This window comes from Salinibacterium sp. NYA9b (assembly GCF_976973725.1).
In genome coordinates this window covers 2957003-3013208 of record NZ_OZ333476.1, presented here as the reverse complement: position 1 = coordinate 3013208, position 56206 = coordinate 2957003, and the positions used below count along the sequence as shown (strand labels likewise).

General features: G+C 60.4%; 60 protein-coding genes and 1 pseudogene (2 of these 61 cut by a window edge). 42 read left to right on the top strand and 19 right to left on the bottom strand.

The features are described from left to right. The 5 genes from yidC to ACWFSR_RS14455 form a co-directional block, all read left to right on the top strand. On the top strand, positions 1–413 hold the final stretch of the coding sequence (gene yidC / locus ACWFSR_RS14475; protein WP_197106879.1) for a membrane protein insertase YidC. 571 nt of this gene lie to the left of the window's left edge; 413 of the gene's 984 nt are visible here — the last part of the coding sequence; the start codon falls outside the window, past its left edge; it ends in the stop codon at positions 411–413. Beyond that, the gene (locus ACWFSR_RS14470) at positions 410–940 is read left to right on the top strand and encodes a Jag family protein (protein WP_197106878.1); all 531 of its coding nucleotides are present in this window, start codon (positions 410–412) and stop codon (positions 938–940) included. Before yidC ends, ACWFSR_RS14470 begins: the two co-directional genes overlap by 4 nt. 14 nt (positions 941–954) lie before the next feature. Continuing rightward, the gene (rsmG, locus tag ACWFSR_RS14465) at positions 955–1590 is read left to right on the top strand and encodes a 16S rRNA (guanine(527)-N(7))-methyltransferase RsmG (protein ID WP_447522746.1); all 636 of its coding nucleotides are present in this window, start codon (positions 955–957) and stop codon (positions 1588–1590) included. A 64-nt stretch (positions 1591–1654) separates the two neighbouring features. Beyond that, a complete protein-coding gene (locus ACWFSR_RS14460) occupies positions 1655–2572 on the top strand; it encodes a ParA family protein (protein WP_307783756.1) in 918 nt (305 codons plus the stop codon). After that, positions 2572–3522, top strand: a complete 951-nt coding sequence (locus tag ACWFSR_RS14455) for a ParB/RepB/Spo0J family partition protein (RefSeq protein ID WP_197109166.1) — start codon at positions 2572–2574, stop codon at positions 3520–3522. The genes ACWFSR_RS14460 and ACWFSR_RS14455 overlap by 1 nt, the downstream gene beginning before the upstream one ends. A gap of 1056 nt (positions 3523–4578) precedes the next feature. Here the strand turns inward: ACWFSR_RS14455 and ACWFSR_RS14450 are convergent. Then, a complete protein-coding gene (locus ACWFSR_RS14450; protein ID WP_197109167.1) occupies positions 4579–5529 on the bottom strand; it encodes a D-alanine--D-alanine ligase family protein in 951 nt (316 codons plus the stop codon). A gap of 9 nt (positions 5530–5538) precedes the next feature. Beyond that, positions 5539–6843 (bottom strand): aminotransferase-like domain-containing protein, encoded by a 1305-nt coding sequence (locus ACWFSR_RS14445; RefSeq protein ID WP_197106874.1) that lies wholly within the window; start codon positions 6841–6843, stop codon positions 5539–5541. 237 nt (positions 6844–7080) lie between these two features. Between ACWFSR_RS14445 and ACWFSR_RS14440 the strand changes: the two genes are divergently transcribed. Continuing rightward, a complete protein-coding gene (locus ACWFSR_RS14440; RefSeq protein ID WP_447522745.1) occupies positions 7081–8025 on the top strand; it encodes an oxidoreductase in 945 nt (314 codons plus the stop codon). 33 nt (positions 8026–8058) lie between these two features. On the opposite strand, the gene trxA is transcribed toward ACWFSR_RS14440, so the two are convergent. From trxA to ACWFSR_RS14420, 4 genes are all read right to left on the bottom strand, one after another. Then, positions 8059–8385, bottom strand: a complete 327-nt coding sequence (trxA, locus tag ACWFSR_RS14435) for a thioredoxin (protein ID WP_197106872.1) — start codon at positions 8383–8385, stop codon at positions 8059–8061. Between the two features lie 27 nt (positions 8386–8412). Next, positions 8413–9399, bottom strand: a complete 987-nt coding sequence (trxB, locus tag ACWFSR_RS14430; RefSeq protein ID WP_447522744.1) for a thioredoxin-disulfide reductase — start codon at positions 9397–9399, stop codon at positions 8413–8415. A 158-nt stretch (positions 9400–9557) separates the two neighbouring features. Then, the gene (gene murJ / locus ACWFSR_RS14425) at positions 9558–11246 is read right to left on the bottom strand and encodes a murein biosynthesis integral membrane protein MurJ (RefSeq protein WP_447522743.1); all 1689 of its coding nucleotides are present in this window, start codon (positions 11244–11246) and stop codon (positions 9558–9560) included. Further along, positions 11239–12909: a DUF6049 family protein gene (locus ACWFSR_RS14420; RefSeq protein WP_447522742.1), complete on the bottom strand. Its 1671-nt coding sequence runs from the start codon at positions 12907–12909 to the stop codon at positions 11239–11241. The genes murJ and ACWFSR_RS14420 overlap by 8 nt, the downstream gene beginning before the upstream one ends. Positions 12910–13033: 124 nt before the next feature. On the opposite strand from ACWFSR_RS14420, the gene ACWFSR_RS14415 reads away from it, so the two are divergent. The 17 genes and pseudogenes from ACWFSR_RS14415 (at position 13034) to ACWFSR_RS14335 (ending at position 25473) form a co-directional block, all read left to right on the top strand. After that, positions 13034–14461: a CCA tRNA nucleotidyltransferase gene (locus ACWFSR_RS14415; protein WP_447522741.1), complete on the top strand. Its 1428-nt coding sequence runs from the start codon at positions 13034–13036 to the stop codon at positions 14459–14461. Between the two features lie 183 nt (positions 14462–14644). Then, positions 14645–14986: pseudogene (rpsF, locus tag ACWFSR_RS14410) on the top strand (30S ribosomal protein S6); the annotation flags it as partial. Positions 14987–15099: 113 nt separating this feature from the next. Continuing rightward, positions 15100–15612, top strand: coding sequence for a single-stranded DNA-binding protein (locus tag ACWFSR_RS14405; protein ID WP_197106866.1), 513 nt, complete (start codon positions 15100–15102; stop codon positions 15610–15612). Between the two features lie 42 nt (positions 15613–15654). Further along, the gene (gene rpsR / locus ACWFSR_RS14400; protein WP_009773575.1) at positions 15655–15918 is read left to right on the top strand and encodes a 30S ribosomal protein S18; all 264 of its coding nucleotides are present in this window, start codon (positions 15655–15657) and stop codon (positions 15916–15918) included. A gap of 12 nt (positions 15919–15930) precedes the next feature. Then, a complete protein-coding gene (rplI, locus tag ACWFSR_RS14395; RefSeq protein ID WP_197106865.1) occupies positions 15931–16383 on the top strand; it encodes a 50S ribosomal protein L9 in 453 nt (150 codons plus the stop codon). 396 nt (positions 16384–16779) lie between these two features. Continuing rightward, positions 16780–18168: a replicative DNA helicase gene (gene dnaB, locus ACWFSR_RS14390; protein WP_197106864.1), complete on the top strand. Its 1389-nt coding sequence runs from the start codon at positions 16780–16782 to the stop codon at positions 18166–18168. 87 nt (positions 18169–18255) lie between these two features. Further along, positions 18256–18900 carry a hypothetical protein gene (locus tag ACWFSR_RS14385; protein ID WP_197106863.1) on the top strand — a complete coding sequence of 215 codons (645 nt, stop codon included), beginning with the start codon at positions 18256–18258 and terminating at the stop codon, positions 18898–18900. Beyond that, on the top strand, positions 18900–19145 hold the full coding sequence (locus ACWFSR_RS14380; RefSeq protein WP_197106862.1) for a hypothetical protein: 246 nt from the start codon (positions 18900–18902) through the stop codon (positions 19143–19145). Before ACWFSR_RS14385 ends, ACWFSR_RS14380 begins: the two co-directional genes overlap by 1 nt. Before the next feature lie 223 nt (positions 19146–19368). After that, a complete protein-coding gene (locus ACWFSR_RS14375; protein WP_447522740.1) occupies positions 19369–20352 on the top strand; it encodes a siderophore ABC transporter substrate-binding protein in 984 nt (327 codons plus the stop codon). A 92-nt stretch (positions 20353–20444) separates the two neighbouring features. Continuing rightward, positions 20445–21431 carry an ABC transporter permease gene (locus tag ACWFSR_RS14370; protein WP_447522739.1) on the top strand — a complete coding sequence of 329 codons (987 nt, stop codon included), beginning with the start codon at positions 20445–20447 and terminating at the stop codon, positions 21429–21431. A gap of 4 nt (positions 21432–21435) precedes the next feature. After that, positions 21436–22476, top strand: a complete 1041-nt coding sequence (locus ACWFSR_RS14365; RefSeq protein WP_447523455.1) for an iron chelate uptake ABC transporter family permease subunit — start codon at positions 21436–21438, stop codon at positions 22474–22476. Next, entirely contained in the window at positions 22473–23228 is a 756-nt protein-coding gene (locus ACWFSR_RS14360) for an iron ABC transporter ATP-binding protein (protein ID WP_447522738.1), read from the top strand. The genes ACWFSR_RS14365 and ACWFSR_RS14360 overlap by 4 nt, the downstream gene beginning before the upstream one ends. Positions 23229–23431: 203 nt before the next feature. Then, the gene (locus tag ACWFSR_RS14355; RefSeq protein ID WP_447522737.1) at positions 23432–23767 is read left to right on the top strand and encodes a hypothetical protein; all 336 of its coding nucleotides are present in this window, start codon (positions 23432–23434) and stop codon (positions 23765–23767) included. Between the two features lie 29 nt (positions 23768–23796). Continuing rightward, positions 23797–24192: a hypothetical protein gene (locus tag ACWFSR_RS14350; RefSeq protein WP_447522736.1), complete on the top strand. Its 396-nt coding sequence runs from the start codon at positions 23797–23799 to the stop codon at positions 24190–24192. Between the two features lie 89 nt (positions 24193–24281). Continuing rightward, complete coding sequence (locus ACWFSR_RS14345) at positions 24282–24617, top strand: hypothetical protein (RefSeq protein ID WP_447522735.1); 336 nt, start codon at positions 24282–24284, stop codon at positions 24615–24617. A gap of 89 nt (positions 24618–24706) precedes the next feature. Next, complete coding sequence (locus tag ACWFSR_RS14340; RefSeq protein WP_447522734.1) at positions 24707–25042, top strand: hypothetical protein; 336 nt, start codon at positions 24707–24709, stop codon at positions 25040–25042. Beyond that, on the top strand, positions 25042–25473 hold the full coding sequence (locus ACWFSR_RS14335) for a hypothetical protein (RefSeq protein WP_447522733.1): 432 nt from the start codon (positions 25042–25044) through the stop codon (positions 25471–25473). Before ACWFSR_RS14340 ends, ACWFSR_RS14335 begins: the two co-directional genes overlap by 1 nt. Before the next feature lie 113 nt (positions 25474–25586). On the opposite strand, the gene purB is transcribed toward ACWFSR_RS14335, so the two are convergent. Together purB and ACWFSR_RS14325 are read right to left on the bottom strand one after the other, a co-directional pair. After that, positions 25587–26978: an adenylosuccinate lyase gene (purB, locus tag ACWFSR_RS14330; RefSeq protein WP_447522732.1), complete on the bottom strand. Its 1392-nt coding sequence runs from the start codon at positions 26976–26978 to the stop codon at positions 25587–25589. 8 nt (positions 26979–26986) lie between these two features. Continuing rightward, positions 26987–27517, bottom strand: a complete 531-nt coding sequence (locus ACWFSR_RS14325; protein ID WP_447522731.1) for a low molecular weight protein-tyrosine-phosphatase — start codon at positions 27515–27517, stop codon at positions 26987–26989. A 125-nt stretch (positions 27518–27642) separates the two neighbouring features. Here ACWFSR_RS14325 and ACWFSR_RS14320 point away from each other — a divergent pair, with 125 nt between their 5' ends. Together ACWFSR_RS14320 and ACWFSR_RS14315 are read left to right on the top strand one after the other, a co-directional pair. Continuing rightward, a complete protein-coding gene (locus tag ACWFSR_RS14320; protein WP_197109176.1) occupies positions 27643–27903 on the top strand; it encodes a hypothetical protein in 261 nt (86 codons plus the stop codon). Beyond that, positions 27893–29320 (top strand): hypothetical protein, encoded by a 1428-nt coding sequence (locus ACWFSR_RS14315; RefSeq protein ID WP_447522730.1) that lies wholly within the window; start codon positions 27893–27895, stop codon positions 29318–29320. Before ACWFSR_RS14320 ends, ACWFSR_RS14315 begins: the two co-directional genes overlap by 11 nt. Here the strand turns inward: ACWFSR_RS14315 and ACWFSR_RS14310 are convergent. Then, positions 29317–29712, bottom strand: a complete 396-nt coding sequence (locus tag ACWFSR_RS14310; RefSeq protein ID WP_197106851.1) for a phage holin family protein — start codon at positions 29710–29712, stop codon at positions 29317–29319. The genes ACWFSR_RS14315 and ACWFSR_RS14310 overlap by 4 nt on opposite strands. Before the next feature lie 174 nt (positions 29713–29886). On the opposite strand from ACWFSR_RS14310, the gene ACWFSR_RS14305 reads away from it, so the two are divergent. From ACWFSR_RS14305 to ACWFSR_RS14285, 5 genes are all read left to right on the top strand, one after another. Further along, a complete protein-coding gene (locus tag ACWFSR_RS14305; protein WP_447522729.1) occupies positions 29887–30957 on the top strand; it encodes a histidinol-phosphate transaminase in 1071 nt (356 codons plus the stop codon). Between the two features lie 24 nt (positions 30958–30981). Beyond that, positions 30982–32097, top strand: coding sequence for a thiamine pyrophosphate-dependent dehydrogenase E1 component subunit alpha (locus ACWFSR_RS14300; RefSeq protein ID WP_197106849.1), 1116 nt, complete (start codon positions 30982–30984; stop codon positions 32095–32097). Next, positions 32097–33074 carry an alpha-ketoacid dehydrogenase subunit beta gene (locus tag ACWFSR_RS14295; protein WP_197106848.1) on the top strand — a complete coding sequence of 326 codons (978 nt, stop codon included), beginning with the start codon at positions 32097–32099 and terminating at the stop codon, positions 33072–33074. The genes ACWFSR_RS14300 and ACWFSR_RS14295 overlap by 1 nt, the downstream gene beginning before the upstream one ends. Before the next feature lie 14 nt (positions 33075–33088). Further along, a complete protein-coding gene (locus tag ACWFSR_RS14290; RefSeq protein ID WP_197106847.1) occupies positions 33089–34477 on the top strand; it encodes a dihydrolipoamide acetyltransferase family protein in 1389 nt (462 codons plus the stop codon). Between the two features lie 70 nt (positions 34478–34547). Then, entirely contained in the window at positions 34548–35681 is a 1134-nt protein-coding gene (locus tag ACWFSR_RS14285; protein WP_447522728.1) for an AI-2E family transporter, read from the top strand. Positions 35682–35685: 4 nt separating this feature from the next. Here the strand turns inward: ACWFSR_RS14285 and ACWFSR_RS14280 are convergent, their stop codons facing one another. Continuing rightward, the gene (locus ACWFSR_RS14280; RefSeq protein ID WP_447522727.1) at positions 35686–36939 is read right to left on the bottom strand and encodes an FAD-binding protein; all 1254 of its coding nucleotides are present in this window, start codon (positions 36937–36939) and stop codon (positions 35686–35688) included. Between the two features lie 154 nt (positions 36940–37093). Here ACWFSR_RS14280 and ACWFSR_RS14275 point away from each other — a divergent pair, with 154 nt between their 5' ends. The 9 genes from ACWFSR_RS14275 (at position 37094) to ACWFSR_RS14235 (ending at position 43566) form a co-directional block, all read left to right on the top strand. Next, positions 37094–38095, top strand: a complete 1002-nt coding sequence (locus ACWFSR_RS14275) for a metal ABC transporter solute-binding protein, Zn/Mn family (RefSeq protein ID WP_447522726.1) — start codon at positions 37094–37096, stop codon at positions 38093–38095. 16 nt (positions 38096–38111) lie between these two features. Then, the gene (locus tag ACWFSR_RS14270) at positions 38112–38948 is read left to right on the top strand and encodes a metal ABC transporter ATP-binding protein (RefSeq protein ID WP_447522725.1); all 837 of its coding nucleotides are present in this window, start codon (positions 38112–38114) and stop codon (positions 38946–38948) included. Beyond that, a complete protein-coding gene (locus ACWFSR_RS14265) occupies positions 38945–39853 on the top strand; it encodes a metal ABC transporter permease (RefSeq protein WP_447522724.1) in 909 nt (302 codons plus the stop codon). The genes ACWFSR_RS14270 and ACWFSR_RS14265 overlap by 4 nt, the downstream gene beginning before the upstream one ends. Positions 39854–39867: 14 nt before the next feature. Beyond that, positions 39868–40251 (top strand): Fur family transcriptional regulator, encoded by a 384-nt coding sequence (locus ACWFSR_RS14260; RefSeq protein WP_197106842.1) that lies wholly within the window; start codon positions 39868–39870, stop codon positions 40249–40251. Between the two features lie 161 nt (positions 40252–40412). After that, a complete protein-coding gene (gene rpmB, locus ACWFSR_RS14255) occupies positions 40413–40649 on the top strand; it encodes a 50S ribosomal protein L28 (RefSeq protein ID WP_129072582.1) in 237 nt (78 codons plus the stop codon). Next, positions 40649–40816, top strand: a complete 168-nt coding sequence (rpmG, locus tag ACWFSR_RS14250) for a 50S ribosomal protein L33 (protein ID WP_009773536.1) — start codon at positions 40649–40651, stop codon at positions 40814–40816. The genes rpmB and rpmG overlap by 1 nt, the downstream gene beginning before the upstream one ends. A gap of 2 nt (positions 40817–40818) precedes the next feature. Continuing rightward, complete coding sequence (gene rpsN / locus ACWFSR_RS14245) at positions 40819–41124, top strand: 30S ribosomal protein S14 (protein ID WP_197106841.1); 306 nt, start codon at positions 40819–40821, stop codon at positions 41122–41124. A 72-nt stretch (positions 41125–41196) separates the two neighbouring features. Beyond that, positions 41197–41487, top strand: a complete 291-nt coding sequence (locus ACWFSR_RS14240) for an HU family DNA-binding protein (RefSeq protein ID WP_100387826.1) — start codon at positions 41197–41199, stop codon at positions 41485–41487. Positions 41488–41604: 117 nt separating this feature from the next. Beyond that, the gene (locus tag ACWFSR_RS14235; RefSeq protein WP_447522723.1) at positions 41605–43566 is read left to right on the top strand and encodes a cytochrome c oxidase assembly protein; all 1962 of its coding nucleotides are present in this window, start codon (positions 41605–41607) and stop codon (positions 43564–43566) included. 10 nt (positions 43567–43576) lie between these two features. Here ACWFSR_RS14235 and thrC read toward each other — a convergent pair whose 3' ends face one another. Both thrC and ACWFSR_RS14225 read right to left on the bottom strand, forming a co-directional pair. Further along, on the bottom strand, positions 43577–45010 hold the full coding sequence (gene thrC / locus ACWFSR_RS14230) for a threonine synthase (RefSeq protein WP_447522722.1): 1434 nt from the start codon (positions 45008–45010) through the stop codon (positions 43577–43579). Positions 45011–45061: 51 nt separating this feature from the next. Continuing rightward, positions 45062–46102, bottom strand: a complete 1041-nt coding sequence (locus ACWFSR_RS14225; protein ID WP_197106839.1) for a hypothetical protein — start codon at positions 46100–46102, stop codon at positions 45062–45064. A 95-nt stretch (positions 46103–46197) separates the two neighbouring features. On the opposite strand from ACWFSR_RS14225, the gene ACWFSR_RS14220 reads away from it, so the two are divergent. After that, positions 46198–47496 (top strand): ATP-dependent DNA helicase, encoded by a 1299-nt coding sequence (locus ACWFSR_RS14220; RefSeq protein ID WP_197106838.1) that lies wholly within the window; start codon positions 46198–46200, stop codon positions 47494–47496. A 29-nt stretch (positions 47497–47525) separates the two neighbouring features. On the opposite strand, the gene ACWFSR_RS14215 is transcribed toward ACWFSR_RS14220, so the two are convergent. The 7 genes from ACWFSR_RS14215 to ACWFSR_RS14185 all read right to left on the bottom strand — a co-directional run bounded on the left by ACWFSR_RS14215 (position 47526) and on the right by ACWFSR_RS14185 (position 54484). Further along, the gene (locus tag ACWFSR_RS14215; protein WP_231599617.1) at positions 47526–48422 is read right to left on the bottom strand and encodes a carbohydrate ABC transporter permease; all 897 of its coding nucleotides are present in this window, start codon (positions 48420–48422) and stop codon (positions 47526–47528) included. Continuing rightward, positions 48419–49300 (bottom strand): carbohydrate ABC transporter permease, encoded by an 882-nt coding sequence (locus tag ACWFSR_RS14210; RefSeq protein WP_447522721.1) that lies wholly within the window; start codon positions 49298–49300, stop codon positions 48419–48421. The genes ACWFSR_RS14215 and ACWFSR_RS14210 overlap by 4 nt, the downstream gene beginning before the upstream one ends. Before the next feature lie 85 nt (positions 49301–49385). Next, positions 49386–50654, bottom strand: coding sequence for an ABC transporter substrate-binding protein (locus ACWFSR_RS14205; protein ID WP_447522720.1), 1269 nt, complete (start codon positions 50652–50654; stop codon positions 49386–49388). A gap of 2 nt (positions 50655–50656) precedes the next feature. Then, positions 50657–52069 (bottom strand): protein O-GlcNAcase, encoded by a 1413-nt coding sequence (locus ACWFSR_RS14200; RefSeq protein WP_447522719.1) that lies wholly within the window; start codon positions 52067–52069, stop codon positions 50657–50659. Next, complete coding sequence (locus tag ACWFSR_RS14195; RefSeq protein WP_447522718.1) at positions 52066–52824, bottom strand: SIS domain-containing protein; 759 nt, start codon at positions 52822–52824, stop codon at positions 52066–52068. The genes ACWFSR_RS14200 and ACWFSR_RS14195 overlap by 4 nt, the downstream gene beginning before the upstream one ends. Further along, on the bottom strand, positions 52821–53744 hold the full coding sequence (locus tag ACWFSR_RS14190) for an N-acetylglucosamine kinase (RefSeq protein WP_197106833.1): 924 nt from the start codon (positions 53742–53744) through the stop codon (positions 52821–52823). Before ACWFSR_RS14190 ends, ACWFSR_RS14195 begins: the two co-directional genes overlap by 4 nt. Next, positions 53744–54484, bottom strand: coding sequence for a GntR family transcriptional regulator (locus ACWFSR_RS14185; RefSeq protein ID WP_307783762.1), 741 nt, complete (start codon positions 54482–54484; stop codon positions 53744–53746). Before ACWFSR_RS14185 ends, ACWFSR_RS14190 begins: the two co-directional genes overlap by 1 nt. 209 nt (positions 54485–54693) lie before the next feature. Between ACWFSR_RS14185 and ACWFSR_RS14180 the strand changes: the two genes are divergently transcribed. Both ACWFSR_RS14180 and ACWFSR_RS14175 read left to right on the top strand, forming a co-directional pair. Next, positions 54694–55287 carry a GNAT family N-acetyltransferase gene (locus tag ACWFSR_RS14180; protein WP_447522717.1) on the top strand — a complete coding sequence of 198 codons (594 nt, stop codon included), beginning with the start codon at positions 54694–54696 and terminating at the stop codon, positions 55285–55287. Further along, positions 55284–56206: the 5' portion of a Gfo/Idh/MocA family protein gene (locus tag ACWFSR_RS14175; protein ID WP_197109192.1), read on the top strand. It continues 94 nt past the right edge of the window; 923 of the gene's 1017 nt are visible here — the first part of the coding sequence; its start codon is at positions 55284–55286; its stop codon lies beyond the right edge, outside the window. Before ACWFSR_RS14180 ends, ACWFSR_RS14175 begins: the two co-directional genes overlap by 4 nt.

Sequence of the window (56206 nt, the reverse complement as noted above, 5' to 3'; positions counted from 1 at the left end):
TGACCGGCTCGCAGTTCATCACCCAGCTTCAGATCATGTCGAAGAACCAGTCGGCTGAGATGAAAGCTAGTCCCATGTACCGCCAACAGCGGATCATGTTGTACCTACTCCCCCTCGTTTTCGCCTTCTCCGGGTTCACTTTCCCCTTGGGCGTCATGTTCTACTGGCTCGTTTCCAACTTCTGGACAATGGGTCAGCAGTTCCTCGTTATTCGCAATATGCCGACTCCCGGTAGTGAGGCAGCGCTCGCACGCGAGGCTCGTCTAGCGAAGCGCAATCAGCGCAAGGGAATCATTGAAGAGGCTCCCGAATCTGATTCTGGAACCGCAGTAATTGAGGAACCCAAGAATCCGCAGCGGGATCAACCCGTAAGTAAGAACCGTGCAAAGAAGAAGCAGGGAAAGAAGAAATGACGAACGTTTCTGACGTCGATACAACCGCAGTCGAGTCCGCTCCTGTGGAAGATCGCGAAGATCGCACAACTGCTCAGCTCGAAGAGGAAGGCGACATTGCCGCCGACTACATTGAGGAGCTGCTCGATATTGCGGATCTCGATGGAGACATCGAGATTGACGCCCGTGCCGGCCGCTCCTACGTCTCAGTGACGTCGAGCGAAGACACAAACCTCCGCCTCCTGTCTAAGCCTGAAACCGTCACGGCACTTCAGGAACTCACTCGCATCGCTGTGCAGAACAAGACGGGAGCATTCTCGCGTCTCATCCTGGACATCGGAGGTTCGCGTGAAGCGCGTGCTGCTGAATTGTCGAAGCTTGTAGACACGGCCGTGGAGCGTATCGAGGCTGGTGCGGATTCTGCCGCACTTCCGGCGATGTCGTCATACGAGCGCAAGCTCGTTCATGATGTCGTTGCGGAGCGTGGGTTTGTTTCGCAGTCGAGTGGTGAAGGTCGCGACCGTCACACTGTCATCACGCGTTCATAGTTTCACGTGAAACATTGACTGACGAGTTAGAGCTTGAGCGCGAGCCGGAAATAGCTGCCGAGCTGTTTGGCGATCGCATTGATGTCGCGCGCGCCTATACGGAGAGCCTTGCTCTTCGAGGTGAGGAGCTTGGACTCATTGGTCCGCTTGAGGTGCCTCGTCTGTGGACGCGACACATCGTTAACTGTGTACTCGTCGCTCCCCTGCTCCGTCCAGGGCTTGTGGGAGACATAGGTAGTGGCGCCGGTCTTCCGGGTCTTGTTCTCGCAATTGCGCGGCCTGATGTCGAGTTCGTTTTGATTGAGCCGATGGAACGCCGGGTTGATTGGCTCAAGGCAGAGTCTGAACGTCTCGGCCTATCCAACGTTGTAGTCGATCGTTCTCGTTCACAAGATGCTCCGTATGCTGAGGCTTTAACTCAGATTACTGCTCGCGCGGTCACTGCTCTTTCTAAGCTCATCCCCTCAACCGAACACCTTCTTGCGCCCGGCGGCGAGATGGTCTTCATGAAGGGTGCCCGCATCGATGAAGAGATTGAAGCTGCTGCCAAGGCGATTCGCAAGGCTCGACTCAAGGATGTTGAGTCACTTGTTCTCGGTGAAGGGATTACCCCCGAGATCACTAGGGTCTTTCGGGCTAGAGTGGACTGATTCGGCCACGCTCTGAGCTGCCTCCAGTCCTACCTATTGTCACCACCCCGAGAGAAAGTTTCACGTGAAACATCCCGAAAGCGAAGTCAACGAACAAGGCAAGTCGTTCGATGAAACCACGCCGCTTGCGCGGGAGATCGCGGATCTGACTCGCCGTCGCGAGGCAGTAGCCTCTGCTTCACTCCCCCTCCCGGAGAAGCCCCGGGTATTTACCGTGGCAAACCAAAAGGGGGGCGTCGGAAAGACAACCTCTACGGTCAACCTTGCTGCTGCTCTCGCCCGCACCGGCGCTCGAGTCCTAGTGATCGACCTCGATCCGCAAGGAAACGCGTCTACTGCTGTCGGCGTTGAGCATCGTTCTGAGACTCCCAGCGTCTACGACGTCATGATCAACGACGTTCCGATGGCGGATGTCGTGCAGAAGAGCCCGGAATTCAACGCGCTCTACTGCGTTCCCGCCACGATTCATCTCGCCGGCGCAGAGATCGAGCTCGTCTCTCTCGTCGCTCGCGAACAACGCCTTCGTTCTGCGCTCGATGCTTTTCTTGCGGAGACGCCAGAACCGTTCCACTATGTGTTTATCGATTGTCCGCCGTCGCTCGGTCTTCTCACGATCAACGCTTTCGTGGCCGCGCAAGAGGTCCTCATTCCGATCCAGTGTGAGTACTACGCGCTTGAGGGTCTGAGTCAGTTGCTTAACAACATCAAGCTCATCGAGCGTCATTTGAACCCACGTCTTCGGGTCTCGACGATTCTGATGACGATGTACGACTCCCGCACTAATCTTGCCAACCAGGTGGTTGACGATGTGCGCCAACACTTCCCCAAGCAGGTGTTGACCACTGTTATCCCTCGCTCGGTGCGCATTTCTGAAGCACCCAGCTACGGGCAAAGCGTCATTAGTTATGACCAGAACTCCCCCGGATCGCTCTCCTATCTTGAAGCAGCGGCCGAGATTGCTTATCGAGGAGCACGCAAATAATGGCAGCACCAAAACGTACTGGTCTTGGTCGGGGTATCGGCGCGCTTATCCCCTCGTCGGATGAGAACGAAGAACGCCCCGTCGACGTCTTTTTCCCGGGTGGGGAACTGACACCCGAAAAACTTCGGTCGGTTCCTGGCGCTCGGCTAGCGAGCCTCTCCCCTCTTGATATCGTTCCCAACTCTCGCCAGCCGCGTACTGAGTTCCGTCAAGAGGAACTCGAGGAGCTGATCGTCTCGATCCGCGAAATCGGTGTTCTCCAACCGATCGTGGTGCGCCCCGTCGTTGGTGCTCTTGAGGGTCAGCCTCAGTACGAACTCATCATGGGTGAACGTCGACTTCGTGCGAGCAAGCACTTAGGCCTCGCCACAATTCCTGCTGTCATTAAGAGCACCGCCGACGAAGACATGCTTCGGGATGCGCTGCTCGAGAACTTGCATCGCGCTAACCTCAATCCTTTGGAAGAGGCGTCGGCTTACCAGCAACTTTTGGCCGACTTCGGCATCACGCAGGAGCAGTTGGGCGAACGCATTGGTCGCTCGCGCCCCCAAATCACTAACACTTTGCGTCTTTTGCGCCTTCCAGAAAGCGTTCAGCGCCGCGTTGCCGCCGGAGTGTTGTCCGCGGGACACGCTCGAGCGCTCCTATCGCTTCCTGACAACGCCGGAATGGAGCGTTTGGCAGAGAAAATCGTCAATGAAGAGCTCTCCGTTCGTGCTGCTGAAGCAGCTGCGGGCTCGCTCTCGACCAAACCGCCGCGCTCCAAGCCCTCCCGGGGTAAGAAGCAAGGCCATCTGGATGAGATCGCGGAGCGTCTGGGCGACCGTCTCAACACTCGTGTGAAGGTGTCGCTTGGTGCCAGCAAAGGCCAGGTCGTTATCGACTTCGCAACTGTGGCGGATCTAAATCGAATCCTCGAAGAACTCGGCGACACCGGCTTCAACTCTTAGCCAGCTCCTCGTCAGCCGACCCCGAACGCGAGGTCTTCTTGATCCGGGATTTTTTGGTTCCGGTTGCCTCAGTTTCGTGAGAACACTAGGTTCGCGGGCACAATCGCTAAACTTTTCTAGTTCTAGTTCTAGTTCTAGTTCTAGTTCTAGTTCTAGTTCTAGTTCTAGTTCTAGTTCTAGTTCTAGTTCTAGTTCTAGTTCTAGTTCTAGTTCTAGTTCTAGTTCTAGTTCTAGTTCTAGTTCTAGTTCTAGTTCTAGTTCTAGTTCGAGCCCGCTGATGGCGCTCGCGCTGTAGAAGCTGATCCCTGCTCTGTGCATCGGTACGAGCTGTGTGAGTAGTAGTTGATCGACTCTGGGTTGCAGCAGTGGGATTGAGTGTCGCCGCGCGCAGCCCATGCGTGGGGTGTGGTCACTCCCCCGCAAACCATTGGACGCGCGGGAACTGGAGCGGGAGTCACGGCCTGCCCCTGATAGCCCTTGTATGCCAAGGGTGGTTCTCGGGACTTTCCGCTCGGGCCGCGCAAGTGGGACTGCCGGCCGCTGCGCCCCGTCGACGATTGGGCCCTCACCTCGGTTCAGGAACCCTATTGCTCTCGTTCGAAGGGCGAGCGCCTGAAAGGATCGCCCTCGCGCTGATTGGGAAGCGATTGTTCCACGTGAAACATTGACCGGGGCTTTGGCTCGCCCTGTCGTCGGGTCTCTATGTTTCACGTGAAACTGTGGCACTGGCACTGGCACTGGCACTGGCACTGGCTGCGGCTGCGGAAACGGGACCAGCACCAGAAACGGAAACGGAAGCGGAAACGGAAACGGAAACGGATCTGTAAAGCTAGGAGCCCGAACCGGCTAGTTGCGGATGTTCCACGTGAAACATTGGGCAACCGGGAGGCATTTAGCGACAGAATCTTCTCCGCTGGGCCACCCGGTGCCCCAGCGGATCATTGCTCCGCCGTTTGTTGGACGGACGAATGATTGCCCGAAAACGGCGCGAACCAAGTCGACGACGCGTTGTACAGAAGGCGGGACCGCTCCCCCGGCGAAGGCGAAAGCGGCTGCTTAGCCCTCCATCGCGATGTCGGCGAGAGCAGCGTAAACCCAGCCCAGGTCATGTCCCGCAGCGACAAGGGCTTGAGGAAGGATGGAGGTCTCGGTGAGGCCGGGCAACACATTCGCCTCGAGGAACCAGGGCGTGCCTGCGCCATCTACGATGAGATCTACCCGTGACAGGTGACGAAGTCCGAGCGCGGAGTGGGCTGCGAGAGCGGCTTCGGCTGCACGATCGGCTTCACCATCGCTGATTCTGGCCGGGGTGTAAAAGCGCGTCTGACCAGCATTATAGCGAGCCTCGAAAGTGTAGGCGCCATCGACTGGTTCGATCTCGACGGCGGGCAGAGCAACTGGACCCATGCCGCTGTCGAGAATTCCGATGGCAATCTCGACACCGGTAATGCGTTGCTCGATGAGAGCCACGTCGCAGTAGTTGTAGGCGTTGACCATCGCCTGCGGAAGGTCTGAACGGTCGGTCACGATCGAGACACCCTGAGCGGAACCACCCTGAGCGGGCTTCACGACGAGGTCACCCGAGAGTTCATCGGCGAGCTCATCGAGAATGCTGTGGGCGCCGAGTTCACGGAAGGAATCACGGGACAACGCAATCGAGAGCGGCGTGCGTACTCCGACACGGGAAACGAGCGCCTTGGCGGTCGGCTTGTCCCAGGCGAGGCGGGCGGCATCCGCGCGGGAGCCGACATACGGAATGCCGATGAGATCGAGAAGACCACGCAGAGCACCATCCTCACCGCTGGCGCCATGCAGGGCTGGCCACACGACATCCGGCTTCGATTCGCGAATGTAAGGGAGCAATGTGGCATCCGGGTCGCGCAGCTCAACGATCTTGCCCTGAGCGCGCAATCCGTCGGCAACACGGCGACCGGACCGGAGGGAAACGTCGCGCTCGTGCGAGATTCCGCCGGCAAGAACGAGAACGCGGGTGGGTGAATCGTTCATGAGGGGGTCCTAGCTGAGGTTGGCTGGAGGGTTGATCATCGACGGTGTGGGAGGCACAACCGTGAGAGGGGCTGTCTGCGAGAACGTGCTGAGCAACTCAAGCTCTCCGTTGATCACAGTGGAGAGCCGACGAATACCCTCACGGATGAAGTCAGGGGTTGGATAACAGAACGACAAACGCATGTTGCTGCGCCCGTTTCCATCCGCGTAGAAGGCCGTACCTGGCGTGTAGGCCACTAACTCCTTGACCGCACGGGGCAACATCGACTTTGAGTCAAGGTTGTCGGGAAGCGTGACCCAGATGTAGAAGCCACCGTTGGGCACAGTCCACTCGAGGTCGGGTAGATAGTCGTCGAGAGCATCCAACATGGCATCGCGGCGTTCGCGGTAGACACCACGGAAGGTATCGATCTGCCCCTTCCAGTCAGAGACATTCATGTATTCGCTAATGATGTTCTGAGTGAAGGAACTCGGTGACAACACAGCCGCCTCGTTCGCTAAGATGAGTTTCTCTCTAATTGCGTGCGGCGCGAGCACCCAACCAACCCGAAAACCGGGGGCGAGAGTCTTCGAGAACGTGCCCAAGTACACGACACCGTCTTCTTCGACGGAACGCATCGCATGCGGCGGCGGACCATCGAAATAGAGGAGACCGTAAGGATTGTCCTCGAGCACCAGAATGCCGTTTTCCCGGGCAATCTCCAACACTTCGAGGCGTCGCTCCCAGCTGAGAGTGACTCCAGCGGGGTTGCTGAAGGTCGGAACGGTGTACAAGAACTTGATGGTCTTGCCCGCGGCGCGCACCGAGGCAATATGAGCCCGCAGTGAATCGGGAACGAGCCCGAACTCATCCATCTCAACGTGCGTTATCTCTGCCTGGAATGATTTGAAAACGACCATTGCCGTGACATAGCTGGGGCCCTCGGCAATGACGACATCGCCGGGATTGATGAAGAGCTTCGTGACGAGCTCGAGGGCGTGCTGAGAACCGGTGGTGACGACAACGTCATCCACGCTGGCGCGGATGCCCTCGAGGGCCATCACTTCAAGGATTTGTTCGCGAAGCGCAGGCAATCCTTGGCCGGAACCATACTGAAGTGCCGCCGGACCGCGATCGCGCATGACGCGATCGATGGACTCGGTGATGAGGTCTTGAGGCAACGCTGAAACATAGGGCATACCGCCAGCGAGCGACACAACTTCGGGGCGCGAGGCCACGGCAAACAACGCTCGGACCTCAGAGGCGGCAAGGCCGGAGGCGCGATCTGCATAGTGGTCGAACCACTGGTCGAGGTTGTTTGGCTGTGTTGTCATGGGCAATCCCGTTCGGTTGACTTTAAACAATAGGCGTTTGACCCTTGGGACTCGAAACTGAGCAAGGGTTATCGGGGTATCTCGGCCAAACCAGACTCGGCTTTGCTCCGAACAACGTTCAAAGGCGATGCATAGAAACCCATGCTGAACTCATGAGGTCTGCTATCGCAGTGTGCAGAATCCGTGACAACGGCCGCATCGCGCTGGCGGCCCTCGACCATGAAATTGAGAACACTAGTGAACGCTCGCACCACATGGACCGAATCAGAGATTGGGGACCTAACCGGCACCGTTGCAATCGTGACGGGGGCAAATTCTGGGCTCGGATTCGAGACGAGCCGTGCCCTGTTGAAGGCTGGCGCGCACGTTGTCATGACGATGCGCAGCGCCGAGAAGGCCGACGCGGCCAAGCAGGCACTGCTTGACGACCTTGGTGCGGTGTCTCTCGAGACGATGCTTCTTGATCTCGCGGATCTAGAGTCCATTCGACGTTTCAGTGAGATGTTTCACGGGAAACATTCGCGCCTCGACCTCTTGGTCAACAACGCGGGAATCATGATGACGGATGCCCAACTCACGATCGATGGGTTCGAATCCCAACTTGGCACCAATCACCTGGGCCACTTCGCGTTGACTGGTCACCTGATGGATCTGATTGAGTCAACACCCGCAGCGCGCGTGGTGAGCCTTTCCAGCCTCGCTCATCGCTGGGGTTTCATGGAGTTCGGCAACCTCATGTTCCACAATGGCTCGTACACTCCCCGGGCGGCCTACGGTCGCTCCAAACTGGCTAACCTTCTCTTCGCCTACGAGCTTCAACGCCGCTTCGACGCTGCTGGGGTCGATGCGATTTCTGTGGCAGCCCATCCGGGAACTGCCGGCACAGGCCTCGCAGATCATCTCTTCAACCGTTGGTACCTGCGACCACTGAAGGCGCTGGTGTTCCTGGGGCTGCAAACACCCAAGCAAGGCGCGAGGCCGTCTCTGCGGGCAGCAACTGACCCTACAGCGCAGGGCGCCGACTTCTTCGGTCCCAGCGGCCGCAACCAACATCGGGGCGCTCCTGTGCGCGTTGAATCGAATGCAGCCTCCCATTCCCAAGTCGACGCGGCGAAGCTCTGGGCCGAATCAGAACGCCTCACGGGTGTTAACTACGAAAGCCTCCGCACACCCACCAAATAGTGGATGCCGGAGGCTTTCGACAGAGACTGAGCTTTAGGCCAAGAACTCTGCGAGGTCTGCTTCAATCGCAGGCTTCGGCTTTGCGCCGATAACGGTCTTCACGACCTCGCCGCCCTTGAAGACCTTCATCGCGGGGATGGAGGTGATCTGGTACTTCATAGCCATCTGGGGGTTGTCGTCAACGTTGAGCTTGACGATCTTGATCTTGTCGGAGTTCTCGCTGGCGATCTGGTCAAGGATCGGGCCAACTGCGCGACAGGGGCCACACCATTCAGCCCAGAAGTCCACCATGATGGTGTCCTTTGAGTTGATGACGAGTTCTTCAAAGTTGGCGTCGGTTACTTCTGTTGCTGCTGACATGACTAATTCCTTTGTTCGATGGGACGTTTAGGCGGAGACAGCTACGGGAGCTGCTGGTTCCGTGGGCTGGATTGCGCTGGCGACAAGTTCGCGGGGCAGTGATGCGAGGTAGTGCTCGGCATCGAGAGCAGCGACGGTGCCGGAGCCGGCGGCCGTTACTGCTTGGCGGTAGGTCGGGTCGATGACATCGCCGGCTGCGAAAACTCCGGTGATGTTGGTGCGAGAGGAACGACCATCCACGGCAACGGTTCCGTCGGCGTTGATGTCGAGCTGGCCGTGTACCAAGTGGGTGCGGGGGTCGGCGCCGATCGCGATGAACAACCCGCTGAGGTCAACGTGTGAGGTGGAACCATCGACGGTGTCCGTGAGATCAATGCCATCAACGAGGGTGGAACCAGTAATGCCGGTTACAGCCTTGTTCCAGAGGAACTCAATCTTCGGGTCGCTGAAAGCACGCTCCTGCATCGCCTTCGAGGCACGCAGCTCATCCTTGCGGTGAATCACGTAAACCTTTTCAGCAAACTTGGTGAGGAACGTCGCTTCTTCCATGGCCGAGTCTCCCCCACCAACGACAGCGATCGTCTTCTGGCGGAAGAAGAAACCGTCGCACGTAGCGCACCAAGAAACTCCATAACCGCTGAGGCGTTCTTCGTCGGGAAGGCCGAGCTTGCGGTAGGCAGAACCAGTCGCAAAGACAACCGCGAGTGCTTCGTGCACTTCTCCGTTGCCGAGCGTGACCTTCTTGACCTGGCCCTCAAGTTGAAGGTCAGTGACGTCGTCGAGAACAATCTCGGCGCCGAAACGTTCAGCTTGCTTCTGCATTTCCATCATGAGCTCGGGGCCCTGGATGCCGTTGGCAAAGCCGGGGTAGTTCTCGATCTCGGTGGTCTTCATGAGCTCGCCACCGGCCTCAACAGAGCTCGCAATGACGAGTGGCGCAAGGTTTGCGCGCGCCGCGTAAATCGCAGCGGTGTACCCAGCTGGGCCGGATCCGATGATGATGAGTTGGCGCACTTTTCGTGTCTCCTTGGGATTGTGATTACCCGGTTCAACACATCCTAGCCACGGAGTATTCCGAGTGGCTGGGGCGTGCGGGGCTAACACCAAAGAGTTCGGAACCCTGTCACTTTGAGTTCGCCTTCTCACAGCAAAACTATGGGAGGGGCGGGCTGCTAGCGGCGGCGCAGCCGCGACAGGATCGGGCGAATGAAGGCGAAGAATTCGTCGTTCTTGGTGAGAGCGAGGGTGGCGGAGTAGACCGCGAGCATCGCGGTTCCCGCCAGCGCGATCGAAGCGAAACCACCAGCGAAGCCGGCGACAACGAACGAGCCTTCACTGAATCCGCCCAGCAACATGAGGATGCCGAGACCCACAGCAGCGGCCGGAATCATGGCGGTGGCGAACCACAGCAGGCGGCGCAGCAGCGGAAGCAGTTCGAAGCCCGGCACGCGCTTGCGAATCACGAATAGAGCCACCGTGGTCTGAATCGTGCCGGAGATCGTGATCGCGGTCGCGAGGCCCATCGCAATCCGTTCCACGGGGAGCGTGGAGACGAAGAGGGCTCCAGAAATGTAGAGAACCACTTGGAAGCTCTGCAGGAAGAACGGGGTGCGGGTGTCTTCGAAGGAGTAAAACACTCGCTGAAGCACGTACATCATGCTGAACGGCACGAGACCGACGAGATAAATCATGAGCACGCCCGCCAACGAGACAACTTGCTTGTGGTCGTTGGCGAAGAGAGCACTAAACGGATAGGCGACGACAATGAGGCCGATTGCTGCGAATACCAGCAGCATCAGGATGGAGCGCAGCGCGCCGGAGACATCGGTGCGCATTGAGACGAGGTCTTTGTCTCTCGCATGCCCACTCATCCGGGTGAAGTAAGCCATTCCGATCGAGACGGCGATTACTGAGTGCGGGAGCATAAAAATGAGCCAGGCGGTGCCCATGGCGAAGACGGAAGCGCTGCCCGACGCGAGCGATGCAACGTTCGTTTCCACGACAGCGCCGACCTGCGTGACCAAGATCATGCCGAAGGTCCACGCGGCGGCTTTGCCTGCAGTGCCCAGGCCGACGCCTCGCCATCGGAACTCGGGACGGTAGCGCAGACCAGCCCGGTGCCAAAAATAGCCCAGCAGGGTTGCCTGCACGATGATGCCGAGTGTTGCACTGCCGGCAAGAACCGCAATCATGTCGGGAGTCCACGCCGACGACGGCAGTCCATCGGCGCTGCCAAATATGAACTGGAAGACGATGAGGCCAGCGACCATGACGACGTTATTGGCGACGGGAGCCCACGTGAAGGGGCCAAATTTTCCGCGAGCGTTCAGCACCTCACCGAAGAGTGAATAGAGCGCATAGAAGAGAATCTGAGGCAGGCACCAGTAGGCGAAGGCCGTTGCGAGGGCGACCTCGTCAGGCCCGAACTTAGCGCTGGTTTGGGTGTAGAGGTCGACCAAGAGCGGAGCACTGAAAGTGGCCGCGACCGTAACCAGCACAAAGATAACGATGCCTAGCGTGACGAGGCGGTTGATGAACTTCTGGCCGCCGTCCTTGTGAAGGGCCGCCCGCACGATTTGGGGCACGATGACCGCGCTCAACATGCCACCCGCCACAATCGCGTACACACTCTTAGGTAGCTGATTCGCGATGCCGTAGGCATCAGCACCGGTTCCGATTATGCCGAGCGTGCTTGCAAGCAGCACTGCACTCAGGAAGCCCAGGATGCGCGAGACGAAGGTACCGGACGCCAGAAGCGCACTCGCCCGACCGATGCTCGCTGTTTGGGGGGTGGGGAGCCCCAACGAGGCGCTGGGGATGCCTGGCTCGGGCTCGGCTTCGGGACCGGGCTGGTTAGTCATTGACAGGCTTTCTGCGACGAACGATGCTGCGGACAAAGCCGACGGTAAAGATGACGACGACGACAGCGCCGAAGGCCAGCACGAGCGGGGTCTCCCAGCCAGCCTGCACGTTGATCTCGCTGACTGTTGTGGAGCCAACGCTGAGGCCGGTGCTGCTGGTGAGACTGATCTCGACATCCACAACACCGTTCGACAGCGACTGCACAGGAACCTCGCCCTTGGCTTGCGAGTTCGCTTCAATCGTCAGTTCTACGCGGCCGTCCCCCACGGCCAAGAGGCCGGTGCGCGGATCAACCGTGATGTAGACGGTGACGGCCTGGTCGAGGTTGTTGCTCACGGAGACGGGGAGGAAGCCGTTGTCGGCCACGAGGAGGAAATTGCTGGCTTCCACGACGGTCACCGAGGTGCGTAGGTCGCGGGAATCAACGAGGAAGCGGTTGACCTCGGTGAGCCAGTCAGCGGGGTCCTCGGTTTCCACCGTGCCAAGTACATCGAGCAACTCGAGCCGGCGTTCGGCAACAAGGGCTTCAGGGTCAGCGGCGATGGAGAAGAAGGTTCGTTCCGCTCGTGCGGCCGTGAACACGCGAGAAACGTCAGTAATGCGCGATTCGGACTGAGGCATGTCGTTGATCGTTGCCGTGACCGCTGGTGTCGACGCGAGTTCGGTGAGCGTGACCATCGTGATTGACGGGCTTGCCGTCATGGTGGCGAGAGCAGCGTCTAACCTCGCCGAGCTCAGCTCGAGTGAGTGGTCGATAGCGATGAGAACGGATGCGGTGCCCGCCGTTTGTGCTGCTCCGGCGTTGAGCACCGCTTCGCTGAGGGCGGTATCGGCCGCGGTGACGTCGCGGTCGACGGTAGAGCCGAGGGCATCATCCATTGCTGCTGAGGCGGTTGCGTCGGCGACGAGAGCAGCAACACCATCGATGGTGGTTACTGAGCCAGCGCCGGCCGGTCGAGACACATTCGTCGACGAGAGCACGATGGTGCTGTAGCCACGTTCAGTAAAGGCGGCGAGGTCGCTGGCAACAACAGTGTCAGTGCGGGGCCGAAGAAAACCATCGATCGCGTAGTCCCAGGAGAGCAGATTTTCTGTTGTTGGGTACGCGGGCACTGCGTTGGGGTCGTCGTCCATCGGATCAGACGTCTGCGTTGGCGCAGGGGTCGACTCTTCAACGGCGGCAAAGTTGGCCGCATTCAGTGCGAAATCGAATGAGATCGGCTCCAGAGTGGCGCCCACCTCCGACTGAGTCGCCAGCGTGACATCCGCGTTGGCATAGGGCAAAGGAACGAGCTCATTGCTGATGAGCGAAAGCCGCTCAAGCCATTCCCGCGCAGAGTCGGGGGCGCTCGTGCCCAGAACGCGAATGGAGGCCACAATCATGGGGTCAATGGCAATCGCGACAGGCTTGCCTGCCATGGCATCCAATTGGCGCGTGAGCAGACCGAGAGGTTCGGTGTAGTCGGCGAGAGTGTCGGCATCAAGAAGGCCGCCGTTGTCGCTGGGAACCGTTAGTGGTGCGATCACGGCAACATTGGTCGCAGCGGATGCCGTCGTCAGCGCCGGAGCATCGGTGACAGTGGGCGCGGCGCTGGCTCCGCTCGCGGCAAGAGTAAGCCCGAGACCGAGCGCCAGGGCGGCACTAAAGACTCTTATAGGCAAGGGACTACCCCGTACTCTCGCGTGGCCAGCATGGTGTGAGTTTATTCGTCCTTGTCTGAATGGTGGGTGCTTTGCGCGGTTGGGGACAAATTGCACTCGGCGCTCGTGCGAAACTAGTCGCATCATGGAGAGTGTTGCCCACGCGATCGAGAGTCTCGGACAGCTTGCCGACTCTAAACCCGTAGCCACCTTATCGGCGCGCTTCGCTGCCGAAGGATTCGAACTCGCCCTTGTGGGTGGTCCGGTGCGGGATGCGTTCTTGGGCCGCAAGGTCACGGACCTCGATTTTGCGACCAATGCCACCCCTGACGACATCATGCGCATGGTGAAGCCGATTTCCGAGGCCCAGTGGGATATCGGTCGGGACTTTGGCACGATCGCTGCCCGCATCGACGGTGAGACGGTTGAAATCACGACGTACCGTGCCGATAGCTATGACGGTGCAACTCGCAAGCCCGTTGTCGCGTTCGGTGATTCGCTCGAGAAGGATTTAGAGCGTCGCGACTTCAGCGTCAACGCGATGGCCCTTCGGCTGCCTGAGCGCGTGCTCGTTGACCCGTGGGGTGGTGTCGAACATCTGCTCAGTAAGACGCTGACCACTCCTGGCTCCCCCGAGGTTTCATTTGGTGATGACCCGCTGCGGATGATGCGTGCCGCCCGCTTTACGTCCCAGCTAGGTTTCACGGTCTCCCCCGCGACTGTCGCGGCGATGAAGCAGCTCGCTCCGCGCCTCGACATCGTGAGTGTTGAGCGGGTGAGCGATGAGCTGACAAAACTGTTGAAGACGGATGACCCGGTGCCGGGCATCCGCCTCATGGTCGAAACAGGTCTCGCCGACCAGGTGCTGCCTGAGGTCCCCGCCTTGAAGCTTGAAGTGGATGAGCATGCTCACCACAAGGACGTCTACGAACACTCCCTCACCGTGTTGCGTCAGGCGATCGATCTCGAGAAGAGTCGCCCCGGCATTGAAAGCCCCGACCTGATCCTGCGTCTTGCCGCGTTGCTGCACGACATTGGCAAGCCATCGACCCGCAAGATCGAGCGCGGTGGCGTCGTCACTTTCCACCACCACGATGTTGTGGGTGCGAAGCTCGCGACGAAGCGTCTGCGCGCACTGCGCTTTGACAAGGAGACCATCACCTCGGTGGCGCGCCTTATTGAATTGCATCTGCGGTTCTTTGGCTACACCGAGGGTGCCTGGACTGATTCGGCCGTGCGCCGTTACGTTCGGGATGCCGGTGACCAACTTGAGCGTCTTCACATCATTACGCGGGCGGATGTCACCACGCGCAATGTGCGCAAGGCCGACCGACTGTCATTTGCGTACGACGATCTCGAAGACCGCATTGCGGCTATCGCTGAGGCAGAGGGAGTCGCTGCAGTTCGTCCCGATCTCGATGGAGAGCAGATCATGGCGATCCTGGGCCTCAAACCCAGTCGCGATGTGGGCGAGGCGTACAAATTCTTGCTCGACCTGCGTCTTGATGAAGGACCGCTCGGCGATGAGGAAGCAGAAGAGCGTTTGCGAGCCTGGTGGGCTGCGCGCCAGTAGACGCCCGCTAGCGAAAGCGGCTTTTCTTCTCGCCTTGAGTATTGGGGCGCCAAGCAACTACACTGGGCAGGTTGTCTGACTGCCCTTAGGCAGTTCGATGAACGTCAACACCCTCCTGTTACAGACCGTCTGTAACCGTTTAAGTCCGAAGGAGGTGGGTTTGTGACGCATCAGTACGAACTCATGGTCATCCTCGATCCAGAGATCGACGAACGCACCGTGGCTCCCAGTCTCGACAAGTTCCTCAATGTCATCCGCAATGACGGTGGCACCATCGATAACATCGATATTTGGGGTCGCCGTCGTTTGGCCTACGAGATCAACAAGAAGACCGAAGGCATCTACGCCGTCGTCAACTTCACCGCAGAGAGCAAGTCAACAGACGAGCTCGACCGCCAACTCTCACTCAGCGAAGCTGTCATGCGCACCAAGGTGCTGCGTGCAGAAGCTGGGTTCGCTCAGGTAGCTGCTGCCAAGAAGGTTGCTGAAGAGAAGGCCGCCCGCAAGGCTGCTGCTCCAGCAAAGACTCCTGCAGCCGCAACCAAGGCTCCTGCTGACGAAGCTAAGGCTGCTCCGGCACCTGCCGCTCCTTCTGCTCCTGCTGACGAAGCCAAGGCTGAAGCGGAAGCTAAGTAACCGTGGCCGGCGAAACAGTCATTACGGTCGTGGGGAACCTCACGGCAGACCCCGAACTGCGTTACACGCAGGGCGGACTTGCCGTAGCTAACTTCACCATTGCCTCTACGCCGCGCACCTTCGATCGAGCATCCAACGAGTGGAAAGACGGAGAAGCACTTTTCCTCCGCGCTTCCTGCTGGCGTGAATTCGCCGAGCATGTTGCCAGCTCACTGACCAAGGGAACCCGCGTTGTTGCGCAGGGTCGTCTTCGTCAGCGTTCCTACGAAACCAAAGAGGGCGAAAAGCGCACGAGCATGGAACTGGAGATCGACGAAATCGGTCCCAGCCTCCGTTATGCAACGACGCAGATCACCCGCGCCCCCCGTGACAGCTCGGCCCCTCGTGGAGTCCAGCAGAACAACGGCGGCGGCGGCCAGGCAAAGGAAGAGCCGTGGGCAGCTAGCGCTCCTGCAGCCTCATCCGGCGATGTATGGAACACCCCTGGTAACTACTCCGACGAGACGCCTTTCTAGGCACTCGACGATCAGTCTTATTTACAGAAAGAAGTAACACTCATGGCAGGAAAGAGCAGCGGCGACCGCCGCAAGCCCATCCGCAAAGGCAAGGACGGCAAGAACGCCGCACCAGCCAAGTCGATCCGCGTAGGCGTTATCGACTACAAGGATGTCGCTACGCTTCGCAAGTTCATCTCCGAGCGTGGAAAGATCCGCGCTCGTCGTATCACCGGTGTTTCCGTTCAGGAGCAGCGTCTCATCGCCACGGCCGTCAAGAACGCCCGTGAGATGGCATTGCTGCCTTACGCCGGCGCGGGCCGTTAAGGAGCCACCGACATGTCAAAGCTCATCCTCACTCACGAAGTGACTGGTCTCGGCGCGCCTGGCGACGTTGTAGACGTAAAGAACGGCTTCGCTCGTAACTACCTCATCCCCCAGGGCTTTGCCGTGGCGTGGACTCGCGGTGGCGAAAAGCAGGTCGAGTCCATCAAGGCAGCACGCGCATCGCGCGAGCACGCCACTCTCGAAGAAGCTCAGGACCTGAAGGCTCGCCTTCAGGCAACCAAGGTGAAGCTCAGCGTTACCGCTGGTCGCGAAGGCCGTCTGTTCGGTTCAGTCAAGCCCGCTCACGTGGCTGACGCTGTTGCCGCTGCAGGACTTGGCGACATCGACAAGCGCAAGATCGAGATCTCGTCGGCAATCAAGACTGTTGGTGACCACGAAGCTACGATCCGTCTGCGTGACGACATCGTTGCGACGATCACTCTTCAGGTGGTTGCTAGCAAGTAACTGCTTTACAACAAGGACGGCGGGCCAATCGGCTCGTCGTCCTTGTGTTTTAAGGGCCGTTGTCAAGCCTTTTGTGCACAGGATTACGAAAAATACGGAACCCTCAATCTCCACTTTAGGCATGTTTTTACACATCGTGTGTGAAAACTAAAAGTGCAGGTCAGAGCACTCTAATTCGCTTTATCCCCCGTTGTTTCCACAGTTGTTTCCACAGGTTGTTCACACGGCTCCCGGCGTTTCGTCCGAGTTGTGCACAGGTTTATACACATCCCCAGTTGTGGGTAGTTGATTCTGCTTCGTAGGGTAAAGCAGCCTTGGAGCGGGTCCCAGTGTGGAGCCTGCCCGAGTGTCAGGGGTTACTCGTATAAATGGAGTTACCCCACTAGGAGGAAAACCATGTCGATCGCGCACCTAGGCCTCTCGGGCGACGAACGCCAGTCCGGCGAATCGCGAGGCAGCTCACGTGGCGACCGCGTACCTCCACACGACCTTCTTGCAGAACAGAGCGCCATCGGCGGAATGCTTCTGAGCAAGGATGCCGTTGCCGACGTCATCGAAACCGTGCGTGGTGTCGACTTCTACGTTCCGAAGCACGAAACCATCTTCAACGCAGTGCTCACCCTGTACTCGCACGGAGAACCCACCGACGTTATCGCCGTCACCGATGAGCTAACGAAAACGGGTGAACTCTCCCGAGCCGGTGGAGTCGAATACCTCCACACGCTCACCGGTCTTGTTCCCACTGCAGCCAACGCTGGCTTCTACGCCACCATCGTCACCGAGAAAGCGGTTCTTCGCCGCCTCGTTGAAGCGGGTACCCGCATCGTCCAAATGGGTTATGCCAGTGAGGGCGAAGTGCTCGACCTCGTGAACAACGCACAGGCCGAGATCTACTCCGTGACCGGTGGAGTCGAAACCGAAGACTACGTACCCCTCACGACGGCCGTAGAGAGCGCGATTGATGAAATCGAAGCAGCTCGCGGCCGCGACGGCCAGATGATCGGTGTTCCCACCGGATTCGCTGAGCTCGATGAACTCACCAACGGACTACACCCCGGGCAGCTCATCATTTTGGCCGCGCGACCAGCTATTGGTAAGTCGACTCTTGGTTTGGACTTCGCTCGCGCAGCATCCATCCACCATGATCTGCCGTCGATTGTGTTCTCGCTAGAAATGGGTCGAAGCGAAATCGCTATGCGACTGCTTTCGGCAGAAGCCAGCGTTCCGTTGCAGCACATGCGTAAGGGTTCGGTACACGCCAACGACTGGACCACGATCGCTCAGACGCGTGGTCGCATCAATGATGCTCCGCTGTATATCGATGACAGCCCTAACATGACCCTCGTTGAGATTCGCGCCAAGTGCCGCCGACTCAAGCAGAAGGTCGGCCTGCGCATGGTCATCATCGACTACCTGCAGCTCATGACGAGCGGTAAGAAAGTTGAATCGCGTCAGCAAGAGGTCAGTGAGTTCTCGCGTGCACTCAAGCTGCTTGCCAAAGAGCTTGAAGTTCCCGTCATTGCTATCTCCCAGCTGAACCGTGGACCTGAACAGCGCGCAGACAAGAAGCCGGCCCTTTCGGACCTTCGTGAATCGGGATCGCTCGAGCAAGACGCCGACATGGTGATTCTGCTGCACCGCGAAAGCGCGTACGAAGCAGACAGCCCCCGCGCCGGTGAGGCCGACCTGATCATTGCCAAGCACCGTAACGGACCGACTCGCACCGTCACCGTGGGATTCCACGGTCACTTCTCGCGCTTCGTCGATCTACCGCCAGGATCGTAGGCGAGTCTGTCGGGCCTCCGCCGACAGGGGAAAGCCACAAGCGGCCTACACTAGAAGCATCCGCTTGTTGAGAAAGAAGGCGATCGCTTGACTAGTGCTCACGCTGAGCCGCTGCCGGCATCCACTGCGTGGTACGTGCCGCTAGCCCGCGCTATTCCCGCCATCGCCTTGGCGATTGTGATTACCTTCTCGGCCGACCATTCGTCGCGCCTCGGTCTTGTTACCCTCGCCAGCTTCACGCTCATCGTTGGCGCCGTGCTTCTGACCGCGAGCATCATGTCGCCGCACCGGGGAATCGCCCGATCCTTTACGATCACGCAGGGCGTTGTTACGCTCGCCACCGCCGTCGCCGCGTTTGTTGCGACCGGCGGAGGTCAGGCCTACTTCGTCTTCTTGCTAACGGCGTTCGCCGCCATCACCGGCTTCCTTGAGCTCTACCTCGGGCTCCGCAGCCGCGGCCGCGATGCCTCATCCCGTGACTGGGTCTTCGTCGGCAGCCTCACCGCGCTGCTCGCGCTCGTCGTGCTGCTTGTACCGCCAGGATTCAGCCAGCCCTACACCGGCCCCGACGGAATCGACCGTGAGCTCACGGCATCCATTGTGGTGGTCGGTCTTCTCGGAGCTTATTGGGCCATTCTTGGGGTGTACCTCGTGATTGCGGCACTCTCGCTGAAGTGGAGTAGAACCGATCATGATGTTGTTACCGCAGTCGTGCAAGAGAAAGAAGAATAGTGGCCTCCCCAGACAAGCGTGATCGCACGCGCCCAGCCGAAATGCTCGGTCTTTCCGCAATTTTCGGGCTGTTCGCCGGTCTCGTCGTTTTCATGTCGACGCGTGAATTGATGCTTGCCCTGATCTTTGCCGGGGTTGCCTTCATCGTCTCGCTTATTGTTATCGCGATGCTCGTGCTCGCCGTGCGTCCAGACAAGGACGAACTTCTTGACATGGATGAGCAGGATCGCGACGCCTCGCATTAGTCTGCTCTGACGCGCGGCGGTAGTCGCTCACCGGACTGAAACGGCTGACTCGGGCCCCGATTGATGTCATTGGCGCGCCCACAAATTGATGCGGCTGTCGACTGAAACTCCTTTGACTCCCAGTCTTTATTAAGGTTAGGCTTACCTAAGCAACACTCGCTGCAGCGGGTGTTGCGTTTTTACGCCCGACCGCTTTCGGTCATCCGAAATATCTAAGGACACCATGAACTTTTCACGAACCCGGCACGGAGTACTCGTTGGAGTACTGGCTCTCGCGCTTGCTGCCTGCAGCACCGCGTCGCCTGAAGCTGCAGATTCAGACGGAGCAGAAGCATCCGTTCAGTTCGAAGACAACAACGGCAGCCACACGCTGGCCACGCCGTTCACCTCGGTAGTCGCCACCGATAACCGCACCTTCGAGACGCTCGCCTCCTGGGGTATCGAACTCAGCGCCGCTGCTGTCGCGTTGATGCCCAGCACGATTTCGTACACGCAAGATGACTCGATCATCGACCTGGGTAACCACGGCGAGCCTGACCTCGAGGCTGTTGTTGCTGTCCAGCCCGACGTCATCATCAACGGGCAGCGGTTCGCGCAGTACCACGACGACTTTGCCAAGCTCGTTCCCGATGCCGTGATCGTTGAGCTCGACCCGCGCGAGGGTGAGCCCTTCGACGCCGAGCTCAAGCGCCAGACCACTGTTCTTGGTGAGATCTTCGGCAAGCAGGCAGAGGCTGAACAGCTGAATGCTGACTTCGACGCCGCCATCGAGCGGGTAAACGCGGCATACAACGCGGACGACTCCGTGATGGCCGTCATCACCTCCGGCGGAGAGATCGGATACTCGGCTCCGAGCGTCGGTCGTACCCTCGGCCCGCTCTTCGACATCTTCGACTTCACCGCCGCACTGGATGTCGATGACAGCAGCGAAGACCACCAGGGTGATGACATCTCGGTAGAGGCAATCGCTGACTCCAACCCCGACTGGATTCTCGTCATGGACCGCGACGCCGCAATTCTCGCCGACGACCCCACCTACGTGCAGGGCAGCGAAGTTCTTGAGAACTCCGAAGCACTCTCGGGCGTGACCGCGGTGCAAGAAAGCAACCTCGTGTACATGCCGGCTGACACGTACACGAACGAGGGCATCCAGACGTACACCGAGTTCTTCAACGCACTCGCTGACGCGCTCGAAGCCAAAAACTAGCGTCACTCACGCCGTTCGGTGCTGAAGCGTGCCCGCGGGCGATCTTCAGCACCGAACGGTTCTGTCCTTCAATCAGAAACCCTCACTCACGGATGACGTCAATACTGGCCCGACGGCGGCCCGCCAACACGACCACCCTCTTCGACTGGAAGCTCCTGCTCGCGACGGTGGGTGTTGTTGTGCTGCTGATCGCCTCCCTTTTTACGGGTGTCTATGACATCTTTGGGGCGGATGACGGCCAAAGAATGTTCGGCATCACGCGCGTTCCCCGAACGATCGCCTTGGTGCTCGCGGGCGCAGCAATGGCGATGAGCGGGCTCGTCATGCAGCTACTGACGCAGAACCGGTTCGTGGAACCGACGACGACGGGCACCACCGAGTGGGCAGGTCTTGGACTGCTCACCGTCATGATCCTCTTTCCGGGAGCCAGCATCCTCGCCCGTATGAGCGGTGCGGTCGTAGCCGCGTTCATCGGCACCGGAATCTTCTTCCTCTTCTTACGCCGCGTCACCCTGCGGTCCTCGCTGATCGTGCCGATCGTCGGCATCATGCTCGGCTCGGTAGTCGGCGCCATCTCCACCTACATTGCTCTCTCGACGGACATGCTTCAGAGCCTCTCCGTGTGGTTTGCCGGTAGCTTCACCTCAGTGATGCGCGGACAATACGAACTGCTCTGGATCGTTGCGCTCGTCGTCGTCGTGATCTTCCTGTTCGCCGACCGCCTCACCGTTGCGGGGCTCGGCCAAGACGTAGCGACGAATGTCGGCGTGAACTACAACCAGATTTTGCTGATCGGCACAGCGCTCATCGCAGTCGCTACCGGAGTGGTCACGGTTGTCGTGGGCAATCTGCCGTTTCTCGGCCTCATCGTTCCCAACATCGTGTCGATGTTCCGTGGCGACGACCTGCGCAGCAACCTGCCCTGGGTGTGCCTGCTGGGCATCGCGATCGTGACGGTGTGCGACATCGTCGGCCGCACGATCATCATGCCGTTCGAAGTTCCGGTGTCGCTCATCTTGGGTGTCGTGGGCGCGATCGTCTTCATTGCTCTCCTGTTGAAGCAGCGCCGTCGTGCATAGCCCCGTGGATGCGCGGGAGAAAGCGACTGTTAGCGTCGGGACGCCCGGCGTGACGGGGCCGTTCCCCGCGGTGCGGGCGCGACGCCGCTACTGGACGCTGCTCAGCATCCTGAGTGTGCTCGCTGTGGCGATCGGGTTCGGCCTGCTCGCCTGGAACAACCCGATGCCGGTGGGCACCGAAGGGTTCTGGCTCATCGCTGAGCTGCGCGCCACCAACGTGATCGTGATTGCCGTCGTGGCCTTCTGTCAGGCGATCGCAACCGTGAGTTTTCAGACGGTGACAAACAACCGGATTCTCACGCCATCCATCATGGGCTTCGAGTCGCTGTATGTGGCCGTTCAAACCTCTGCGGTGTACTTCCTGGGCATCAGCGGCATCGTCGCCCTGCAGGGTCTCCCCCAGTTCTTGCTTCAGATCGCCCTGATGGTCGGCCTCTCGCTGCTGCTGTACGGCTGGTTGCTTTCTGGAAAGTACGGCAACCTGCAGATCATGCTGCTCGTGGGCATCATCATCGGCGGCGGGCTGGGAGCGGTCTCGACGTTCATGCAGCGCCTGCTCACGCCCAGTGAGTTCGACATCCTGACCGCCCGCCTGTTCGGCTCCATCTCGAATGCGGATGCCAGCTACCTGCCGATCTCGCTCGTGCTCTGCCTAGTGGCCGGCACCGTGCTGCTTTCCCAGGGCCGGCGTCTCAACATCATTGCGCTGGGTTCGGACACTGCCACGAATCTAGGAATCAGCTACCGCTTCGAGATCATGCGCGTGCTGTTCTTTGTCTCGATTCTGATGGCGGTCTCGACGTCACTCGTCGGCCCGATGACCTTCTTTGGCTTCCTGGTCGCGACGCTCGCCTATCAATTCGCGGACACCTACGACCATCGCCACATCTTCCCGATCGCAGTCTTGGCCGGGTTCGTGGTGCTGGGCGGAGCGTACTTCGTGATGAAGAACCTGTTCTACGCGCAAGGAGTGGTCTCGATCATTGTTGAACTTGTCGGAGGAACCGTCTTCCTCATCGTCATTCTGAGAAAGGGACGACTGTGATCACCCTGAGCAATGTGGGCAAAAGCTATGGGCACGACGTGACCATTGGTCCCGTCGACCTCACGATTCCCGAGGGCGGCATTACCGCGCTGGTAGGGCCGAACGGTGCGGGCAAATCCACGCTGCTGACGATGATTGGCCGCCTGCTGGGGATCGACTCCGGCCACATCGAAGTCGCAGGCTACGACGTCGCGAAGACCAAGTCGAAAGACCTCGCCAAGATCATCGCGATCTTGCGGCAAGAGAATCATTTCATCGCCCGCCTCACGGTGCGTCAGCTCGTGGGGTTCAGCCGCTTTCCGTATTCGCAAGGTCGACTGACCGAAGCGGATGAGGTGGCGATCAATAACTCCATCACCTTTCTGAATCTCGAAGGCCTGCAAGACCGCTATCTCGACGAGCTCTCAGGCGGACAGCGCCAACGCGCCTACGTTGCCATGGTGCTCGCGCAAGACACCGAATACGTGCTTCTGGATGAGCCCCTCAACAACCTCGACATGAAGCATTCGGTTCAGATGATGCGCCACCTGAAGCGCGCCGCCCAAGAACTCGGCCGCACCATCATCATCGTGCTTCACGACATCAATTTTGCCGGGCACTACGCCGACCACATCTGTGCCGTCAAGGATGGCCAGGTCACCGAATTCGGAACGCCCGCTGAGATATTGACCGATGACGTGCTCACCCGAATCTTTGATACCCCTGTGCAGGTCATCGACGGCCCCAACGGTGCCCTCGCTGTGTACTACTAGCGCTGCCTCACGACGACACCGTTAGCCCCGGCGGCCGTCCCGTCCCAGCGGGCCGCACCCCTGCAGGTAATGTCGTGAGTATTCATCGCCTGCAACGACGATAAGGGGTTCCGATGTTTCAAACGAACGGTTCATCGACGGAAATGACAGACTCCGAGCGGGGGCTCAGTTGGCGGGTTGTCGGACGGATAGAGCAAGGCTTAGTGATAATCGTTGCAATCACCGTCAATGGGTTAGAGATTCCCTATGAGTACTCCGTGCGAGAGAAGCGAACGGAGTCCGGTTCTTGGTTCGATATAGAAATCGGAGCTTTCGGCACTAGTCCGATAGGTCAGCTCGAGATGGGTCTCAGCCCGGTCTACTTTGATTCTGCGCAAGATCGTGATCCGGTAGTTCTTCTTGCGATTGAAGCGGTTCTCGCGTGGCGGCCACAGGGGTTAGGCGTGCGTCGCGGCGACGGCTACAACCGCTGCACGTTCAAGGGCGTGCAGTACCGATTGAGTGACTTTGGTTCGTACTTTGACGATGAGGGGCGCTGATGTTTCAGCTGAGCGAGTCAGATACGAGGATGACGGACCCTGATAGGGGAACCACCTGGCGCTATGTAGGCGACATAGAGCAGGGTTTGGTGAGTATTGCCGCGATAACGGTCAACGGAGTGGAGATTCCTTACGAATACCGGGTCGAGCAGGAGCTCGACAAATCTGACCCTTGGTACAACATTCAGCTTGGAGCTTTCGGCACTAGTCCGATAGGTCAGCTCGAGATGGGTCTCAGCCCGGTCTACTTTGATTCTGCGAAAGACCGTGATCCGGTAGTTCTCTTTGCGATTGAAGCGGTTCTCGCGTGGAGACCGTACGGGCTTGGCATGCGCAGGGGCGACGGTTATAACCGCTGCACGTTCAAGGGCGTGCAGTACCGATTGAGTGACTTTGGTCCGTACTTTGACGATGAGGGGCGCTGATGTTTCAGACAAATGGGTCAAAGACGGAAATGACGGACTCCGAAAGGGGGCTGAGCTGGCGACTTGTCGGAGTAATCGACCAAAATACAGTGACTATCGCTGCGATCACCGTCGATGGGGTGGAGATTCCCTATGAGTACTACGTGCAAGAGAAGCGGAACGAGACCCAGCCTTGGTTTGACATAGAAATCGGAGCTTTTGGCACTAGTCCTACTGGCCAACTCACACTGGGCCTCAGCCCGGTCTACTTTGGTTCTGCAACAGAACGCGATCCTGTAGTTCTCCTCGCGATTGAAGCGGTTCTCGCTTGGGAGCCCCATGGAGCTGGGATGCGCAGGGGCGACGGTTACAACCGCTGCACGTTCAAGGGCGTGCAATACCGATTGAGTGACTTTGGTCCGTACTTCGACGATGAGGGGCGCTGATGTTTCAGACGAATGGTTCATCGACGGAGATGACGGATTCCGAGCGGGGGCTCAGTTGGCGGGTGGTTGGACGGATAGAGCAAGGCTTAGTGATAATCGTTGCGATCACCGTCAATGGGTTAGAGATTCCCTATGAGTACTCCGTGCGAGAGAAGCGAATGGAGTCCGGGTCTTGGTTCGATATAGAAATCGGAGCTTTCGGCACTAGCCCGATAGGGCAGCTCGAGATGGGCCTGAGCCCGGTCTACTTTGATTCTGCGAAAGACCGCGATCCGATAGTGCTTTTAGCGATTGAGGCGGTTCTCGCTTGGGAGCCCCATGGGCTCGGGATGCGTCGCGGCGACGGCTATAACCGCTGCACGTTCAAGGGCGTGCAGTACCGATTGAGTGACTTTGGTCCGTACTTTGACGATGAGGGGCGCTGATGTTTCAGACGAATGGTTCCCGGACAGAAATGACGGATCCTGAACGTGGCCTCAGCTGGCGCGTGGTGGGTCGGATTGAGCAAGGTTTGGTGAGCATCGTTGCGATCACCGTCGATGGGGTGGAGGTTCCCTATGAGTGTCGCGTGGAGGAGCAGCGGGGTGAATCCGAGCCTTGGTACGACATAGAAATCGGAGCTTTCGGAACCAGCCCGATAGGGCAGCTCGAAATGGGCCTGAGCCCGGTCTACTTTGATTCTGCGGAAAACCGTGATCCGGTAGTTCTCCTTGCGATTGAAGCGGTTCTCGCGTGGCGGCCGCAGGGGTTGGGTGTGCGTCGCGGCGACGGTTACAACCGCTGCACGTTCAAGGGTGTGCAGTACCGATTGAGCGACTTTGGTCCGTACTTTTCAGACGCGCCCGATGTGCCATAGTGCATCCACCGCCTGAATAATGTGGCCCAATCGCACCTGTCGAACAGAGCGATCACGGGTGGAAACACGAAAGGCCGGCCTCACGAGGAGACCGGCCTTCTGTAGAGCGTGAACTACTTGGTGTCGCCGAGGTAGTCGACGAGCGAGCTGGCAAGGCCGACATAGGTGGCGGGAGTGAGCGCCTGCAAACGTGCTTTGGCATCCGCACCAATGTCGAGCCCTGAGATGAACTCGGTGAGGTCGACGGAGTTGATGCGCTTGCCGCGCGTGAGTTCCTTGAGGATGGCGTAGGGATCGCTGATGGTGCTGCGGCCCGCGGTGACCTCGGCGCGAATGACCGTCTGGATGGCCTCGCCGAGGATCTCCCAGTTGCTGTCGAGATCAGCGTCGAGAGCATCAGGGTTGAGGGCGATCTCCTTGAGGCCGCGCTCGATGTTGTCGAGAGCAAGCAGCGAGTGACCGTAGGCGACACCCACGTTGCGCTGCGTCGTGGAGTCGGTGAGGTCGCGCTGGAGTCGTGAGGTCACGAGAGTCTGAGCGAGCGACTCGAGAAGAGCGCTCGAGAGCTCAAGGTTGGCCTCAGCGTTTTCGAAGCGGATCGGGTTGATCTTGTGCGGCATTGTCGACGAACCCGTTGCGCCCGCCTGCGGAATCTGGCGGAAGTAGCCCATCGAAATGTACGACCATACGTCGGTGCAGAGGTTGTGCAGCACGCGGTTGGCGTGGCTGGTGGCCTGGTACAGCTCCACTTGCCAGTCGTGCGATTCGATCTGCGTCGTCAGGGGGTTCCAGTCGAGCCCGAGGGACTCAACGAACTCCTTCGAGAGGGCTGGCCAGTTCTGCTCGGGGTCTGCAGCGAGGTGGGCGGCAAACGTGCCAGTCGCTCCGCTGAACTTGCCGAGGTAGCTGATGCCCTCAATGCGAGTCAGGATGCGGTCGAGACGGTACACGAAGACCGCGAATTCCTTGCCCATGGTGGTCGGTGTCGCCGGCTGACCGTGGGTGTGAGCGAGCATCGCGTTGTCGCGCATGAGCTCGGACTGCTCGCGAAGCGCAGAGAGCACGGTACGGAACTTGGGCAGCCAGACTTCGCGTACGGCATCCGAAATGGTGAGCGCGTAAGAGAGGTTGTTGATGTCTTCGCTCGTGGCGGCGAAGTGAGTGAGTTCAGCGATCGCGGTGAGACCGAGCTCGTCGAGCTTGGCGCGCACCAGGTACTCGACGGCCTTGACGTCGTGGCGGGTGGTGGCTTCGAGGCGAGCGAGTTCATCGATCTGCTCTTGGCCAAAATCGGTGGCGAAGGCGCGCAGGGCGGTGACCTGGTCGGCGCTCATCGGGCTCGAACCAAACAGGCTCTTGCTCGTGAGGAAAATCAGCCATTCGACCTCAACGTGCACGCGGGCCCGGTTGAGGCCTGCCTCGGAGAGGTGCTCGCCCAGAGCCGAAACGGCGGGACGGTAGCGACCATCGAGGGGGCTCAGTGGTTGAACGGGCAACGGGCTCATGGGGCTCCCTAGTTGTTTGCGGTGGATGCCGAGATACCTGGCGTGATCTGACGAAATAGTGAGCCGCAAGCCTGCTCGATCATGCCGAGGACATGATCAAAGAGTGCGGCATCCGAATAGTAGGGGTCTGGCACGTCAATGAGCGGAGCGAGTTCGCTGTCAAAGCTCAACATGGGCTGCACTTTCGATCGGTCTTGATCGTTGGGTGCCCACGTGCGCAGAATTCGTTCCTGTCCTCGATCGAACGCGACAATGAGGTCGAACTTGTCAAACCATTCGGGGTCGAACTGGCGGGCGCGATGCCCAGAACCATTGTAGCCGCGTGCTGCAAGGGCACTAATGGTGCGGTCGTCGGCTGCTTCGCCTACGTGCCAGTCGCCGGTGCCCGCTGAGGTCACCGCGATGCGGTCCTGGAGCCCAGCTTCAGCAACGAGTTCTCGGAACACGGTTTCGGCCATGGGCGACCGACAGATGTTGCCGGTGCACACGAAACAGACCCTGAAGGCGGTCGAGTCGGAGAGTGCTCGCTCGAAGGTCATGGTTCATTCTGTCGCAGTTTCAACTCCTCAACATCGCTGGCTCAGGGATTTCCTTCCCCGATGCGTGCTGGCAACCAGTGCGTGGGGCGGTGTTTGGCGAGAGTTGTGACATCGAAAGGCGATCAGTGAATACACCTCTGGATGCGACTGCCCGCGTCGCACTTGAATTTCAAGCCCAACAGCTCCGCATGATTATTGAACGGCTCAGCTCTGTGCGGGAGCTACTCCCCCGCGCAGGCATCGACTGGCGCGGCCCGGCCCAAGAGCTGTTCGATGCCGGGGTGCTTGAGCTGCACCGCGACCTAGCGCAAGCACGAACCTTGGTCGAGACGGCAGAACATCGAACGATGTTGGCGCTTCAGCAGATGGGCTCCTATGTCGGATGAACTCATCATCTCCGGTGGTGGCAGTGTTTCGGTATCTACGGAGGAAATGCTCGTTGCTGTCGGCGCACTCCAGCGCACGGCCGAAATGACGCGGGACATCGCTGGTGCCATTCAGATGGTGGATGCCCGGCTCACCATTAGCCAATTGGAGACGCTCGGCATCCCCACCGCTGCCGCCCGCGCCGAGGATGATCTCGACTTCGCTTTCTCTGACCTTCAGAGAGTCGCTCATCGTGCCGAGCACCTGAGTAATCTCGTGCGGTTCGCTGCCGACAGCTACGGGTTGGCCGAAGCCTTCGCCGAGGGAGTCTCCCGCAAGATCATGGCCGATGCCGCGGCGTGGCTCGGTTTTTTGTTCCCGACGCACGCCGCAGTGTTGGCTTTGTCGGTGACAGCGGTGCCGGTTCTGTTAGGGATCACAGCAGCAGCTCTCGTCACGGGCCGCAATCCAGCAGAAGTGTTCGTCAGCGAAAAGTTCACTGCTGAACTCAACGAACTCATAAGCGATCCGGCGTATGTGCTCGCCGTTCGCTTCGGTGTGATGAATGCCGATGAGTTCTTGGCGGGAGCCGCAGGGTTACCGCCATCACTAGTGAGTGTCTTGAGCGCCGCGGGTGTTCTGGGGCTTCCCACCGCAGCCGGGGCGCTCCAGCGGCTAGGAGGTGTCGCCGGGGTGCTGAAAGAAACGCCGGTGCAACTGGTCAGTAAGAGCGACACAACTCGCGTGGAGCCTGCTCATTCTGTCGAGGAACGCGCCAACCGAATTGCCCAACCGACCCCAGATTTGCCGTTTCAGATCCGAATAGAAAAGACATCATTTCCCGGAGAGGACGACTCATTCGAGGTGTACGTTTCCGGAACCGTTGATTTCGCTTTTTCTGACTCCGAGCAACCGTTCGATGGCACGAGCAATCTCAGCCTTGCTGCAGATCAGGAAGCAGCGGCGTATAGCGCTGTGGTTGCAGCGATGGCAGAAGCGGGTATTACCGCCGAAAGCGCGGTTGCTTTGACCGGGCATTCTCAGGGGGCAGCGATCAGCGCGCGGCTCGCAGAATCGGAAGACTACAACGTCACCGGTTTAGTCGGGTTCGGAGGCAACACGGGTCAAATCAAGATCCCACCAACGGTTCCCACGCTCCTCTTCGAACACAGCGATGACATCGTTCCGGCTGCTGGGGGGATTCAAGGAAATCAGCACGCGGTGATCGTGGAGCGAGAGGTCTTTGCTGGCCGTCCGCTACCCGACGGTGTTATGGCGCCAGCCCATCAGCTCGACGAGTATCGAGAAACAGCGCGCCTCCTGGACGGCACAGACAGTGAATTTCTTCGCGACATTGTGTCGAACCTAACGCCGACCGTTCACAAGGATGCTGTAACCACCGTCACTAGTTACGAGTACGAGCGGGTGCAGCCTTAGCGCTTGCGGCCTACAACGGGCCGAACAAGGATGCCGATGAACCAGCTGATGAGACCCAAGACGAGGGCGCCAAGCACTCCCCACCAGAACCCGTCAACAACGAGACCGAACCCGAAGAGGCCCGAGATCCAGCTCGTGAGCAACAGCAGCAGACCATTCACCACGAGAGCAAGAAGGCCCAGCGTCAGAACGTACAGCGGGAAAGCGACAATGCGGATCAGGTTGCCGAGCACCCCATTCACGATGCCGAAGACGGCAGCGACCAGCAGGAAGGTCACAATGACCTCAACCGTTCCGCCCGGAGCAAAAGGAATGATCTCGACCCCGGCAACAACCACCGTAGTCAGCCACAAAGCAAGAGCGTTGATCAGCAAGCGCACGATGATTCTCATACGACAACTATGCAGCACGCGTTTGTGCTGCCGCAATGACCATCCACTGAACTGCGCCAGAACCCGAGATGCGGTCCGAGACACGACCCGACGCATAACCGAACCTCCGATTCGACCGGCACATTGTCACAGGCGCGAAACGAACGTTCCCACTCACGGCCCTAGGCTGGTGAGGTGACCAGCAAACGAGTACAGCTTCGGCCCGAAATCGCCGCCATCGTGCCCTACCGCCAGGGTGCGCCTGCCGCCGCGGATGCCTTCAAGCTGTCCTCCAACGAAAACCCTTACGAGCCGCTGCCATCAGTGCTCGCGCAACTCTCCACCGACACCATCAACCGCTACCCCGACGCATCCGCCGCTGTATTGCGTGCGCAGATTGCTGAACGCTTCGGCGTAACCCCCGACAGCGTGCAGGTCGGGGCAGGTTCGGTAGCCGTGCTCGCACAACTCGTGAGCGCCGCCGCAGCCCCCGGCGACGAGGTCATCTACGCCTGGCGCAGCTTCGAGGCGTACCCGCTACTCGTATCTGCGGCCGGAGCCACAAGCGTGCAGATCGCGAACCAGGGCGACCACCGGCACGACTTGGCGGCAATGAGCGACGCCATCACGGCATCCACTCGCGTTGTTATTGTCTGCAGCCCCAACAACCCCACCAGCACTGTGGTGACGGATGCCGAATTCCGCGACTTCATGGCAACGGTTCCCGAGAACGTTCTTGTCGTTCTCGATGAGGCCTACCGCGAGTTCGTGACCGACGCCGATGCCGTGCGCGGAGAGACACTCGTCGGCACCTACCCCAACCTTGTATTGCTGCGCACCTTCTCCAAGGCTTACGGCCTTGCAGGCCTCCGCATCGGCTACGCGGTTGGCCCCGAATATGTGATGGATGCAGCGCGAGCGGTAGCGATTCCGCTTTCGGTAACGGAGATTGCGCAGAAAGCAGCTATCGCATCCCTCGAACATGAAGATGAATTGTTGGAGCGGGTGACCCGCATTAACGCGGTGCGCGACAGAATCGTTGCCGGCCTCAGCGAGCAAGGCTGGGACGTGCCCGCCCCCAACGGCAACTTCGTCTGGTTGCCCACCGGGTCAGCAACCGACTGGGCTGCAGAGGTATTCCGGTCACACGGGATCGTCGTTCGTGCACTCGGCGAAGGCCTTCGGGTGAGCGTTGGCGAAGAGGAATCTGTGGAGAAACTCCTAAGAGCAGCGCAAGAGGTTGTCGCTTCAAGGGAAACGATCTAACGCTGGCCGCGTTAGATTAGTCGAATGTCTTATACCGCCGCGACGGTTCAGCTGCTGTCTCCCGAGGGCACGCTCGTTCACAGCGATGCCAGCGAACAGTACCTCCCGTATGTCGACAAGCTCAGTGATGACGCTCTTCAGGAATTCCACCGCCACATGGTGGTGATGCGCCGCTTCGATATTGAGGCAGCAAACCTGCAGCGTCAGGGCCAGCTTGCCCTCTGGGTTCCGAGCCACGGCCAAGAGGCCGCTCAGGTCGGTTCAGCGCTCGCCGCCAAACCTCAAGACCACCTCTTTCCCTCCTACCGGGAACACGTCATTGCGCTCATGCGCGGCGTTGACCCGATCACAATCCTGTCGATGTTCCGCGGCCTCAGCCATGGTGGCTGGGATCCGAAAGACCACGACAACTTCCACCTCTACACGCTGGTGATCGGTTCGCAGACGCTGCACGCCACCGGTTATGCCATGGGCATGAACCTCGAAGGTCGCTCGGGCACCGGCAACCCCGACACCGATGCGGCCGTCATGGTCTACTTCGGCGACGGTTCTACGAGCCAGGGTGACGTCAGCGAAGCAATGGTCTTCGCCGCCAGCTACCAAACCCCTCAAGTCTTCTTCTTGCAAAACAATCACTGGGCTATCTCGGTTCCCGTCTCACGCCAGTCGCGCACGCCGCTCTATCTGCGCGGCGAAGGCTTCGGCATCCCGAGCGTTCAAATCGACGGCAACGACGTTCTCGCAAGCTTCGCCGTGAGCAAAGCCAACCTGGATGCTGCCCGCGCTGGCGAAGGCCCCCGCTTCATCGAGGCCCTCACCTACCGCATGGGTGCCCACACCACGAGTGATGACCCCTCGAAGTACCGCGAGAACAGCGAACTCGAGTTTTGGGCCCAGCGCGACCCCATCACGCGCTTCGACACCTACCTGCGGAGCCGCGGCGCGAGCCAAGCGTTCTTCGACGAAATCGCGGCTGAAGGCGACGACCTCGCTGCCGACATCCGCAAGCGCATCACCGAATTGCCGGTGCCGGCCACGTCGACGCTCTTCGACCATGTCTATTCCGACCCGCATCCGGTGATGGATGCGCAGCGCGCAGCACTCGCCGACTTCGAGGCATCGTTTGAAGAGGGCAACTAATGACTGAGACGATGACAATGGCGAAGGCCCTCAACGAGGGATTGCGCGCCGCCATGGGCAGCGACAGCAAAGTACTTCTCATGGGTGAAGACATTGGGCCGCTCGGCGGAGTCTTTCGAGTCACCGAGGGTCTGCAGGCTGAGTTCGGAGACAAGCGGGTTCTCGATACTCCCCTGGCTGAGTCTGGCATCGTGGGTACCGCGATCGGGCTTGCCATGAGCGGATTCCGCCCGGTGTGCGAGATCCAGTTCGACGGTTTTATTTTTCCCGGCTTCGACCAGATCACTTCCCAACTGGCGAAGCTGACGGCGCGCCACGAAGGCACGCTTCAGATGCCTGTCGTGATTCGTGTTCCCTACGGCGGACACATTGGTGCCGTCGAGCATCACCAAGAGAGCCCCGAAGCCTACTTTGCGCACTCTGCCGGGTTGCGTCTGCTCAGCCCCGCTACGCCGCACGATGCGTATTGGATGATTCAAGAAGCCATTACGAGCAACGACCCCGTGATGTTCTTCGAGCCCAAGTCCCGCTACTGGCAGAAGGGCGAGGTTGACCGCGAGTCGGCCGGTATCGCCACTCACTCCAGCCGGGTAGTGCGTGACGGCACCGAAGTGACCCTCGTGGGTCACGGTGCGATCGTGTCGATGCTGCTGCAAGCAGCTGAGCTCGCCGCCGAGGAAGGCACGAGTGTCGAGGTTGTTGACCTTCGATCGCTCTCCCCCATCGACTACGACCCGATTGTGGCATCCGCCCAAAAAACGGGCCGCGTTGTTGTTGTTCAAGAGGCACCCGGGAATGTCAGCGTGGGCTCGGAGGTTGCGGCTACCGTGGCAGAGCGTGCGTTCTACTCACTCGAGGCACCTGTGCTGCGCGTGAGTGGTTACGACACCCCGTTCCCTCCTGCCAAGCTGGAATCCGTGTACTTGCCCAGTGTTGACCGCATCTTGGATGCTGTCGACCGGGCATTGGCCTACTGACGAAGGAGGCCCCCGTGGCCGTATCTGAATTTCCTCTCCCCGATGTGGGCGAGGGGCTTACTGAAGCCGAGATCGTCTCCTGGAAGGTTGCGCCCGGCGACGAAATCGTCGTGAACCAGGTTCTCGTGGAGATCGAGACGGCTAAGTCGCTCGTCGAACTCCCCTCGCCTTTCGCCGGTACCGTGCAACAGCTGCTGGTCGAGGAGGGGTCGACCGTTGAGGTTGGCACCCCGATCATCAGCGTGCAATCCGTCGGCGGCTCAGTCGAGCTGACCGCACCCGGTTCAGGTGAAGACGAAAGCCACGGGATGATGTCCGACGTTGGGGCAGAGAGCAGTGCGGCCGACGACGCTGCCGCTGCCGTCGCTGACACGGCATCCACAATTGCTAACGACGATGACAAGCCCGGAGCGGTCCTTGTTGGCTACGGCACGGGCGGGCATGTCAGTTCGCGCCGTCGCAAGGGTGGGCAGCCTGCGAAGGATGGCGCTGCCGCCGCAGCAGCAAAGCCTCGCCCGGCATCCGTGCCTGCGTCATTCGCCAGCCCGATCATCGCGAAGCCGCCGATCCGCAAGCTCGCCAAAGACCTGGGTGTTGAACTCGCCGAGGTCGTAGCGACAGGGTTGGCCGGTGAAACCACTCGCGAAGACGTGATTCGTCACGCGTCGCAGGCGAGCGTCTTCCGCAATATCGAGACTCCCGAGTGGGGCGACGAGCGCGAAGAACGCATTCCCGTGAAGGGCGTGCGCAAGGCCATCGCGAAAGCCATGGTGCACAGTGCCTTCACGGCGCCGCACGTGAGTGTCTTTACTGACGTGGATGCCACGCGAACCATGGAGTTCGTGAAGCGCCTGAAGAACTCCACTGACTTCGCTGGCGTGCGAGTGAGCCCGCTGCTGATCATGGCGAAGGCCGTGAGCTGGGCTGTGCGCCGCAACCCCACGGTGAACTCAAGCTGGACCGATAAAGAGATCATCGTTCACCATTACGTGAACTTGGGCATTGCGGCAGCAACGCCTCGTGGGCTCATTGTTCCGAACGTCAAGGACGTTCAAGAGTTGAGCTTGCTCGAGCTCGCGAAATCCCTGGAACAGCTCACCCTCACCGCGCGTGATGGCAAGACGCAGCCCGCTGAAATGTCGAACGGCACGATCACGATCACCAACATCGGTTCGTATGGCATGGATACGGGAACGCCGATCATCAACCCGGGTGAGGCCGCGATCGTGGCCCTGGGTTCGATCAAGCAGAAGCCATGGGTTGTCGACGGCGAAGTGCGGGCGCGCTACGTCACGACGGTCAGCGCAAGCTTCGACCACCGCATCGTTGATGGGGATGTCGCGAGCCGTTTCGTGGCCGACCTCGCGAGTGTGCTCGAAGAGCCTGCCCTCCTGCTCGACTAACAGCCGAGCATTCGACACTAACCACCCGGCGTTGCACTCAATTACCTGAAACGGTAGGTAATGTGGCCGCATGGTCACGAAGAAAAAGTCGTCTGCAGTAGCGCCAGCATCCGATTCGAAGCGCCCCGGAATTCACGAGCTGTGGACCGACCGCTTAGGAGCCTGGTCCATTCGGGCTCTGCAAGTGCTCTTGCTGCTCACGCTGGTTTCGGTGATCGTTTTTGCTCTCACGCAGCTCAAGCTCGTCGTCATCCCCGTGCTGATCGCCCTGATCTTCGCTGCTGCCGCGAGCCCGATTGTGGTGTGGATGCGGCGCCGCGGTGTCGGGCGCGCTCTGTCGACCTGGATCGCGTTGCTCGGCGGCATCGCGGTGTTCGGTGGCTTGGTCACCGCAGTCGTGTTTGCGGTGGAGGACCAGTGGTCTGAGCTCTCCGACTCGGCGGTTGAAGGATTCGAGCAGCTCAAGGACTTCGCGCTTGATGGTCCGTTCGCAATTGATCAGGCTGCCCTCGATGAGGCGTGGAACGCGGGTATCGACTTCGTGACGAGCGCGACCTTCGGCCTCGGCGCCATTCAGGGAGTGTCTGCGGCGGCGCAGATTGTCACCGGAATTCTGCTCGGCCTGGTCATCCTGTTCTTCTTCCTCAAAGATGGCGACCGCATTTGGGAGTTCTTCCTCAAGCCCATGTCAGGCGAACGCCTCGCACGAGGACACCGCATCGGCCACACCGCGGTTCGCACTCTCGGTGGCTACGTTCGAGGAACCGCAACGGTTGCCGCCGTCGACGCGCTCGGTATCGGTATTGGGCTCACGATCTTGCAGGTACCGCTCGCGCTGCCCCTCTCGGTGATCGTCTTCTTGGGAGCCTTCATCCCACTCGTCGGTGCCACCGTCGCCGGTATCCTTGCCGCGGTCGTCGCTCTCGTGACGAATGGCTGGGTTGTGGCACTCATCGTGCTGGGCATCGTCGTGCTGGTCAACCAGCTCGAGGGCAACTTCCTGCAGCCCGTCGTGATGGCGCAGTCCCTGAGCATCCACCCGCTCGTCATCTTGGTGGCGTTGACGGCCGGCACGATCCTCGGCGGCATCGTGGGCGCTGTGCTTGCCGTGCCGATCGCAGCGGTGGGTTGGGCGATTCTCAAGACCTGGAACGAAAATGGGCACACGCCGAGCGTTGCTTCGGCTCCTGAGAAAAAGAAGTAGCGCGCTAGCGGGGCCCGAGGGTGCGTTCGAGGAAGGGATTCCAGAACTTGCCCTGCGGGTCATACTCGCGCTGCAGTGCAAGAAAGTCGCCGCTGCGGGGGAAGCGTTCGTGGATGACGTCGGCGCCATAGTGGAACAACTTGCCCCAGTGCTGCCGCGGTGCGAAGGGCGCGAGAGCCTGTTCGATCACGGGGAGTAGCGCCGCGACCTCGGCCGGATGTTTAGCCCAGGTGAAGCCGATGCAGAGAACATCGCGCTCGTAGGCGGGGCTCATCCAGAGTGAGTCGGCGGCGGCGGTGCGGATTTCCGAGATCAGCAGGTGGGGCGAGATTTGGGTGCCCAGAGTTCGCAGCACCTCCAACGCTTCGACGCCGTGCTCGCGGGCCACGTAGTACTCGCTTTGGAGCTCGTCGCCGCCGTTAGACGGTTGACCGTCAAGGCGGAAGTGCGGCATCCGCTCTGACCACGGGCCGGGCACACTGGCGCGCGGGTTCACGTTTTCGGGCGTAAGTTCTTCGGAGTCGTCGTACCAAACCCCGCCGAACAGGGTGGATGCGACCTCGGGTTCCGTTCCGTCGGCCAGACGGGTTTTCAACCAGATCTGCATGACGGTGGGGCTCGCGAAGTCTGCGAGGAGACTGACGCTGTAGGCGCTGGCCATCACGTCATCCAGTTGTTCGAGCACGGTTTCCCACGGCGCGAAGCGGTAGACGTCTTGGCGCACGCGGTAGCTCGGTTCGATGTCGAGGGTGACGCGCGTGATGATGCCAAAGGCTCCGAGCCCGACGGCCAGCGCGGGCAGGTGCGCGCTGGTGCGATCGAGGGTCACCAGGGAGCCGTCTGCCGTCACCAATTCCACCGCGGCGATGGCCGTGGAGAGGATGCCGTTGCCGTCTCCTGAACCGTGAGTGCCGGTTGCGGTCGCGCCGGCCACCGAGATGTGCGGCAGCGATCCGGTGTTGTGGAGGGCGAAACCGTGTTTTTCGAGTTCGTTGATCAGGATGCCGAAACTGGTGCCGCCGGCGACGCTGACGGTCATCGTTGTCGGGTCGATCCGGATCGCGGGATCGAGTTCAGCCAGAGAAATCAGCGCGCCAGGGGTGTCGGCGATGTCGGTGAAAGAATGCCGGGTGCCGAGCGCACGCACATGGGGCCACTGGGCGACGAGTTGTTGCACCTCAGTGGCGGACGTCGGGTGCAGGACTGTCTCGGCGCTGTAGGTGAGGTTGCCTGCCCAGTTTGTGGTGGTGGATGACACGGCGATCCTTTCGATAACGGCGAATTGCTCGCCGCGATCGAGATTATCGGCGAGACACGTGTGTTGCCTGATTCGCCGACAGCAATTCATCATGTACTCTATTGATAACGAATCTCATTACCACGACTGGCTTCGGCCTTAGAAGGACATTCTGATGTCTCGCTTCACCACTTCCCGACCACGCGCCCTCACCGCGGGTGCCGTTCTCGCAGTCTCTGCCCTCACCCTTGCCGGGTGCGCGGCGGCCACACCCGTTGAGGATGACGGCACGATCACCGTCGTTGCCTCCACGATCGTCTATGGCGACCTTGTCTCCACTCTCGGCGGCGACGCTGTGACTGTCACGAGCCTCATCGACAGCGCAGCCCAAGACCCCCACAGCTACGAAGCCTCAGCCCGCGACCAGCTCGCTGTCTCGGAGGCAGAACTTGTGATCGTCAACGGCGGTGGCTATGACCCCTTCGCCGAAGCACTCTACGAAGCGGCCGGTGAGGGCGCGATTCTCGTGACCGCCGTTGACGAGTCAGGCCTCCTTGAGGACGACGACCATGCTGAAGACGAGCACGCTGAGGATGACCACGCCGAAGATGAGGCCGACGACCACACCACGGATGACGGCCACGATCACATCGAGGGCTTCAACGAGCACGTCTGGTACAGCTTCCACGCCATGGAGCACATCGCCGAGCACATCACCGAAGAGTTGATTTCGCTCAGCCCCGACGATGCCGATCTGTTCAACACCAACTTGGACAGTTACCTCTCTGAGCTTGAGGGTCTTGAGGCACAGGCCGACACGATCGCCGAGACCTCAGGCGACCGTGGTGCTGCGGTCACTGAGCCGGTAGCGGTCTACTTGCTTGAGGCTGTTGGGCTCCACAATGACACTCCCACCGACTTCACCGAGGCCATTGAGGAAGGATCTGATGTGCCCCCCTCGGCCCTTCTCGAAGTTCTCGCGCTCGTCGAAGACGATCACATCGCCCTGCTCGCGTACAACGATCAGACCTCAAGCCCTGAAACGGAGCGAGTGCGTCTGACTGCAGTGGAGGCGGGACTTCCGGTGGTGTCGTTCACCGAGACCCTGCCTGAGGGGTCAGACTATGTCGAATGGATGTCGTCAAACCTCGATGCACTCGCGGAGGCCCTTGCTTAATGAGCAGGGTGACCGCGTGACCAGCACCACAGCAGAGCCCGTGAACAGCACTGCAGCAGCAACACCCGTGCTGAGCATCCGTGATGGGGTGCTCGGCTTCGGGTCGCGCACGCTCTGGTCTGGCCTCAATCTCGATGTCGCACCTGGCGAGTTTGTGGCGGTGCTCGGCTCGAACGGTTCCGGTAAGTCGAGTTTGTTGAAGGCGATCCTGGGGCAGCAGAAGCTGGATTCAGGCACGATTTCTTTGAACGGGCATCCGGTTCACCGCGGAGATCGTTGCATTGGCTACATTCCGCAGCAGAAACTTGCGGCGCCAGGCACTCCCCTGCGTGGTCGCGATCTCGTCACGCTCGGGGTGAACGGTCACCGCTTTGGTGTACCAACACTCCCCCACAGCGTTCGCCTGCGGGTAGATGAACTGATCGCGGACGTCGGCGCGACCGAGTATGCGGGTCAGCCCCTTGGTTCGCTGTCGGGCGGCGAGCAGCAACGGTTGCGGGTCGCGCAGTCGCTGGCAGCCGACCCCGTGTTGTTGCTCTGCGACGAGCCTTTGTTGAGCCTTGACCTGCAGCACCAGCGTGGTGTCTCTGAACTCATCGACCGTCGACGTCGCGAACACAACACTGCGGTCATTTTCGTGACGCACGATGTGAACCCGGTGCTCGGCATGGTCGACCGCATCCTGTATTTGGCTGGCGGAAAGTTCACGATTGGCACCCCAGATGAAGTGCTGCGCAGCGAAGTGCTCACTGAGCTCTATGGCACTCCCGTTGAGGTTGTGCGGGTGGGCGGCCGCGTGATTGTGGCCGGTATCCCCCAGGGCGATCACCACCACGAGGAGGAGATCGCGTGACCTTCGCAGACTTCTGGAGCCAGGTCGTCAATTTCAGCGACTATGGCGAATTGCTCAACCTCGTGCGTTTCTCGCTCATTGCCGCGGCAGTGCTCGGTATCGCCGGTGGGCTCATTGGCGTCTTCGTCATGCAGCGCGACATGGCTTTTGCCGTGCACGGCATCAGCGAACTCTCGTTTGCGGGAGCAGCAGCAGCCCTGTTGTTTGGTGCCAATGTGGTGGCGGGTTCCATTGCCGGCTCGCTTGTAGCCGCCATTCTGATCGGGATGCTCGGGGCGAAGGCTCGCGATCGAAACTCGATTATTGGCGTGCTCATGCCGTTTGGGATGGGTTTGGGCATCCTGTTTCTGGCGCTCTACCCCGGACGCAGTGGAAACAAGTTTGGGCTCCTCACCGGGCAAATTATTTCGGTCGATAGCGAGCAACTTGGCCTACTGATCGTGATCAGCGTTGTCGTGCTGGCCGCTCTGTTCGTTGTCTGGCGACCGCTTACGTTCGACAGCCTCGATCCTGAGGTTGCTGCGGCGCGCGGTGTTCCTTCGCGGATGCTTTCGCTCGGGTTCATGGTGCTGCTCGGCCTGATGGTGGCCGTTGCGGTGCAGATCATCGGTGCGTTGCTCGTGATGGCGTTGCTCGTGACGCCGGCGGCAGCCGCGATGCAGGTTTCCTCGTCGCCGCGTCTGGTTCCGGTGCTCAGCATGATCTTCGGCTTTGTCTCGGCCACCGGCGGCGTTCTGTTGGCGATCGGTGGCTCGCTGCCGATTAGTCCGTACATCACGACGATCTCGTTCCTGATTTACCTGGTCTGCCGGGTGGTGGGCGCTCGCCGTGCTCATGGTGGTCGCCGCAGCACGAGCCGCGCATCCGGAGCTGAACTGATCACAGCAACCCCGGCGGGGAAATAGTTAGAATGACGACTATGAAGCGCAATACGTGGCAGCGAGAAGCGGTGCGGGATGCTCTGAGTCAGTCAGAGGGTTTCGTGAGCGCTCAATCGCTCCACGGGGCGCTGCGCGACGCAGGAAGCGCGATCGGCCTTGCCACCGTCTATCGGGCCCTGGCAGACCTCGCCGGAGCGGGCGACGCTGACTCGCTGCAACAAGACGGCGAAAGCCTGTTTCGGGCCTGCACGCCCGACTCGCACCACCACCATTTGATCTGCCGCGAGTGCGGAACAACCGTGGAAATCAAGGCGGATGCCGTCGAACAGTGGGCCAAGAATGTGGCCGCAGAACATGGCTTTACCGACCCTCACCACATTGTTGACGTTTTCGGGTTGTGCCCAGCGTGCTCTAGCACGTAACATATACCGTTGATCGAGCGGTATCTTCCGCTCTCGCAGACACATCCCACCCCGATTGAATTCGTGCGAAAACACGGGTTTGAGAAGAATGCAGTGTGTGTGCCGACAAGTGATCTTGGGTAAGGCTTTGTCCTTACGGTAACTAGAACAGGAGTATCACCATGGCAGCAACCTGCCAAGTGACCGGCGCCATTCCCGGCTTCGGACACGCAATCTCGCACTCGCACCGTCGCACCAAGCGTCGTTTCGACCCGAACATCCAGAAGAAGACGTACTACGTACCGTCGCTTCGCCGCAACGTAACTCTTCAGCTGTCCGCAAAGGGCATCAAGGTAATTGACGCTCGTGGCATCGAATCCGTTGTCAAGGACCTCCTTGCACGTGGGGAGAAAATCTAATGGCAAAGGCACAGGACGTACGTCCGATCATCAAGCTCCGTTCAACTGCTGGAACGGGCTACACCTATGTGACGCGCAAGAACCGTCGCAACAACCCCGACCGCCTCGTACTCAAGAAGTACGACCCGGTGGTTCGCAAGCACGTTGAATTCCGCGAGGAGCGCTAAACATGGCTAAGAAGAGCAAGATTGCAAAGAACGAACAGCGCAAAGTTATCGTTGCGCGTTACGCCGAGCGTCGTCTCGAGCTGAAGAAGGCTCTCGTCGACCCCGCCGGAACTGACGAGTCACGCGAGGCTGCACGCCTCGGACTTCAGAAGCTCCCCCGCGATGCATCGCCGATCCGCGTACGCGGTCGCGACGCCATTGACGGACGTCCCCGTGGATACCTCAAGCAGTTCGGTGTTTCCCGTGTTCGCTTCCGTGAAATGGCTCACCGGGGCGAGTTGCCCGGAATTACCAAGTCAAGCTGGTAGATTCCAAGCGGTTCCGACGTTTTCTAACGTTTCGGAACAACTAACTGCACTACGTCCGAGGAGGACCACCTTATGGCTGACAAGTCGCTAAACCGTACTGAATTCGTAGCGGCGGTTGCCGCAGAGTCTGGCCAGAGCCAGGCTGCCGTTTCCGGCGTCGTTGACGCATTCTTCTCCGTACTCTCGAAGTCGGTCGGCGAAGGAACCAAGGTTTCGATCCCCGGATGGATGGCTGCAGAGCGTACCTTCCGCGAGGCTCGCACCGGCCGCAACCCGCAGACGGGTGAAGCTATCGAGATCAAGGCCAGCCACGGCGTAAAGCTCAGCGCAGGCAGCAAGCTCAAGGCAGCAGCCAAGGGCTAAGTAGCAACTTTAAAAGGGCGACATCCTTCGGGATGTCGCCCTTTTTGCGTTCCCGCCTACTCTCAGGCGAGTTCGGCGTCGGGCTAACTCCCGTTTAACCGCGAGTACTCTTGAGGGGTGCTAAGAATCAGCCGGATCGCCGGACCCGCCCTGCTGATCCTTGTGGCAGCAATCGCGGCTATCGTCGGTCTCCAGTTCGGTGGCGGCGCTGCGGTTCCGATCCTTCTTGACCCCGGTGCTGTTGTGCGCTGGGGATTACCGATCGCGAAACTCTTCGTCAACCTCGGGCTTGCGGCAACCATCGGCGGGCTCATGATCGCCGTCTTCGCGATGAGCCCCAAGCGCGACGAATTCGCGATCACTCTCGACTTTGCCGCCGCTGGCGCCGCTGTGTGGGCTGTGGCATCCGCTATTACGGGGTTTTTCACGTTTTTGGCGGTGCGCAACCAGCCCATTGACCTCTCCAGCGCCTTTGGTGACGTTCTCGCAAGTTTTCTGACCTCTACCGAACTGGGTCAGGCATGGCTCGCCACTGTGCTCATAGCGGCCGTTGTGACCGTTTTGTGCTTCGCGGTGCGCAATATGAGCGCGTTGGTCTTCGTGCTCGTGCTCTCCGTTGCCGGACTCATCCCCATGGCGCTACAGGGCCACAGCGGCGGAACCGCCGACCACGATGCCGCCACGAGCGCCATCTTCTTGCACCTGATCTTCGCCGCACTCTGGCTCGGCGGACTCCTCGCGATTGCGATCGCCCGCCCCACCCTCACTAAAGACCGACTGAGTCTCGTGCTGCGACGCTACTCATCGGTGGCACTCGTGAGCTTCATCGTGGTGGCCGCCTCCGGCTATGTGAGTGCAGAAATTCGGGTCGAGAACCTGACGAACCTGCTGTCGCCCTACGGCATCCTCGTTCTCGTTAAAGTTTTTGCTCTGATCGTGTTGGGCCTCTTCGGCGCCGTGTACCGCAACTATGCGATCGGCCGGCTCGAAGCCAGCCCCCGCAAGAAGCGCGGATGGTTCTGGTGGATTGTCACCGCCGAGCTGGCCTTCATGGGGCTCGCTTCCGGCGCGGCCGCCGCTCTCGCGGCGACACCCACTCCGGTGCCAGAAATCGTGGCGGCTGACCTGCCCGACTCCTCCTCCGCGGCCTACCTCACCGGCTCCCCGCTGCCCCCGACCGTGACCGCAAGCAACCTGTTCACCCTGTGGAGCTTCGACCTCATCTGGGTGCTGATCTGCGCGTTCGCGATCTTCTTCTACCTTGCCGGTGTCTGGCGCCTTCACAAGCGAGGCGACTCCTGGCCCATCTACCGCACCGTGTTCTGGGTGCTGGGAATGTTGCTGCTGTTCTACATCACCAATGGCGGCGTGAATGTTTACGAGGGCTACCTGTTCTCGATGCACATGCTCGGGCACATGACCCTCGGCATGATGATCCCGGTGCTGCTCGTGCCCGGTGCTCCCGTCACGCTCGCAATGCGGGCAATTACCAAACGCACTGACGGCAGTCGCGGCGCGCGCGAATGGATTCTCAGGATCGTGCACTCGCGGTACATGGCCGCGATCGGGCATCCGGTAGTTGCGGCACTTATCTTCGTCGTCTCGCTGTGGGTTTTCTACTACACACCGCTGTTCCGTTGGGCTTCCACCGACCACGTCGGGCACGAGTGGATGATCGTCCACTTCTTGGCCTCTGGTTACTTGTTCGTGCAATCACTCATCGGGATTGACCCGTCGCCGCACCGCACCGCGTTCCCGATTCGCTTGCTCATTTTGCTCGCGACGATGGCGTTCCATGCCTTCTTCGGCTTGGGCCTCATGACCGGCACCGGGCTGCTGCTGGCGGACTGGTACGGCGCAATGGGCTGGGACAACGGGGTGACGGCGCTCGAGGATCAACGCATCGGTGGCGGCATCGCCTGGAGCGTTGGCGAGATCCCCACCATCGCGCTCGCCATCTCCGTGGCGATTATGTGGTCACGCAGCGACCGCCGTGCCTCCGTGCGCTACGACCGCAAGGCCGACCGCGACGGAGATGCAGAGCTGGATGCCTACAACGAGATGCTCGCTAAGCGCTAAGCCTGCCCGGCTAGGAGCGTGAGTGGAGTGCGTGTTCCGCTATGTAGGCGCGTAATTCGTTCGGATCCGCGGGCATATCAATCTGGTGCTGCGGAAGCTCGAGCATCTCGCGGTAGGCCTCGTCGGTGGCGGGAATGCGGCCGAGTGCCTCAGCGATAACGTCGGGGAACTTGGCCGGCTTTGCCGTTTCCAAGACCAGCATCGGAATACCGGGCTCGATGTGGGCATGGGCGACAGTGACACCGTCGGCGGTGTGCGGATCGAGAAGCACCTGCGTGCTCTCGAAGACTGACCGGATCGTGTTGACGCGATCCTGGTGAGTGCTCGTGCCGCTGACGATTCCGAACTCTTCCAGGAAGCGTGGCTGCTCTGCGGTGAGGTCTACGAAACCGTCGTTGCCGAGGTGCTGCCAGAGGCCACGAAGGCGGTCCGCATCGTTGCCGAGAAGGTCGAAGAGAAAACGCTCGAGGTTGGATGCTTTAGACACGTCCATGGACGGGCTCGAGGTCGCGAGCGTATTTGCTGCGTTTCGGGGGCGGTAGATACCAGTCCTGAAGAACTCGTCGAGGACATTGTTTTCGTTTGTCGCTACGACGAGCTTTCGAATGGGCAGACCCATCGTTCGCGCGTAGTGACCCGAAAGTACGTTGCCGAAATTGCCGGACGGTACCGAAAAGGAAACCTCAAAGTCTGCCCGGTCGTGCACGTCTACGGCATCGGTCACGCGCAGCCACGACCAGAAGTAGTAGACGATCTGCGCGGAGATTCGCCCAAAGTTGATGGAGTTCATCGCGCCCAAATTGTGCGCCTGCTTGAAGGCAGCATCACTCGAGAGTTCCTTGACGAGCTCTTGGCAATCGTCAAAAACACCGTCGACCACGAGGTTGTGGATGTTCGGCTCCTGCAGCGAATACATCTGCGCCCGCTGAAACTCACTCATGCGGCCGCGGGGCGACAGCATGAAGGCGCTGAGTCGTTCTCTGCCGCGGATCGCGTACTCGGCGGCTGAACCGGTGTCACCGGACGTAGCGCCCAGAATGTTGAGGACGCCGTCAGACTTCGCGAGAGCGAAATCCAGTGCCTCGCCAAGAAACTGCATGGCGATGTCTTTGAAGGCAAGCGTCGGGCCTTCGGACAAACCGACAAGCGTCAGACCGTTGCCGAGGTCGCTGACGGGAACAATCTCACTCGTAGAAAACTTGGCCGGGTCGTACGCTGCGCGGCAAATGCGCGCGAGGTCGTCTTCTGCAATGTCGTTCGCGAACAGTGAGATGACCGCCGTCGCGAGTTCGGCAAAGTTCAGATCGCGCCATGACTCGAGCAGGGCTGAATCGACCTGCGGGAGTGGCCCGGGGACCGCCAACCCGCCGTCGCTCGCAAGACCTTCGAGGATGACATCGGTATACGAGCCGAGGGCGTGGCCTCGCGTAGAGGTGTACTGCAATCGGTCCTACCTTTCGTGACGCTGAGGCACCAGTTTATCGGCTGGGGAAGACTAGTACTGCGGTGTGATGAGCAACTGGTCGTCCGGCAAGAAGGTGACGAGGTAACTCGCGGTGAAATCAACGTCTTCATCGAAGCTGGAAATGGAGCCATCGAAAATGGAGCGGACATCGACCGTGAGGTGCGCTGCGGCATCCGTCTCCGGCATGAGCCAGCTTCCCGTCTCAGCACCGGGCACGAGCGAAACCTCGGGATAGCTCGCCAGGCTCCACTCCGGAGTGGTGATGATGCGGTTGGCCATGGGCTGGCCAAACGGACAGCCGGTCGGCAGCAGCACGACTTGGGTGGCGCACTCATCGAGGTAGTCGTTCACTTCGCGTTGCACCTGGGAAATCATGGTCTGGTTTGCGACGGCCTCAAGCCGCGCCCGGATAGTGCCGCCGGGGTCGGTGGCAGCCACGACGATTGGCTCGGCGGTGAGGAACGTGGATGAATGGCTGAGCTCGAAACTGCTGGGCGCCAACACTACGTAGGGCGCAGGAGTGTCTTGGGCTGGCGTGACAAATTCGGAGCCGTTGGCGGTGAACTCTTGAGTGTTCGAGACGGTGAGGCGCACGATCGTGAGGGGCGCGGTGACGAACTTCCAGTCGGCGAACACACCGAAACGGGTGCCGTCGCGTTCCACCGTGAACGTGGTGTGAGAGGTCTCGCCATCGAGTTCGAACACGAAGGTGACGGTTTCGGAGCCGTCGTCGTTGATCTCCCGCGAGACCAGCGCAACATCCTCAATCGTGCTGAGCGCTGAGGGCCGCAACAGATCGTGCGAGCCCGCGAGCAGCATCGAACCAGCGCCGGTCGTGTCGATGGGCGTCGCGCCCGAGCCATCGTCGGACGATGCCCCATGGTCTTCGGCCAGTTCGATGTCAGCAATCTGCAGAGCGGATGCCATGTCGTGGCGAGCGAGGGCGCCAAGATAACTGCGCACAAAGCCGCTCGCGCTGAACAGGGTTGCGTTCACAATGAGGACAGTCGTGATGAAGGCGACAACGATCAGCCCAAACACGATTGACCAGGTAACAAGCTCGCGACGCATTCACACATCCTAAACCGCTGAGGCGTGCCGGAGACGAACCACAGATTGTGGCGCGCGGGCGCGAGACCAGCAGGCAGCAGCATTAGGGTGATTGGGTGTCCGAAATTACCCTGTCGCCCGAGCAAGCAGCCGTTTTCGCTGCCATCGAGACGACGCGGGAGAACCTCTTCGTCACGGGGCGAGCCGGCACCGGTAAATCCACTCTGCTCAACCACCTCGCGCACAACACGTCGAAGCAGATTGTGATCTGTGCTCCGACGGGTGTTGCGGCGCTTAATGTGGGCGGACAGACCATCCATTCGCTGTTCCGACTGCCTATCGGGGTCATCGCCGACCACGAGCTCGAACAGACTGATCAACTCCGCAAGCTGCTCAACACCATCGAAACCCTCGTGATTGATGAAGTGTCGATGGTCAACGCCGACCTTCTCGATGCGATTGACCGCAGCCTGCGCCAGGCTCGTCAGCGCAAGAAGGAGCCTTTCGGTGGGGTGCAGGTCGTGTTGTTCGGTGATCCGTATCAATTGGCCCCGGTTCCGGGCGACCCGGATGAGCGGGCCTACTTCGAAGACCGCTACGAGTCGATCTGGTTCTTCGACGCTCTCGTGTGGCAACAGACCGACCTGACGATTTACGAACTCACGAGCATCCATCGCCAGCATGAGGATGAGTTCAAATACATGCTCAATGCCGTGCGCCACAACGGCGTCACCGCTGAAATCGCAGGCCGTCTCAACGCGGTGGGCGCGCGCCCCGCACCCAACGACGGCACGATTACCCTTGCGACCACGAACAGCACCGTCACGCGCATCAACGCGACAGCGCTCGCGCGACTCCCCGGTCGGGTACTGACGGCGAAGGCCGAGATTTCGGGAGAGTTCGGCGGTCGCGCCTACCCCGCCGATGAATCCCTTGAGCTCAAGGTGGGCGCGCAAGTGATGTTCTTGCGCAACGACACTCAAGAGGGCGGCACTCAGCGCTGGGTCAATGGCAGCGTCGGCACTGTCGTTAAGATCGCTGACACCGTGTGGGTCGAGATCGACGGGCGCGATTACGAAGTGAAGCCCGTCGCGTGGGAGAAGTTCAAATATTCGTACTCGGCGCGCACGAAAGCGCTTCGCAAAGATGTCGTTGCCGAGTTCACGCAGTTTCCGCTGCGGCTCGCCTGGGCGGTCACGATCCACAAATCACAGGGCAAGACCTACGACAGCGCGATAGTGGATCTCGGGCCACGCTCTTTCGCTCCCGGCCAGACCTACGTTGCCCTCAGTCGGATCAGCAGGCTGGAAGGGCTCTACCTGACTCGGCCTCTGCGCCCGAGTGACATCATCGTTGACGAGAACGTCGTGCGGTTCATGTCCCGGGCCCAGCCCATCCCGGCTATTCAGGCCTGACTCCCCCGGGCTCGCGTGAGCTGCTTGAGCTACTTCACGCTGCCGGCGGTGATGCCTTCGACGATCTGCTTGTTGAAGACGATATAGATCACGATCATCGGCAGGGTCACGATCGAGAGCGCTGAGAACAGCAGGCCGTAGTCGGTTACATACCGGCTCGAGAATGCAAGCAGTCCGGTCGGGATTGTCTTGAGCGCATCATCCTGAATGTAGAGCAGGGCGAGCAAGAATTCGTTCCAGCTCGAGAGCGCGGAGAAGATTGCGACGGTGGCGAGCCCGGGGCGCAGCAGGGGCAGCGCGATCGAGCCGAAGATGCGAAGGTCGCTGGCGCCATCGATGCGGGCGGCCTCGAAGAGTTCGTCGGGCACGGCGTCCAGATAGACCTTGAGAAGGTAGACCGCGAGCGGCAGGCCCATCGCGGTATACGGAATGATCAAGGCCCAGCGGGTGTCGGTGATGGCCAGCTGAGTGAACATCGTGGACTGCGCGATGAAGTACGACTGCAGCGGAAGCAGCAAGCCGAGCGCCAGTAACCCCATAAACAGGTTACGACCGCGGAAGCGATAACGACTGAAGGAAAAAGCCGCGGCAGCGCCCAGCAGCAGGATGGCGAGCACCGAAGCTCCGGTGACGATCACGCTGTTGAGCGCGTATTGGCCGATGTGGCCAACCTCGAACGCTTCGACCCAGCGGCCGAAGTCGATCTCGGTTGGGAGGGCGAAGGGGGTTGCGAAGATCGCGGAGTTCGATTTGAAACTGGAGAACACCATCCAGAGCATCGGAAAGAAGAACACGACAGCGATGACGATGAGCGCTGCGGTGAAGAGCACATCGGCGATCCGCAGGGGAGCGCGCCGGCCAGCGTGATGCTTCGCGGTGTGCGTGCGGGCTAACCCGGATGACTTCTTGCGAGAGTCGATACTCATGAGCGCACCTCCTCAGGTTTCTCGCGATTGATTCGCGTGAAGATCAGGCCAAGCGCCACAACGACGACGGTGAGCACGACAGCCATGGCCGATCCGTAGCCAACATTCTGGAAAGTGAATACCGACTTCACGAGATAGGTGGTGGGGATCTCGGTGGCACCGTACGGCCCGCCGTTCGTCATGACGTAGAAGAGATCGAAGCCTTGGAAACCGCCAGTAATGCACAGCAACAGCGCGACCGTGATCGCGTTGCGGATCATCGGCACCTTAATGCTGCGGAATAGTTGCCATTCGCCGGCGCCATCGAGGCGAGCGGCCTCAATGACCTCGGTGGGCACCTGGTTGAACGCGGCGTAGAAGATAGTCATGTAGAAACCGGCATATACCCAACCGGACACGACGCTCACGGCGATCAACGCAGTGGAGGTGTCACCAAGCCACACCCGCTGGAGGTCCTCAAGACCCAAGGATTGCAAGGCGGCATTGAGCAGACCGAAGTCGTTGTTGTAGACGAACGCCCACAGGACAGCCACGACGACCATGGGGAGCATGACGGGGGTGAAGATAGCGACCCGGAACCAGAGAGAACCGCGGCGGCGCACACTCACGAGCCCCGCGAGAACCAAACCGACAACGACCTCAAGCACGATCGTGATCGCGATGTAGATGAGCACGTGCACAAAGGAATCGCGGAACAGCACATCATTGGCAGCCTTGACGTAGTTGTCGATGCCGACAAAAACCATGGCGCCGTAGCCGTTCCACTCCGTGAAGCTGTAGGCAAACGTCATGATCACGGGGAACAACACGGCGAAGCCGAAGACGCCCATTGCGGGGACCAAGAACAGGTACGGGGTTGCCGTGCGGTTCGGCTTCATGCGGTGGTTCCTTCGAAGGAGTGCTGGTCGTCCGCCTTCGGGTGACGGACGACCAGCACGGTTGGCTAACTAATGGGGGAGATGGTTAGCCAAGCTTTTGATCTATGCCGGCAACGGCATCCGCGGGGGACTTCTGACCACCCAGAACCTCTGCCAGTGCAGCGTAGAGAGCGTTCGCGGTCTCGAGGTCATAGCCGTTGTCGGGCGGCAGCACGATCGCCGGGGCGGTCTCAAGCAGAGCCGTGAGCGATGCGGTGCGCGAGTCGATGTCTTCGCCCGACGCGGCCGACAGAGTCATCGGAGTCAGCTCCGCACCGATGAACTGCTGAACATTCTCGTCGTTGTTGAGCAGGGCCAAGAACTCGGCGGCCTCATCCTGCTTGGTGCTCTTGGCGTTGACGACGTACCCGGTGACAACACCGATGACGCTCTCCTGATTGCCTTCACCCGGCATGGCTGGCAGGTTTACGTAGTCGAAGTTGAGGTCGGGTGCCTCATCGATCGCCCAACTCACGAGCCACGAACCAATCGCGTGCATGGCGGCCTTGCCCTGGAAGAAGAGCTGAGCGCCCTCGTTGTCATCAACCGCGTTGACGCTTTCGTTGACGCAGTTGTGGTCAGCGAGCTCTTCGACGTAACCGAAGGCTTCGATCCACTCGGGAGTGTTGAAGTCGGCGTCGCCCGAGAGCGCTGCGCTGTAGGCCTCTTCCCCGACAACACGCGAGGTCAGGTGGGCGAGCCAGTTGCCAGCAGCCCACAGGTCCTTGTTGCCCGAGGCGATCGGGATGATTCCCTCGGCGTCGAGTGCATCGCAGGTGGCGAGCAGTTCATCCCACGTCGTGGGAGGAGTGAGCCCGGCATCCGCGAAAATATCTTCGTTGAACCAGAGCACGTTGGTGACGTCAGCGGAATGAGGCACCATCACCACGGCACCATCGACGGTGAGCGAGGTGAAGACTTCGTCATCGAAGAGACCAGCAATGGGGCCGGATGTCACGGCGTCCGAGAGGTCGGCAGCAAACCCGTCAGCGGCACGCTGTTCCAGTCGCGCTCCCGCCCACTCAAAGTAGATGTCTGGAGCGTTGCGCCCGTTGAGCAGGTTAGGAAGCCCGATGGTTTGGTACAGATCGTCGTCTTGGTAGTTCATCTCGACCGTGACGTCGGGGTTGGCGGCTTCGTACTGTGCCGCGACGTCATCCCAGACGCGGATCTGAGCTTCTCCGGGGGAACCCATGGCGATGCGGAGCACGTTGTCGTCGGAGCTTCCGCCGTCGGCTGAACAACCGGTAAGGATCAGTGCTGTGGCGCTGAGGGCAGCGACAGCAGCGAGAGTCTTCTTTCTCGTGACGGGCATGATCATTCCTTTGCTGTAGGTGATGCAGTGTCGGGCGATGCAGTGCGGGGTGATGCAGGTGTTGCGGGTGGTGAGCCCCCGGCAGAAACGAGTTCTGCCAAAGTCATATCGAGCAGGTCGCCGAAGACGCGACGGTGGGCTGCGCGAAGGGTGTCGAGATAGGGGAGAAGCCGGCTGGGGCCAGCGGTGGCGAGGCGACCGGCGGCGGCGAGTTCTGCGATCTCCACAAGCGCACGCGTGCCCACGCGGAACGATTCAAGCCACGGCCGCACCTCGGCAATGAGTTGCGGGTTTGCCACGGGGCCGTCGAGCAACCGGTCTGCGGCGCCGAGCATGGTGTGGGCAACCACGAGCAGGTCAGCGGCAGCAGTGGCGGCATCACCGTACTCCGACTCAAAAGTGAAGCGCTCGAGGGCCTCGCCCAGTACCGGCGCATCGTCGGCCGAGAGACACGAGGAACGAGCCGTGTCAGCAAATAGACTGAAATCGTCGAGGTTTTCTGGACCAACGACATCCAGCAGCGCTTGCTTCCAGCTGGCTTCTGCGTCGTAGTTTTCGGGGTCGCGCAGGTAGTCGGCGACGGTGGCGAAGGGAATCTTGGATGACTCGAAGAGTTCCATGCCGTTAGCAATGATGCCCGTGGAGAAGCGGTGCAAGTGCGGATCGCGACCCTGGTAGGGGCCGATGTGGAGCTCGTGGCCCATCGCGACATCGTTCACCGGATAGTTATCCCAGTAGGTCGCGGGGCGGCCGGTTGCCCGGGCGAAGACGGCAGCGTCGGCAAGGTCGAGGGTGGCGGAGCAAATGGCGCGGCCGGTCCAGAAGAGGTCGATGCGCGGATCAATGCCGCGCCCAAGGCGAGTGATGTAGTCCTCGTCGCCGTAGCCCCAGTACTGCGTGGGACACACCGTGAGGTGGGTGTCGGCGTCGAACTGCGAAAAGACATTCCCAATGAGCGATTGGTGGGCGGTAACGAGATCGGGGAATGCTGCCACGTCGGCCGGATGCTGCAGCCGGACCGGGATGTCATCCAGAAGCAGTCCAAAGCTGGTGACGCCCAATTCGCGCACGGCGCTGAACTTGGCGAGCAGCATCTCGATGTCGTCGCTGCTTGAGTACTTCATGGTGAGCCCGGGGGAGAGGCAGTACATGAAGGTCATGTCGTTGTCGTCACAGCGCGTGATGAGTTCGGCCATGCGGGCGAGCTCGGCGCCAGCGTAGGGGGTGCGCCATTCGTGACGAACGAGCGGGTCATCTTTGGGCGAGTACACAAAGGTGTTCATGCCGCGGTTGCCGAGGAAGCCGATGAGATCGAGGCGTTGTTCGTGGCTCCAGGGCGCGCCGTAGAACCCCTCGATGACGCCGCGAATGGCGAAAGCTGAGGAGTCGGAGCTGGCTCGGGAGCGTGGAGTCATGGTGTGGTTATCGTGGTGGTGAATTTGAGGTTGCTGGCATCGCCGCTGGTGGTGTTGCTGCTCTCATAAATGTCGGGAGTGACTCCGGCATTAACAGAGAGCTGGATAGCTTCAGCCATGACGGCATTGAGAATGGCCGCTCCCACCACAGTAGAGGTGGCAGACACCCGGCTGCTCAACCCGGCGATGTCAACGGCCGCGTCGCCTACCGCGCCACCGTTATCGATCACGACGGTGGCGAGTTCGTGCAGTCGCGGCAGGGCTGTCGCTCGGGCCTCGGGGGAGGTGGCGTGCGTCAGGCTTGTGAGGGCAATGACGGGGGTGCCATTGGCCATCACCTGCTGCACGAGTTCAGACGTAACGGCGTTGCTGCCGGAGTTGGATGCCACGATCAGCACGTCATTCGCGGCGATGGGGTGATCGCGCAGCAGTGCCGCGGCGAGCCCGGGCAGTCGTTCGAGGGAGGTGCTGAGTGGGGCACTCGTGTGCAACATGAGGCCCTCGAAGAGCAGCGGCTGAACGTTGACGAGGCCGCCGGCGCGGTAGTAGAGCTCCTCGGCGAGCATGTGGGAGTGGCCGGTGCCAAAGATGTGAACCGTGCGGTGGTTGATAAGCACGTCAGCAACGAGGCGGGACGCCGCCACAATGTTGGGAGCTTCATCAGTGGTCAGTCGCTCGATGAGGTGCGCCGCGCGCGCCAAGTAGCGCGCAGCTGGCGACTGCACATCGAGAGTCGGGGGGCTCGTGAGAGTCATGCGGGTGTTCCTTTTTTCCACACGTGGATGAGATCGCGATAGAGATTGTCGGTGTCGCCAGTGCCCAGCAGCAGCGCACCTTCGAGAGCGGACGCATCCGCCGGGCGGAATGACATGCCTTCACTGGCGAGATGCTCGACAAGGCGGGCGAAGAGGAGAGTGTTCGGTCCCAGCAGCTTGCCGCCAAGAGCCAGCGGGGCATCGTTGCCCACCCACCGAACTCCGACACGAGCGGTAAGGAAGAGCTCGTAAGCCGCTTCGATCACAATGGCGTCGGCGGCGGCATCCCCCTCAGCGGCTGAAGCGAGCACGCCACGGGCGAACTGGGCAATGCGGTTGACCGGGCGGTGGGCGCTATGGAGGCGTGCGGCGATATTCGTGAGGCCATCGAAGTGTTCTGCTGCTCGCGCTGTCAGAGTGGTGCGTGGTCCGCGGCCGTCGAGTTCCTTGAGCACCGCAGAAATGCCGCGACTGCCGATCCAGAACCCGCCACCGGCATCCCCCAGGAGATAGCCATCGCCATCAACCGCGTGGGATTCTCCCGTGGGGCGCAGAGCGAGACAGGCAACGCCGGTGCCGGTGATGAGCGAGACGCCAGATTCGATGGAGAGTGCTCCGGCGTGGGAGGTGACGGTGTCATCCGCGATCCACACCTCGCTGGCTCCCGTGGTTGCTGCGACAAGGTCGGCGAGACGCGTGGAGGAGGCAGCATCCGCAGGGGACGTAGTGAGACCCATCACGACACGATCAACGGGCTCGAACTTGCCGTGTGCCCAGGCGCTCGCGACTGCGGCCGCAACCGTGCGCATGGTGTCGCCCTCTAGGCGGCTCACCCCATCGACTTCAACAGTGCCGGGCTGCGCACTGCTTTTGAGGCGGATTCCGGATTGGCCGCCATCGACAGCGAGAACCCGAAGCATTAGCTGTTCCGGGATTGTTCGGCCGAGAACGCGCCGCCTGAGACCTGGGCTGTGAGCTGGTACTTGTCGCCGCGATAGAAGCAATTGGCGATCATGATGATGTTTCCGCGGGCATCAGAGTCGACCATTCGGATGCGCAGGCAGGCCTGGTTTTCGGAGATCGTGAGCAGCTCGCGCACCCGCTCGTCGGGCAACACTGGCTCGATCGAAACATTGGCGGCACCGGGGGAGATGCGGTAACGGCTGCTGAGGAGTTCGTAGAGGGACCCGCCCAAGTCACTGCCGTTGATGCCGGGAACGAGGGCTTGGGGAATCCAGACGGTCTCAACCGCCATCGCTTCGCCACTGCCCAAACGCAGGCGCGTGAAGCTGACGACAGGATCACCGGCAGCTATCCGCAATTGAGCGGAGATCGCGGCATCCGCTGGGGCCACCCGGTAAGCAAGAAGGCGGGCGCCCGGTTCAAGGCCGCGGTCACGCATATCTTGGGAGAACGAGGTGAGACCGAGCAAGCGCACGAAGGGCTGCGGGGTCACGTAGGTGCCTGAACCATGGCGTCGCTCGACGAGGCCTTCGGCGACGAGAGCGTCGACGGCGCGACGAATCGTCATACGCGCGACACCCCAGCGTGCACTGAGATCGCGTTCGCTTGGCAGGCTCTTGCCCACCTCTGTCGACGCTACGAGTTCTCGCAAGCGTGCTCTCAGGGTGTGTCTGGTGGATTCCTCGACAACGGTCACGCTCTCATTAGAGCCCATTTTCACTATCCCGGTAAAGAGGGAATTAGACCACTCCGGGGTACATTTGGCCGAAATGTGTTCGAAACATACAAGCAAATGGGCCCGGAAAGCCGGAGAGTACGCGGTCGACGCTGCCTCGTCTAGACCACTCCGTTGCCAACGTGAGACCTCGCAACTAGACCAGTTGACGCAGGCGATATGGTGAAACCATGAGTCACATTCGGCCTGCGGGTCTCTATGACCTCCCCGGCACCTACCGAGTCTGTCTTCAGACAGCGGATGCCGGGGCTGATGGGAGCGCTCTCTACGAGAATCCCGACCTCCTCGGCCACATCTACGTTGGCCCATATCTGGTCGGTGAGCCCGATCTCGCGTTCGTGATCGCGGACGAACTCGGAGTCGCCGGCTACGTTCTTGGCGCCGCAGACACCCGCCAGTTTGAGGCGTGGCAAGAACGTGAGTGGTGGCCGGTATTGCGTGCCCAGTACCCGGCGACGGCGGGCGATTCGCTCGACGATGAACTCATCTCTCACCTTCACTCTCCGGTGGAGGCACCTGCGGCTGTCGTGGCCGACTATCCAGCGCACCTGCACATCGATCTTCTGCCGCGCGCGCAGGGGCAGGGCCTGGGGCGAACGCTGTTCGAGACGCTGTTCGAGGCGCTGCGCGCTCGCGGTGTTAGCGGCATCCATCTTGATGTGGGCGAAGATAATCACAATGCCATCGCGTTCTACCGCCATCTTGGTTTCACTGAACTTGCTCGGGGCGCTGACTCGATTTATCTGGGAATGGAACTGTCGTGATTCTGCCTGAACCGACTGCAACCCCGCTTCGGGGTGGACCAACGTTGCGCTGGGGCGTTCTTGCCCCGGGTGGGATTGCCACCGACTGGGTTGCCGCCATGCATGCCAACACCGATCAGCGAGTGGTGGCCGTCGCGTCGCGCTCTGCTGATCGTGCCGCAGAATTCGCCAGGAAGCACGGCATCGGGCGCAGCTATGGCAGCTATGACCAGCTGGTGGCCGACCCCGAGGTCGACATCATCTACGTTGCCGCGCCGAACGTTTTTCACCGGCCGCTGGCGTTGCTCGCCATTTCGGCAGGCAAGCACGTGCTCATCGAGAAGCCGCTCGGTATCGATGCCGCTGATGCTCGCGTGATTGTGGATGCCGCCCGTGCCGCTGGCGTGTTCGCCATGGAAGCCATGTGGACGCGCTTCTTGCCGCAGACCACGATCATCGCGCAGCTCCTCGCCGAAGGGGAGCTCGGTGATCTGAAGGTCGTCACCGCCGACTTTGGGGCTAACTTTGGCGCCCCCGCCGGCCAGCCCGTGTTTGACCCGACCATGGGCGGTGGCTCGCTGCGCGACATCGGTATCTACCCGGTCTGGTTCTCTCGCTTCGCCCTCGGCGCCCCCACCGCGGCGTTCGCTCGGGGACGGATGCTCGACACGGGTGTTGATGGGCAGGCGGCCATGATTCTCGACCACGCCACCGGTGCCCAGGCTGTGTTGCACACGACCATGCAGGCCGACACCCCCACGGAGGCCCGCATCAACGGCACCCGTGCTCGCGTTGAGGTGCGCACACCGTTTTATGCGCCGAACGGGTTTGCGGTGGTGCGCGACGACGAGCGCACCGAGTTCACCGACGGCACCGGACTCCGCGGCCGCGAAGGGCTGTCGTTTCAGACGACGGCGATTGCCCAGCACATTGCGGATGG

Bases quoted from the DNA above. Each gene is read 5' to 3' on its own strand.
- ACWFSR_RS14260 (WP_197106842.1), top strand. From the start codon at position 39,868: ATGAAGCGCAATACGTGGCAGCGAGAAGCGGTGCGGGATGCTCTGAGT.
- ACWFSR_RS14455 (WP_197109166.1), top strand. From the start codon at position 2,572: ATGGCAGCACCAAAACGTACTGGTCTTGGTCGGGGTATCGGCGCGCTT.
- rpsR (WP_009773575.1), top strand. From the start codon at position 15,655: ATGGCAGGAAAGAGCAGCGGCGACCGCCGCAAGCCCATCCGCAAAGGC.
- ACWFSR_RS14225 (WP_197106839.1), bottom strand. From the start codon at position 46,102: ATGCGTCGCGAGCTTGTTACCTGGTCAATCGTGTTTGGGCTGATCGTT.
- ACWFSR_RS14180 (WP_447522717.1), top strand. From the start codon at position 54,694: ATGAGTCACATTCGGCCTGCGGGTCTCTATGACCTCCCCGGCACCTAC.
- ACWFSR_RS14335 (WP_447522733.1), top strand. From the start codon at position 25,042: ATGTTTCAGACGAATGGTTCCCGGACAGAAATGACGGATCCTGAACGT.
- ACWFSR_RS14195 (WP_447522718.1), bottom strand. From the start codon at position 52,824: ATGACTCTCACGAGCCCCCCGACTCTCGATGTGCAGTCGCCAGCTGCG.
- trxA (WP_197106872.1), bottom strand. From the start codon at position 8,385: ATGTCAGCAGCAACAGAAGTAACCGACGCCAACTTTGAAGAACTCGTC.
- ACWFSR_RS14325 (WP_447522731.1), bottom strand. From the start codon at position 27,517: ATGACCTTCGAGCGAGCACTCTCCGACTCGACCGCCTTCAGGGTCTGT.
- murJ (WP_447522743.1), bottom strand. From the start codon at position 11,246: ATGACTAACCAGCCCGGTCCCGAAGCCGAGCCCGAGCCAGGCATCCCC.
- ACWFSR_RS14190 (WP_197106833.1), bottom strand. From the start codon at position 53,744: ATGCTTCGGGTTCTCGCTGTCGATGGCGGCCAATCCGGAATCCGCCTC.
- dnaB (WP_197106864.1), top strand. From the start codon at position 16,780: ATGTCGATCGCGCACCTAGGCCTCTCGGGCGACGAACGCCAGTCCGGC.
- ACWFSR_RS14445 (WP_197106874.1), bottom strand. From the start codon at position 6,843: ATGACAACACAGCCAAACAACCTCGACCAGTGGTTCGACCACTATGCA.
- ACWFSR_RS14205 (WP_447522720.1), bottom strand. From the start codon at position 50,654: ATGCCCGTCACGAGAAAGAAGACTCTCGCTGCTGTCGCTGCCCTCAGC.
- ACWFSR_RS14200 (WP_447522719.1), bottom strand. From the start codon at position 52,069: ATGACTCCACGCTCCCGAGCCAGCTCCGACTCCTCAGCTTTCGCCATT.
- ACWFSR_RS14315 (WP_447522730.1), top strand. From the start codon at position 27,893: ATGTCGGATGAACTCATCATCTCCGGTGGTGGCAGTGTTTCGGTATCT.
- ACWFSR_RS14415 (WP_447522741.1), top strand. From the start codon at position 13,034: ATGGAGAGTGTTGCCCACGCGATCGAGAGTCTCGGACAGCTTGCCGAC.
- ACWFSR_RS14295 (WP_197106848.1), top strand. From the start codon at position 32,097: ATGACTGAGACGATGACAATGGCGAAGGCCCTCAACGAGGGATTGCGC.
- ACWFSR_RS14470 (WP_197106878.1), top strand. From the start codon at position 410: ATGACGAACGTTTCTGACGTCGATACAACCGCAGTCGAGTCCGCTCCT.
- ACWFSR_RS14375 (WP_447522740.1), top strand. From the start codon at position 19,369: ATGAACTTTTCACGAACCCGGCACGGAGTACTCGTTGGAGTACTGGCT.
- ACWFSR_RS14350 (WP_447522736.1), top strand. From the start codon at position 23,797: ATGACGGACCCTGATAGGGGAACCACCTGGCGCTATGTAGGCGACATA.
- purB (WP_447522732.1), bottom strand. From the start codon at position 26,978: ATGAGCCCGTTGCCCGTTCAACCACTGAGCCCCCTCGATGGTCGCTAC.
- ACWFSR_RS14275 (WP_447522726.1), top strand. From the start codon at position 37,094: ATGTCTCGCTTCACCACTTCCCGACCACGCGCCCTCACCGCGGGTGCC.
- rpsN (WP_197106841.1), top strand. From the start codon at position 40,819: ATGGCTAAGAAGAGCAAGATTGCAAAGAACGAACAGCGCAAAGTTATC.
- ACWFSR_RS14310 (WP_197106851.1), bottom strand. From the start codon at position 29,712: ATGAGAATCATCGTGCGCTTGCTGATCAACGCTCTTGCTTTGTGGCTG.
- ACWFSR_RS14240 (WP_100387826.1), top strand. From the start codon at position 41,197: ATGGCTGACAAGTCGCTAAACCGTACTGAATTCGTAGCGGCGGTTGCC.
- ACWFSR_RS14450 (WP_197109167.1), bottom strand. From the start codon at position 5,529: ATGAACGATTCACCCACCCGCGTTCTCGTTCTTGCCGGCGGAATCTCG.
- ACWFSR_RS14370 (WP_447522739.1), top strand. From the start codon at position 20,445: ATGACGTCAATACTGGCCCGACGGCGGCCCGCCAACACGACCACCCTC.
- ACWFSR_RS14300 (WP_197106849.1), top strand. From the start codon at position 30,982: ATGTCTTATACCGCCGCGACGGTTCAGCTGCTGTCTCCCGAGGGCACG.
- ACWFSR_RS14210 (WP_447522721.1), bottom strand. From the start codon at position 49,300: ATGAAGCCGAACCGCACGGCAACCCCGTACCTGTTCTTGGTCCCCGCA.
- rpmG (WP_009773536.1), top strand. From the start codon at position 40,649: ATGGCAAAGGCACAGGACGTACGTCCGATCATCAAGCTCCGTTCAACT.
- rpmB (WP_129072582.1), top strand. From the start codon at position 40,413: ATGGCAGCAACCTGCCAAGTGACCGGCGCCATTCCCGGCTTCGGACAC.
- ACWFSR_RS14285 (WP_447522728.1), top strand. From the start codon at position 34,548: ATGGTCACGAAGAAAAAGTCGTCTGCAGTAGCGCCAGCATCCGATTCG.
- ACWFSR_RS14215 (WP_231599617.1), bottom strand. From the start codon at position 48,422: ATGAGTATCGACTCTCGCAAGAAGTCATCCGGGTTAGCCCGCACGCAC.
- rplI (WP_197106865.1), top strand. From the start codon at position 15,931: ATGTCAAAGCTCATCCTCACTCACGAAGTGACTGGTCTCGGCGCGCCT.